Origin of the sequence: Promicromonospora iranensis, assembly GCF_028994805.1 — a bacterium.
In the GTDB taxonomy this organism is placed as follows: domain Bacteria; phylum Actinomycetota; class Actinomycetes; order Actinomycetales; family Cellulomonadaceae; genus Promicromonospora; species Promicromonospora iranensis.
The window spans coordinates 1-56,756 of the sequence record NZ_JAJQQP010000020.1; the positions used below are offsets into that span (position 1 = coordinate 1).

Genomic DNA, 56,756 nt, shown 5'->3' on the forward strand with positions numbered 1-56,756 from the left:
GCTGCCTCGATGTCGAGGCGGGCAGCACGGCCAACGGGGCACGCCTGCACCTGTGGGACTGCGGCACCTGGGACAGCCAGAAGTGGACCACCACCTGATCTGATTCAACGACGACGTCCGGGGGGCACCACCGTTGTCGGTGGTGCCTCTCGTCGCGTCGTAGTTCGACCTGGGTGCCTCCGTGTGATGCCTATCCAGGCTGCGAGGGGTGCTTTTTTCCATTGCGGTCGGTGCGGTGTTGGGCTGGTCGGGAGGACAACGCCACCGTCATTGAGACGGGTCGGCAATGATGCAATTCCGGTGCATTGGCTCATCGGCTGGTGGGTGCTGGTGTAGCTGCCTGTGTGAGCGTGTGTCGCCAAGCCCTCATGTGGTCGATGGCCTGATCCGGCCCGTGCACGACGAACGGCGCGCCGATCGCCACGAGGCAGAAAGCTGCCCAGTCCAGCGACTCGGCTGCGATGTGGACCTCGCACGAGCTCTCGTCGATCGGCTGGACCGTGCCGTAGTGCACGATCTCGGCCCTGATCCGCTCGACGGGCGCACGTACCGTCGCGTGCACGCGGTAGCGCGACGGCAGGTCGCCGATCCGAGCCTGGACGAAGGCCGCGGCGTCGTCGTCGGGCAGGGGGCGTGGTGCGAACCGGTTCCCGGTGCGGCGCGGCTCGGCGACGCGGTCGACCCGGAACGTGCGCCAGTCGGCACGGTTCAGGTCCCAGGCAACGAGGTAGAGCCGGTTCTCCGCATTCACTATCCAGTGCGGCTGTGCCGTCCGCCGAGACTCCTCGCCGCTGCGGGGTCGGTAGGAGAACACCACGGCGTCGGCGTCACGGCAGGCGAGGGCCAGCGTGGTGAGCGTGGTGATGTCATCGATCGCGGCGCGGTGGGAGACGTACGCCACGCGCGAGCTGACCTTCGTTCACTCGACGCTCATGGAACGACGGTTCCGCGGGGACATGCTTCGAGGTGCGCGCGAGGCTCCACGGGCGCGCCCCTGCGGATCGGGTGAAGCGGACATCTTGGCTCCAGGTCCTGGCCCTGTCGCGAGAGGCTGAGGGTCAATAAGGGCTACTCGGCGCCGCTTCCAGCCCTCCAGAATGCACGAAGCCCAGGTCAGAAACACTCTCTGACCTGGGCTTCCGAACTCTGAGCGGGCGACGGGAATCGAACCCGCGTAATTAGTTTGGAAGCCTTGCCGGATGGCGATTGGATGATGCTGGTCAATCGGCCGAAAAAAGCCGCTGACCTGGTCTTACTGTAATGCTGGAGTGCGTTCGTGTGGGGTCGGGACTGGCCCTAATTGGCCCTAACTAGGGCCAGTTTGGCGGAAGTTAGGGCCAATAAGGGCCCATCCGGCGGTTCGCATCACGACCGGCAGGCCTCCTTGTCGGCGAGGCGGCGTGGCCTCGCGTCGGATGGCGACATCGACTGCCGGGTCGAAGGCGAATGGCAGACATGTGGACGGCCGTCGTAAGGACGCTTGATCGACTACTTGCGTGCCCGGAGCGCGGGCGAGCGTTCTGTACCTCAAATTAGGTACGGATCGATATGGATTCTTGCCTTGCCAGATGTTTTCGCAATTCGGAGAGCGGTTTGCGCCTGCGAAAGAGTTCCGCCTAATCCTCCCGAGAAGTCGACATCATGTCGCGCGCGCACCTTGTCGAGCACCTCAAGAACACTGGGGATGTCTGAGGTGGAGCACTCGGCCAGTACGGAGTCTCCCCCGATCGCGAGGACTGATATCCCAGCGTTAGTTAGCTCAGTTCCCATGCGCTCGAAGAACGAAGTCAGTTCGTTTGACCTTCGGACATATTCCGCCGGGTCGTCGAGCCAGATGGCATGCTCCAGCCGCGCTCCGATGTTGTCTCCGTCGACAAGAATGAACACCTGCTGCTGATCATCGTGGGTCATAAGGTACCAGTTCTACGGAGTTGGGTAAGAGTGCGCCGAGGGCAAATACAATGGCCACTGGCCCATGGATAAAGAGCCGACCTTGTGCACGACTGGCGTCGTCTCGAGACTCAACAAACTTCTTCCATTCGTTCACCACAGCGGCGACTATCGCTTGATGAGAAACGGTAGAGTCGGTGTGCAATGATGCTTCGATCAGGATCTCGCCGCCACAGCGATCGCGGTCCTCGACTGCGTAGCCCGTCGAGGGGTCTCCGGCGTTGGCGGCACGTCTGGCCTTGGCGATAGAAGCTGGATCACCGAAGAGGTTCACCACGATCGCACATCGGTTCTGAAGTTCTGGCTCGGGCTGTCTTATGGACTGGTGTCCCGTCACTCTGACCCCTTGGGGTGCTGGGGAAGTCGCGGGCTGGAGTACCCAGCGGTGATGGGTCAACTCGATTACGTCGTCCTCGAGCGTCGTAGAGCCGTGGTCGAACTGGTGGATTCGAATGCGGCCCAAGCCGCCGAAGGGCATCGCGTTATCGTCTCCCCGGCCAAGCGTGACCCGCGCTAATTGATACGCGCTAGGGAAATCGCACCTCAGGTAGAAATCAATGGAACCGACTTGCCAAGCAGATTCCTCGGAGAGTCGCTCTTGCATGACTCGCTGCGCGACTGTTATGCGCGCGTTGCGATCGGCTTTAGGTGCGAGGTAGTTGCCGTTGACATAGAACAATTTGAGGTGCTTGTCCCTATGTCGGTCGACGAACCCCTGCATCCTCAGGTTCTGTGCGAGGTCGTCCGGTGTTGCGCTAAGGAAGATGACGACGCCGAAACGAGTGCGAACATTTAAAGCAGTCCAGGCTATCGCGAGAATAAGGAGTCCTAGAATCGCGATCACGGCGAGGGTGATATTTCCGCCTGGAACGAGCTTGAGTAGTTCCGGCAGTGTGCCTGCAACCAGTGCAGAGCCAAATGCGCCGGCGATAACGAGCCAGACTCCGGGTTCGCGACCCAGCCAAGTTGTGACTCCTCGCAGCCAACTGCTTATCAGATCGGCGGGTCTCCGTGGCATGCGCACACGCTAGCGCGGGACGCTCGCGCGGTCGCACGTCATGGTGATGCGGCGACTACCGTCCCTCCCAGTTAGCGCGGTGGTTTAGGAGCGTTTGCTCCGTGGCGCGGCCAGCCGACTACCAGTTCGCATCGCATGGCGCTCGTGCCTGCGGGCGAAGACCCGTCAACGTTGGGTCGCTGGGCGCTGATGACTGGGGCTACGACCAGGTGTGGTCCGGTGTACTCCTCCAGGATGGCTTCCATGATGACTTCGTCGGCAGGTTGGCCGAGCCAGGAGCTTGTGCGGCGTCGGGTGCCGACGGTGCGGAAGCCGGCCAGGCGCGGATGGCGGCGTTGTTGTTGGCCAGGACTTCGAGGCGGCACGTTACCCCCGAGGGCTGGATCGACTGGACCAGCGACGAGCAGACCATCCGCGACAGCCTTGCATGGCCGATCGAAGGCGTCCTGTACGACGTCGAGAGCGCCTTCTGGATGCCAGCCTGGGGCGAACGGCCGGCGACCAAGGCCGCTGAGATCGAGGCCGCCCGGCACCACCTGACCACGGCTCCGCAACTCGTGCCGGTCTACGGCCCCGCTACATCCCAGCAGCACCGGAGCCCAGTGGCGCGCTGGTGTTCTCCGCCTACCAGACCGACGTCATCTACTACGGAACTGATCTCGCCGACTACTGCGCCCACGAGCTTATCGGTGAGACGACGGGCCGCACCCACCACCGCCGAAGCGCGTTCTGGTCTGACCTCGTCGGCGGGGCAGGCGGCTTCGAGTTCTGGTGATCGTGGGGCAGACGCGGAGTGCCGTACGACTGAGGAGGAGCTCGCGTGCGCCACCGGCGAGTGGCTCCCCGCGGGTGAAGACCTGCCTGAGACGTTGCTCTTGAAGTGCGCGCTTGGCTACGGTCTCCGGGTTCTGACCTGTCGTGGAGGCGCTCCGCTGTCCGCCGGGAGCGAATCAACCTGCTTGAAGTGAGTGGATGATGATCAACCGGTACGGCGGGTTTGGACCCGGTAGCCTCGATGCGCAGATGTACCGGACTCGCCGGGCCAGCTGGATGGCGACCTTCGGCATGGTGTGCGTTTTCATTCCGGTCTTCGCTGCTCTTGATGGTCCGGGTGCCGGAGTGGTGGTGCTCCTTACCGCCGTGTCGATCACTTCTGGTTTCAAGACCTCCCGGTACCTGATGAGCGATGTCCCATGGATCCGACAGCGCGCGCGGCTTGGCGTTCGGCGCAACTTGTGGATGGCGGCGTTGGCGGGTGTCTTCGTTGCGGTCCTCGCTGTGCAGGTTTTCCTGATCAGGACCCTGGGTCCGTGGCCTGCCGCGGCCATGGCACCCGTTGCGTTCGTGGTGGAGTTCCTCCTGGCGCGCGAGTCACTCGGGGCAAAGCAGCCTGGAAAGCTACCTCAGAATCCCAGTCCGCTGTAAGCGGGAGTGGACCGCAGGGGAGAGCCCGGCCATGAACGGGGCCACCGCGTTGGACGTTCCAGAGCATGCCGCCCGAGATCAGCGCATAGCGCCAGAGCGATGATGCCGTCATCCCCCGGGGAGGGCGGCGTTTCGCATGCCCCGGGGGAGGTTGCCCGCAAACCCGGAGGGATCCCGATTCCTCGCCTCCGGGTACCTGGCAGCACACGGTCGACGGGCACGTAACGACGGGCACGCACGCGACGACGTAAGCGTGCGATGGACACAACGGCGCGACGGACGCGACTGCGTGGCTAGGTAGCTAGGGCAGGCGAGCGGACAGGCGGCGGTCCCGCGGAACCGCCCGACATCGGGTCACGCCTCTTGCAGATCGAGGCGCCTAGAGCAATTCAGCCCGCCTTGGGTGCGGGCTGCACACCTCCTGCTGGGAGGTGTGCGGCGTATGGCTGTGACGATTGCCGTGATGTCGGGCGGGGACGGGTACTCGTATTTCATGAGGTCGGTCGCGGCCGGAGATGGCGACCGGTCGATGAGTACTCCGTTGACGCGGTACTACGCCGAGACGGGCACGCCGCCCGGCCGGTGGATGGGTTCCGGTGTCGCGAGCCTTGGTTCGAACGAGCTGGGGCGCCTGCTGGTAGGGGACATGGTGACCGAGGAGCAGATGGCCCGGTTGGCGGGCAAGGCCCTGGACCCGATTACTGGGGAACGGCTCGGCCGCGCTTACCCGGTGTACGGGCCCAGCGCGGGCGGTAAGTCTCGGCGTGCGGTGGCGGGGTATGACTTCTCGTTCGCGCTGCCGAAGTCGGCTTCGATCTTGTGGGGTGTGGCCGATGCCGGGGTCCAGGAACAGATCGTGGCGATCCACCACGCGGCGGTGGCCGAGGTGTTCGCGTTCATGGAACGCGAGCTGGCCGCGACCCGGACCGGAGCGTCTGTCGCCGGGAACGCGACAAGCGCGGCAGGGGAGGGTGGCGCGGTGGCGCAGGTCGGTGTCACTGGCCTGATTGGCATGGCGTTCGATCACTGGGACTCACGGACCAATGACCCGCACCTGCACACCCACGTCGTGGTCTCCAACAAGGTCAAGACCGTCCTGGACGGGAAGTGGCGGTCCCTGGACGGGCGGGGGCTGCACGCTGCGACGGTCGCGATGTCGGAGCTGCACGAAGCGATCGTGATGGACGACCTGACCCGCACCTTGGGTGTTGGGTGGGAGCTGCGGCACAGGGCTGGGCAGGGCCGCAACCCGGGCTGGTCGATCAAGGGCGTCCCGGATGATCTGATGGCGGCGTTCTCGCGCCGGTCGGCACAGGTCAACACTCGCGCTGACGAGCTGATCGCGGAGCACGTCACGAAGTACGGGCGCCGCCCCAGCAGGCCCACGATCAACAAGTACCGGCAGCGGGCCAGCCGGGAGACCCGCCCGGACAAGACGCACCACTCCCTGGCCGATCTGGCCAGAGCGTGGCGGCTGCATACTGCCCAGGTTCTGGGCCGCGACCCCGGTACGTGGGCCGGCGACCTTGTGTCCAAGGCGCCGCCTCGAGTGCTGCGGGCCGATGACGTCCCGCTGGACGTGATCGATGACCTTGCCCGGATGGTGGTGATCGTGGTTTCGGAGAAGCGGCCGACGTGGCGGCGCTGGAACCTGTACGCCGAAGCGGCCCGGCAGACCAAGGCCCTGCGGTTCGCCTCCGCGGATGACCGGATGGCCGTGCTCGCGGCGATCACGGACCGGGCCGAGGGCGGTTCGGTGAGGTTGACGCCGCACGACCTGGCCGTCACCCCCGAGGAGTTCCGCCGCCCGGACGGAAGTAGCATCCTGCGACCGAAGGACTCAGCCCTCTACTCCTCGCAGGCCCTGTTGGACGCCGAAGCACGGCTCCTGGACCGGGCTGGCACCCGCACGGGTCCGACCATCAGCCTGGATGCGGTCGAGCACGCCACCACCGCGGGCGGTCCCGGTGAGCGGACGTGGGTGGTCTCGGGCGAGCAGGCTGAAGCCATTGCCCGTGTTGCCGTCTCGGCTCGGCAGGTGGAACTGCTGGTCGGCCCGGCAGGAACCGGGAAGACGACCACCATGCGCGCCCTGCGTGCCGCATGGGAGTACGAGCATGGGTCAGAGTCCGTCGTCGGGCTCGCGCCGTCGGCGGCTGCCGCAGCGGTCCTAGCCGAAGACCTGGGCGTCGCGTGCGAGAACACGGCCAAGTGGCTCTACGACCACGTCCACCAGGCCGGCGTGTTCCAGTCGGGGCAGCTGGTCATCGTCGATGAGGCCACGCTCGCCGGGACCCTGAGCATGGACCGCATCACCGCACACGCCACGAAGGTGGGGGCGAAGGTGCTGCTGGTCGGTGACCCGGCCCAGCTCCAGGCCGTCGAGGCCGGCGGAGCATTCGCACTCCTCGCCGCCACCCGGGAGGCCGAGGACAGGGTGCCGGAGCTGACCGAGGTTCACCGCTTCACTCACACGTGGGAGAAGCATGCCTCCCTCGCGCTACGCCACGGACACGATGAAGCGATCGACGCCTACATGGACCACGGACGGGTCCGCGACGGCGACGCCCAGGACATGGTCGAGACCGCGTACACCGCGTGGCAGGACGACCTCGCAGACGGCAAGACCTCCGTGCTCCTAGCCTCGGACAGCGAGACCGTCCGGGCGGTCAACGAACGCGCCCGCACCGAACGCCTCCAGACCGGCGCCACCGATCCCGGCCGGGCCGTGCGGCTCGCCGACGGGCTCGACGCCTCGGCAGGGGACGTGGTCATCACCCGGCGCAACGACCGCCGCCTGCGAACTAGGAACGGCTCGTGGGTGCGTAACGGCGACCAGTGGACCCTCGTGAAGGTCCGCAGTGACGGGTCGGTCGTCGTACGCCGACCCGAAGCCGAGTACGGCAACACGGTCGTGCTCCCAGCGACGTACGCGGCCGAGCACCTAGACCTCGGCTACGCGGTGACCACCCACCGCGCGCAAGGGCTCACGGTCGACACCAGCCACCTCATCACTGGGCCTGGGATGACCCGGGAGAGCCTGTACGTCGGCCTGACCCGAGGCCGGGAGAGCAACACGGTCTATGTCATCACCGACACTCCTGTGGAGATCACGCCGGACGACCACGAGGACCCCACACCCCGAAGCATCCTGGCCGGGATCGTCCGCACGGTCGGAGCCGAGAAGTCCGCGACCCAGGTCGGCAAGGACGAGGCGGAGCGGTGGGGTTCGGTCGCGCAGCTCGCCGCCGAGTACGAGACCCTGGCCGCAGCCGCACAACGCGACCGCTGGACCCGACTGCTCCACCAGTGCGGCCTCCCACCCCGGGACGCGGACCAGGTCATCACCGCACCCGCGTTCGGAGCCCTCACCGCCGAGCTGCGCCGCGCCGAAGCAGACGGCCACGACATCGAGAGCGTGCTGCCCCAGCTCGTGGCCCAGCGCGGTCTGGACGACGCCGACGACCCGGCAGCGGTCCTGCACCACCGCCTCACGACCGCCACCGCGCGACCCGTCCGCCAGGACGGACTGACCATCCAACGACGCCCACCCCGACGAATCGCGGGCCTCATCCCAGAGGCCGGTGGACCCGTGACGAGCGAGTACCGGCAGGCCCTCCAGGAGCGGGCAGCGCTGATCGAACAACGTGTCACCGACCTCGTCCAACGCGCCATCAACGACCATGAGCCCTGGCTCGCCACGCTCGGTCCTGAACCAGGCGAGACCGGAGCCCGACACACATGGAACAGCGCTGCACGCATGCTCGCCGCCTACCGGGACCGTTACGGCATCACGGGCGGCGCACCGCTCGGAAGCGAGCCAGTCAGCAGTGACGTTCAGGCCATCGACGCCGCACGTGCTGCTGCTGCGCTGCGTCGAGCGAGCCGCTCCCGGACCGCACAGGCCCGGTGGCGGGCAGCCACTTCTCGTTACCCCGCTACGCCACAAATCGGTTGAAAGGGCTGGCTGCTCGATCGGCACCGGTAGTGAGTAGGCACGGGTTTGGTTCGCGTGGTGGGGTCGACGTGCGGGTATCACGAGTTTGGCTGTCTAGCTCGCCCATGGCTGCCCGGCTCGCTGACCTCATGAGCGACTGGCGCAACGAGGGCTACACGACCACTGATGAACTCGACGCTGTGCTGTCCGTAGCGGCGATGGCTACCGGGTGCGACTGGACAACTGAAGAGTCTTCCAAGACGTCGAGTCTCCGTGTCAACCGTCATACCTCGATGAACCGAGCGCTAGCGTCGGATGCCGCGCAGCGCGGGTGACGCGTGGGGTAACTATTTCTCATGGCGCGAAGACCTGCCCACACTGTCTCTAGTCGCGCTCGCGGACTGTGTATCTGCACGCCTGTGGCCCACTCCTCTGTGGTAGACCGGTAGACACCACTGCGCCGTAGCACTGGACGGTCTTGGTGAGCGACGGGTCCCTCGTGGAAGACGCTGGTTTCAACCTGCCGTCGTCGGATGGCCCACGGCAGTGGACCTGGACACCCGCGTAACCGCTTGTTCACGCTTGACGTTTCGGTCATTCACGTCATACTCAGGCACAGGAAATGAGGCCGCTGCAATGACAGCATTGGATGACAGACTCGCGGGTTGGACTGGCCCATCGAGTACGACTGAACAGCAAAAGCAGACCCGAACCGAGCAGATGATCCGCGACGCGATCAAAGCGCACGGACCGTTCCAGGGTATGTCGTCGCTTGTCTACGCCAAGGGCTCGTATGCCAACAATACCAATGTCAGAGCTGACAGCGATGTTGACATAGCCGTTGAGTGCACGGAAGCGACATATTGGGGAGAGCAGACGCCCGGAGCACATCCCCCGCTTGGAAAGTACACCGGCGAATGGACACCCACGAAACTTCGCCGTGAACTCGTTGCTGCGCTCAAGGCCAAGCTCGGAGACGACGTTGACACGAGCAGCACGACGGCGATCCAGGTGCACTCAAGCGCTGCCCGGGTTGAGGCTGATGTGGTCCCATGTTTTAGATATAAGCACTACCTCTCTGCGACGAACTATCGCGAAGGAGCGAAGGTGTTCCGGACCGACGGAACAGAGGTGATCAACTATTCTGCGCTGCAACTAGCGAAGGGTCGAGCCAAGAACAACAACACCAATGGGGCATTCAAGAAGACGGTTCGGATCCTCAAGCGACTGGAAAACGTTATGGTCGAGGGCGGGTATCACCGTGAAGTGCCGTCGTTCCTGGTCGAGTGCCTCGTTTACAATTGTCCCGACGATCACTTTGGGCGCTCTTCATGGACCTCTGTCGTCAAGGGGGTCCTGGGGCATATCTACGTTTCGCTGGCAAGCGAAGCGGAGCCGATTAACCAGGGTAAGCGTTGGCTTGAAGTCAGCGAGGCGAAATACCTATTCGCTGACGGCAAGAAGTGGACGCGGAAGGACGCTCGCGACTTTGCGTACGCCGGCTGGAACTACCTCGGTCTGGGGAAAGTGTAGCGATGGGGCGGCCAACAGCACTGGCACGCGTGGTTGCGTTGGCAATCTCTACCGTTTATTCGGTCGTGCTGTTTGTTCTTGGCGTCGAACTTCCCGGTTGGTGGCGACCATTTGTCTCGTTCTTGCCAGCACTCGTGGTAGCGGGCTTGGTTGCATGGGACCTCTGGATCTGGCGATGGCCGGTAGTCCAACAGCTCGTTCGTCGTCCAGACCTTCGAGGGCTGTGGCGTGTATCTATGACACCTCATGCCGACTCTGATATTCCGAAGGGCGGCAATCGGGGACCGATCCCCGCATTCTTAGAGATTAAGCAGAGCTTTTGGTCCATCCATCTTCGGCTGTACTCGGAGCAGAGCGGGAGTAGAAGCACTGCTACGTCATGGCTACCATCTTACGAGAGCTCCGTCGACTATCTGACCTTTACCTACGACAACAAACCCAAGGTTTCTGAGTCGCACCGCAGTATGCGCAGTTCAGGCGCGTGCAATTTGACGCCGACCTCGCTCAGGCCTGAAGAGGTCGAAGGCACCTACTTCACCGACCGCTTCACCAAAGGTGACATGAACCTTGTCCTCGTCGACCGGACCTCAGGATATCCGTCATTCACCGCAGCATCAAAGTACGCCGATTCGAAAGGGGGAGGGGTGTGAGTAAGAAAGAATCTCAAGGGTCGATGATCAAGATAGTTTACTTCGACGAGGAGTCCGCTTCAGACTACCTGGATATTTCTGCTGGTGGAAAGGAGGAATCCACGAGCGAAAAGATCAGAGAGCGCTCGAAAGAGACGCACGCCAAGGTGGAAGCCAGCGTAATCGCAAAGCTGAGTTGGCTGCCTTTCCTCGGCGCATCAGGCGATGCCAACGCGGGTGCTGGAGTGTCCGCGACTGGGAGCAGCATCCTTAGTAAGACTCTGTCGAACACGATCCTCACTGACTACATCTCGATGGCTGCTGAGGACACTCGGATCGTGCAGTTACGCGAACTGCGAGTCACTGCTCCCAAGGACTCGATGGCCTACATGAAGATGTTCACTCCATACATGGTCGCCGCCAAGATGGAAGACGACGTGGTTGACCTTGCGCGACTCGACGACGCTCTTGCAGGTGCGAAGGGGTACTACGAACTGCTAGGCGAAAATTCCGACGGCTTGAAGCGTGTGCTCCGCTTCAATATCAAGGCGTTCCGGAACAACTACGGGCTAGCTGACCTCGGTCGAATGCAACTGGTATTCCACGGCATCCGTGTGGGGAACACTACGAGCCAAAGTTTCAGCATCGATGCTGAGCTATCGGGCGATTCGGATGACGAATCAATCACTGCCGTGGACATTGTCAACGACACGGCCTCGAATGAGGCGGAACCTTTGGACGTCTACGATGTGATTCTCGCGGGAGTCGAGCATGCCGAGTAACACGACCACGCGGGTCACCATCTACTATGGACCACTGTCATGGTTCAAAGAGCAGTTGGGGAAAAAGAGTTGGGACAGTCTTCTTGAGATTGTCTACGAGCGTGACGAAGCCAGCCGGCACATCACTCACGGGATCGCCGGCCAGGATGAGCCTGCCACCGAGGAACCTGTTCCGGGGCCGAACTGTGTAGCGGCCGAATCAAGTGACTATGCAAGCCTGCAAGAGCACGTTATTACGAACTTCGCCGGGCTGATCCGTTCGATTGACCCGAAGCAATTGCATCTGCACAACCCTCCCGCCCACGTCCACGCGCAGTTGGCACGAACGTTTGCGAACACCGCCGTCAAGAAGTATGAGTACCCCGTCGTCACGCGAGACACGCTCATCCGATTCCGCGACGGCTTCAAGGAGCACCTCGTCGGCCAGGAGGGGGTGAGGGAGTCGCTGCTTGCAGCGCTCTACCCGCTCACTACTGGGAGACGCACGAAGCCTGTCGTTCTAATGTTCTACGGCCCATCCGGGGTTGGGAAGACCGAGACAGCCCAGTTCGTGAATGGCCTGCTTGAGGGCACGCTACTACGCAAGCAGTTCTCGATGTTTCATAGCGATAAGTTCGCATCCTACCTGTTTGGTGGGACCCACTCGGAGGCCTCTTTTGCGCACGACCTGTTAGACCGCGACTCGGGCGTGATCCTGATTGACGAGTTCGATAAGGCTAACGCTGTCTTCCATAGTGCGTTTTATCAGGTCTTCGACAGCGGGGTATTCGAGGACAAGAACTATACTGTCGAGCTTGGGCCGTCGCTGGTTATCTGCACGTCAAACTATGGCTCGGAGGATGCGGTTCGCCAGGCCCTAGGTGACGCGCTCCACTCCAGGTTCGACGGCATGGTCCGCTTCCAGCCATTGTCAAAAGAAGAGATGGTAGAAGTGATCAACCGGATCGTTGATGATCGCTTCACCAAGCTTGCTCCTGACGAGCAGGAACGGCTGGACCCGGACGCCATCAAGTCGCTGCTCCATCAGCGGGCCGCGAAGACCGGCAACGTCCGGAGGCTTGGCAAGTTGATAGATGGCGTCATTGCACTATTGCTCGTCCAGGCGGTGTTGGACGAGCAAGCCGCACTTCTCGACGCCCCCATCAACCGTGTACACGTGAGCCAGGAGACCGAGCCGACCCAATGAGCACACTCTCCATAACCGACAAAACCGTACTTGAAGCTGTGCTCAACATGAGCGGCGGATACGTTCTCGACTTCACGAACGCGACTTTTGCCAACTTCTTTGGTGAACTGAAAGTCGACATCTACGACGATGAGAAGTACCCGGGGTTCGGCGACTCCAAGGCGAACCGGCTTCGCGCCCTGTGGAAGAGCGGAAGTAACGCCGAGGTTTCGGTGTCACTCCATGCCCTCGCGGACTACATCGCAGCCAAAAAGGAGACGGCCGACGACTGGGGATCCTGGCTGGATGACATCACCGACGAGAAGCTTGCCCGTATGCGCAAGATTGCCAGCGGCCTCACTGGCGTGGTGCCGGCTGGGTCTCAGACCGCCGCGGCAGCGGCTCTGGCTGTTCCACTCGCACCGCCACCGACGCCAGTCGCCATCACTACCGAAGCGACGGTAACGAAGAACAAGATCGAGATCGAGATTCACGAGGACATCTACGGCCACATCAAGCGTTACCTCGACACCGAGGACTACTTCCATGCGGTCGAAGAATCGTACAAAGTTGTGCGCGAGAAGCTTCGGGAGATTACCGGTTCCGAGAAGGCAACTGACGCGGTAAGGCAAGCGAATTTTGAGAAGCTCTTTGGGCACCAACCGGCAAACGATGCCGAGAGTGACTTCTTCGACGGCGTCAAATACCTCAACATGGCTATCCAGTTCCTGCGCAATGAGAAGGCGCATACGCTCGCCACCGCGGTTGAGCCGAACCTCGCCATCCACTATATCTCGCTTGCGAGCCTCGCTTACGACCTCATAACGCGGTACGTAAGCCAGGAGTCGATCAAGGAGATCGAGCAACTCGTCTACGACAAGCGTGACAGCTACGGAACGGTGTCAGCTTTCCTGCGGGTCTATGAGGACGCAAAGTGGCTCAACGAGGTGAGCTTTCCCACCGCGCTGAAATCGGTATCGGTTCGTCGCGCGCTCAAGGACAAGTGGCTTCAGGAAGCTGACTTCACGGTGAGTTGGGCTCACAGCACCGTGCAGTTTATGCGGTTTGAGCTTGTGGTCGACGAACTCACCGCCGACGACATCGATCGGTTGCTCGACCTGCCGACCGTCGACAGTTACGGCAACGACCAGATGGACGGTCTGGACCAGTTCCTGCGATACGTGGATCAGAAGGATCCGAGCAAGCTCTCCGTCAAGGCACAGACGCGGATGCTGATCTGACGTGGGCGACGCTCAGCGCAGGTCACCATGGACGGTGCGGCAGAGACAGCTTGGTCAAGTCGATTACGCCGCGAGGGCGCTGCGAAACCTCGTACCTCATCTGGCTAACCCAGACCTGGACGGCGTGCTGTACAACGCGTGCCTCGAGTCGTTCTTCATTAACGTGCGCTCCCTGACCGAGTTCCTACAGAAGCGGGGCAACAAGAGCAAGGACATCTGGATCGCAGACATCTTGCCAACCTGGGAATGTGAGCCCGGCGAACTCGGCGTGCGGCTAAGGCGCTGGTGGGATTTGGCTAGTCAGCAGGTGGCACACTTCGGCCTATCGCGCACTGAGCCCACCGACGAGCCCATAACGCTGCAAACCTGCGAGCAGATGCGTGACGACGTGCTGACGGTCTACCGCCGATTCCGCAAGGAACTCACGGAGTTCCTGGACGAGCTCCCGGTCGATGACGAGCGGAGCCGCATGCGGACGGGCAGTGCTTTCGACCCGAGTGAGGACGACGGATATCGGCTATAGGCACGGGGGAAGTTTCGCTACAGGCTTGGATCGAACCCATCCAACCGCCGACGCCGATGACTATCGCGCAGCGTCACGCCAGCTTCCTTTAGCCGGGCACGGATGTTGCTGGCCGAGACACCGTAGTAATCCGCGATCTGTGGGGCGGTCCAGCCTTGCTCGTAGCGGGCGACCGCTTCGGCGACTCGGCTTTCTGGTAATTCTTGCTTGCGCATCGTCACGCCCGCGTCCTTGAGCAGCCCCAAGACCGTGCTCTTGCCGACGGAATATCGCCGACACAGTTCAGGGGTTGGCGTCCCGCCACATCGACGCCAACGGCTTCCATCACGTCGTCTTGATCGTCGGGGAAGGTAAGCGCGACAGCAGCGGCACCGTTGCCACTGTCGACGGCCACGTCACAGATCTCACCATCGATCTCATGCCCTGAATTGCGGACGAGTTCGTGCCACGGATGTGCCACGCATGAGCCCCGTGCCACGTGCGTGCCACGCTTCGAATGTGCCTGGGCGGGCGCGGTTGCGCACCAGCGAGCATCGGTGCCAGCCTCGACGGCGAGCCCGCAGACCCGCGAGATTTCAACGATCCTGCTGGTCGCGGACTCGCCACAAGAACAAGAACCAGACGGTCCGGTTGTAGAGCGTGGACTCGGCACCCCCAGAAGAGGCCAGTGGTTCGAATCCAAGCTCCGGAGATGAAATCCCGGCTTGGTCAGGGCGCTCCGGTCGGGCGGACCTTCTTCCTCGCCTGTAAGATGTCTGCCCTAGATTGTGGCCTCCCAGCGGCCCGCGCGTCGTCAGAGGGCCCCCTTCGTTGAGTGATTCAGGTCCGACTTGTGAGTCCGGTGCCGAGGTCGCGCAGATACCGGCTCGTGGTCCGCGATGGCTGGCTTCTCCATTACGTGCACTACCGCGTGTCGACGCCTTGCCGAGGGTCACTCGTAGACCGTCGCGGCCCGGAGGGCGTCATTGACGACTTCCCAGCCGTTCTGTGGCGGATGACGGGGATAGTGCCCCTCGGAGTCCTCGATCCACCCGGCGAGTGCTTCGAGGTACTCGTGCAGTGTCGGGTTGGACCACGGTGTACCCGACGCCGATTCGATCGCCAGGGCTCGGGCGGTCTCGACCACGGCCCGCTTGCCGGAACCGAAAGGGGCCGAGGGGCATCCGCCAGCGTCACACTCCTCGTCGACGTCGAACTCGCCGTGCTCAAACTCGTAGTGGAAACACACGTAATGCATCTGCTCGAAAATGTCGTACTCGGCAGCGCTGACGGCCACGCGTCGGTGGCACCGACGGCACAGGAGCTCCATCCGGCGATCATGGCAGAGTGGGGTGCCCCCCGGCGGGCCCCGCCACCGCGACCGAGAGGGCGGGACCTGTTGTCCTGCAGCGGTGTGATCGCGACGACCTTCCATGAGTTCGTCGCGATTGACCGTGAGCATGAGTCCATGCGCCTGGTCGTCGCGTCGGACGACTAACCTGCGACTGCCTGTGAGTGCCGAGTGGGCAACGAGGCGAACGGGTAGCCTCAGCGTGGAGCAGACACGAGTCCTGCTTGTCGAGAATCACGACAGATCCGTCGCAGTTCCCAGCCACTGCCTTCGTGGTGGCGGCACACCCGGCCCGCTTCCCCCACAGTTCCCCCAAGGCGCCAAGCCGAACGGAGAACCAGGAGGTCAGGGCCACATGACACGCTTCAACGTCTGAGCCGGAACTGGACTTTCGGGAGCGTCAGAACTCAATTCGAGCGATCTCCGATGGTTCCTGGGTCAGATGCGTCCGAGCACGGCAAAGCAGCTAGCTCGAAGACAACCGGTGCTGAATCCAGAGCCGTGCGCCGCGAACAGCCGCCTCTCGATGCGGGCTTGGGTACTCGACGGCAAGACGGTGCCACTGGCCGTAGATGGTTGCGGCGAACGCCGTGATGGCGTCCCCTGTTGCGCTGGCGTGCTGCATGCCCCAGGTACGGGACACGAGGTGCTCGGCCTCGGCTGGTTGGTGCCCCTCGCCGATCAGCCGGGGAATGAGTAGTGCGGCGTCGACCCAGGGTGGTCCGGTCCGGGACCAGGCCCAGTCGATCAGACGGACCTGGTCGCCGTGCACGAGCAGGTTGAGCTGGTGGATGTCGCCGTGGACCAGGGAGTCCCCAGCCAAGATGCTTTGCACCTCGTCATCGAAATGGATCAGCAGGTCTAGGTGCTGCTTCTCCCACGCGTCGAGCCCGTCCGCGTGGTTGTCCGCGAGCCACCGCCAACCGGCCAAGCGCGCGTACCTCTTTCGGAGCGGCGACACACCAGGAGCAGGGCTCGGGCTGAGTTGTTGCGCGAGGCGCGATAAGGCCTCGGCCACGGCTGGGACGTCCGGTGATCCGGGTGTGAAGTCGGCGTGCTCGCCGGGCACGGTCTCGTACCCGGCGAGCAGCCATCCCTCGGTGCGCACGACCCACAGCAGCCGCGGCGCCTCGTGCACCGCGTCCCGCAGTCGGGAGTTGATCTGGATCTCGTGCTCGTGCACGGTGACCAGCCGCTCGTAGTCGGGAACGCCCTTGACGAACACCGTCCCGTCGGCCGTGTGCAGGAACGCGGCGAAGGTCGAGTTGCGTCCTGCCGACGGCCCCTCAGCACGCAGCACCGGTCCGCACTCCGCCTCGACGGCGTGGCGCAGGGCGGTGGGCAGTTCCTCCCATGAGCGGCGGTGCATCGTGCTCTCCTCAGTGGTTGGTCACGGTGCGGTGGAGCTGGTGCAGCCCTGGTGGCACTGCGAGCAGACGACCGAGTGCGCCGTCGGCCACAGGTCGGTGTCGACGTAGAACCCGGCCTCGGCGATGGCGTCCACGGTGTACTGGATCGCCTCGTGAGCGGACTCGCCCTGGGTGGACGGGTCCTGGGGGTCGGTGGGCACGTGGTGCAGGAACCGGCCAGCGATCCGTTCGCAGAACGCAGCGTAGTCAACCGTGTGCAGGATGAACTCGTGCCACCCCGGGTCAACCTCCTCCGACGGCGAGAGCGGTCGGCCCTGATGGGTGACGGCGGTGCCCAGGAACGCGAGGGCCTGGTCCATGACTCGGGCCGCCATGGTCAGGTCGTGGTCGTTCTCCTCAGCGACCCGCTGAACGAGCCGGTGGAACAGGTCCGGCTCGACGAGCGACCGTCCCTCTCGCAGCTCGCGTGCGGTGGTGGTCATGTTGCTTCCTCCTCGTTGTAAGGGGTGGTGCTGGACAGGCCCGCCAGAAGCGGGCTTGCGGCTGGGCAGTGATGAAGGGGTCTGGGGCGCCACCCAGCCGCAAGATCAATGGGGAGCGGCTATGGGCGGCTCAGGGGAAGTTCGAACCCGGCCGGGCCGTCACCGGTGACGCTGCGCCATTGCGCGCGACGGCGGCCCTCGTCGCCACGCGGGTAGGGCAGGCCGGCCTCGAGCGTTGCGGTCTCGATCGCACGCATCGTGATGCCCACGCCGGACGGAATCGGTGCGTGTCTCACCCAGCGGCCGTCCTGGAGGGTCCACGCCTCACACCGGCACAGGTCCGATCCGGCGCCGTGCCATACCCGCAGCACGACCGGCCCGGGCGCCGTCCGCTCGGCGGTGACGATCTGCGCCGCAAGAGGCGAGCGTGAACCGTCCACAGGAGGAACGAGGGAGGCCAGGATAGGCAGGGCGCCAGCTTGGTGGATGGAGCCCGTGGTTTCGTCGGCGGCGCTGCGCACGATCGCTGGGGCGTGTCCCATTGCGACCGAGCGTTCTGCCCAGGCCAGCATGTCGAGGTCGTTGACGCCGTCGCCGACCGCCACAGTGCGGTCGGTAGGGATGCCGAGGTGGTTGCGGATGACGTCGAGGGCGACAGCCTTGTTGACGCCGGGTGCCGTTATGTCGAGCCAGTCCGCCCGTTGCGCGGCCACGGTGACCCCGGTGGCGCATAGAGCGTCGGTATAGCGGCGGAGATCAGCGGCACTGAGCGCGATCCGAGTCGCGGGTTCGGCCATCAGGTCGGCCAGAGGGACAGTTTTCTGCTGCCCATTGAGTTCATCCGGCTCGAACGGGCTGCTGGTGCGCCACCCCCATCCGACCTCCTCAACCGCGACACGCACGCCCGGTGCGACGTTCAGGGCTCGGCTGATGACGGGTGCGGGGTCAAAGGTGCGCGCCTCGATGCCGTCGTAGCCCGACGGCGCGGCCCCGTCCAGATGAACCGTCAAGGCACCGTTGGAGCACACAGCCCACCCCTGCGTGAGTCCCAGCCTGGTAGCGATCGGCAGCAGCCCGGCCAGCGATCTGCCTGTGGCGAGCACGACCTCATGGCCTGCCGCACGGACCAGGTCCAGAGCCTCGACGGTGCCAGACGGAACGTGCCGATCGCTGTCGATCAGCGTGCCGTCGATATCGAGAGCAACAAGGACGCGAGCGGTGGTGGCAGTCACAGCGCTCATCGGGCCACTACCTTCCGCAGCGCCGATCGCACCTGGACCTCCAGGCCACCGCGCTCACCAGTCCACAGCGTGTGCCCGGGAACAAACATCCGGTGGTCCAAAGGGGACTCACATCCCAGGATCTGCACGAGCTGCTCACCCCGGTTGAGGTCGGTGGGCTGCAGACAGATCCGACCGCGCCTCAACGTCACGATCTCAACGAGAGCTGGCCCGACCAACCGAAGACTTTCGGCCGCTATGCCCATAGCCAACATGAGCGAATCCACGGCGGTCGACGTGTCGTCCTGACGGTGAAGTTGAAGGCCCATCGTTGCTCCCCCTACGCACCCGCAGTCAGCTGTGCTGGTCATGTGCCCGACGATCACGGGCCGCCCAGGGCCTACTCTCGGTGTCCCGGAAGACCCGGGAGTGACACACTCGCGTGTCACCTGGCGCTAGCGCTCGGCTGGGCCGTTCGCGCGGTCTAGGCTCACGAAGGTCACGCTCCCGGAGCAGGGATCAAACGATGAACGAAGACGAGGCGATCGGCCGGCGCATCGCGCACTTCCGCAAGGCGCGAGGGATGACGCAGGTTGCGCTGGCCCAGCAGGCATCGATCAGCCTGTCGCTGCTGCGCAAGGTGGAGCAGGAGTCGCGAGAGGCGACCTCCGTCCTAATCGCCGCTGTGGCGAAGCCTCTTGCGGTCGACGTGACGACACTGACCGGGCAGCCCTACGACCTCGACGGGCCGCACCGTGACGCGATCCACGGACTGATCCCGCCGGTCCGGCGCGTACTCAACTACTGGGATGTACCCCCTGACTTGGAGACACCACCTCGTCCCAGAGCCGAGATCCTTGCGGACGCACGCGCCGTGGCCCATCTGCGCCAGGCGGACCGCAACGTGCAGGCACTCGCGCGGGTACCCGCTTTGCTCATGGAGATGACTGCCGCCATCCACGCGACGACAGCGGCACCGGAGAAGGAGCAACTGTTCGATGCCGTTGCGACGGTGCTGCACCCGACCATGTCGATTCTGCACGCCACTGGGTACGACGACCTGGCCACGATCGTGGCCGACCGTATCGCCTGGACGGCAGCCCAGTGGGGCAGGCCTCTCGCGGTCGGCCTCGCCGCTCATACCCGCACTTCATCGATGCTTCGCCACGGGACATACGACGTCGGGCTGCGGCTGATCGACAGCGCCAGATCCGTGCTCGACGCCGAACCCACGCGAGAGGTGGCAACGCTGCGGATGATCGGGTCCCTGCACCTACGGTCTGCGGACCTGTCCGCGCGTGCCGGTAGCGCCGCAGGTGCGAGCGCACACATCGCCGAGGCACGGGACATCGCCGAACACCTGCGGGTCGAGACGGACCACCTCTGGCGCAATCTCGCGTTCGGTCCCACGAACACCGGGTTCCATGACGTGGCAACGGCCATCGAGCTCGGTGACGGGCCTCGGGCGCTTACCATCGCTCGCGATCTCCGTATCCCCGACGGGTTCCCGCCGACTCGGACCGGGCATCACTTCATGGACATCGCCCGGGCCTATCTCTGGCAGGGCCGCCATGACCAGTCGCTGGCGAGCCTTCAGCGGGCTCGGGAACTTGCTCCGCAGCAGACGCGCCACCACCCGACCACCCGTGAAGTGCTGCGCATGCTCATCCGTGCCCACCGGTATGTGAACAAGCCGTTGGCTCGGTTCAACGCCTGGATTGGCGCGAGCACCTGACGGCTCGCGGTCCGAAGGTGCGCTTTACGTGTCCGCGGGCGTGAGCGTGTCCAGGATCTCTTCCCAAGGAAAGTCATCCGCGGCGCCCACGCCCGACTCGTGTGGCTCGCTCGGGCCGATCACGACGTTCACGCCCCACTCCTTGAGGGTCGCCAGGCTGCCCTGGTAGGTCGGGTGGTCAGCGAACTTCACGTTGATATACGGCCCGGCGGTGATCGGGATGTCACGGCCGATCTGTTCCGCCAACCGGGTCAGCACATAGGTGTCAGCGATGCCGAGCGCCCACTTCGTGAGCGTGTTGTAGGTCGCCGGGGCCACGATCACGGCATCCGGGTCAGGTAGCGAGTACCCGACCGTGGTGTGGAAGTCCGTCCGCACCGGACGCCCCAAGTACTCCGCGATCTGCTCCATCGCTTCGGGGAAGCTGCTCACCGCCTGCTCAGTGGCCAGAACATGCACGTCCCAGCCTCGCTCGGTAGCCAACGGCAGAAGCCGCGACGGTACCTGCCGGGTCGCTCCAGCAGCGGCCACCACGACGTACAGCACACCCAGGCTCATGGTTCTGAGGCTACTGTGTTCCGCCTTGTAGCCGGGCGCTCGGCGTTCGTCATGGGAGCCGAGGATGAAGGCGACAGGCGACGAGATAATGTGCGCACTCTGACCTGCACCGATACGGCCGCACACCCTGGTGTGCGGCCAACTTGGTGTGCGCAGAGCGTGCGCTCGGTCGTTACCCTCTCGGGTCGAACGCGCGCATGATCACTCCTGCTGTGTCTCGTTCTGCACCCACTCGAGGTACTTCTGGTGTCCGCCGATCACGGGCGTCACCAGAACCTCCGGGGCATCGTAGGAGTGCTCACGCACGATGTACTCGGTGAGCCGGTCAGCGAGGGCGGCAGTGGTCTTGAACGTGACGCGCCATTCCTTGTCCTTCTGAACCGCGCCGTCCCACCGGTACACGCTCGTGACCGGGCCCTCGGCCTGCGCGCATGCCGCGAGCTGTGCATCGACAGCCGACGAGGCGAGAGCCTCGGCCTCCTCGACGGCATCAAACGTTGTGGCCACCTGCACGAACTCGACGTCGACCGGGTTGCTCGCCATACGACGAGCGTACTGGCGTCCTCCCGCCGTCTCCCACGGCGACTTTGGCCGAGCACTATCCTCCGGCGTGTGGAGACCGAACTCTGCGGATAATGTCGATGTGAGAGCTGCTACAGGCTGACGTAGTTGTCGGTGAAGTACCCGTCGCGTCGTGCGCGGCTGGGCGAGAAGTAGATGCGGACGTCGAAGTGTTCGTCGATCACCACGCTGGCTTGTCGGTCGCGGTCGAAGTCGTGTAGCACCAGTCCTCCCAGGCTCAGCGCGCTGGACGGGCCACTGTCTCCCGGCGGTCGTTCGGGCCACCAGAAGGTCTCGATCTGAGAGATTGTGCGCGGACCGCGCCGGCGCCAGTGGCGAGTGACGTTCCAGATCCGGGCCTGGTGCAGGTGGTTGGGTATGAGCGGCTCGGCCGAGATCCCGAGGCCAGTGCTGTGTCCCTGCTGTTCCCAGATCACCGACCAGGTCGAGCCGTCGTCGAGGTCGAGCTCCAGGCCGTGCCCGACGGTGTCTCGGTCACCCTCGTGCCAGTACGGGTGCTCGCTCTCATAGTCCAGGTCCGCGTAGCGCACCGCCGTGACGGCTCTACCTGTCAGCACCTGTCGCAGAGCGTCTGTGACCATGGCGGCGTCGGCGCCGTTCGTGACCCAGGCCGTCCAGCGGAGCAACGGGCGCGCCCAAGCCGCCGGCGTCGGCTCCTTACCTGGGAGGCCGGCGACTTCGTACAGCCGACGAGCACATGTTCGGCAGTCGGAGCGCCCACGACCGCTGAACGGATGCCGGTAGACCTCGACCAGATCCGGCGACAACCCGCAGAACGTGGCGCCGTCATCGGTGACGCCGTGCTCCTCACCACGCTGCTCGCGATCGACGACGAGCCGCGCGACTGCCGTCCAGGGGCCGTCGGCGTCGATGATCATCTGTACCCTCCCTCGGTCCGAGCACAGGCGGTGAGCCGGAGAGTACAGGGCTTGGCTGACGCTGATCCGCGCCGCACCTGCCAGTGCTCGGGCAAACCGACAACAGAGCCGTCACGGGTCCGATCACCGAGGGATGCCCCGGACTCGCCCTCGAAGACGAATGTCTGCGCCGAGGGGACCGTTGGGCGTCGAAGTGGTGTGTGCATTTGACCTGCACGGATACGGCCGCACACCCTGGTGTGCGGCCAATTTGGTGTGCGCAGAGCGTGCGCTCGTCCGTCACCCTCGACGCATGGATATGTACTCGCACGCAGTCCGCCAGGTGAAGGCCACCGGATGGAGCCCGCTAGCCCAGCTGTTGGGCCATGCCCAGGCACGAACACGCGTTGAGATCCACGTTTCGGCTGTCAGCAATGCCCACGAGTTGGGGGACATGCGGTCGCCCAGTTCACAGCCATGTCCCCCACCCGGGACGCGCCGAGAAAAGCTGCGTTGGGGGACGCCAAGTAGTACCTCGACAGGTACAGGTGGCGTGCACAATCGCGAGCATGGGACAGGCAGGTGCAGATGTATGCGGGATAACTCGGACGTGCGCGGTGGTGGCAAATTGCCACCACCGCGCGACCTGCGGGTTTGCTCCGGCATGCCGCGCGGCCAGAGCCGGGCTGTCGTCGGCCACCAGGGAAAATCTGGACACGTACGGTGGTGCCAATTTGGCACCACCGCGTGACCTGGGCTTCTACCTGAACGACACGCGCGGTACAGCCCGATCCGGCTCTGGAGAACAAAACGGATAATTATGGTTCCGCCAGTTTAACGGGACCGTACGACCTGGGCGAACGCCCCGGCGCGCAGTGCTGGGCCTACCCCGTGCAGGTCTCGATGTAGACCTCCACCGCAGACCGTCGCACCACGACCCGTCGGCCGATCCGAGTTCCGGTTAGCAGCCCGCGCCGCACCAGCTCCCCAGCCGTCCACGACGAGACACCGAGATACGCACCGATGTCCTCGTACGTCAGGTACGGATCCTCTGGGTCGCCCGCTTGCTCGGCCAGGTACCGGTCCAGCACCGACCGCCGTACCCGCAGCCGGCCACTGATCCGCGCGCATGGCCCCACGCGTCCGCGCCGCACCAGTTCGCCGAACCACCAGCGAGACACTCCCAGTACCTCGGCGGCCTCGGCCGACGTGAGCAGGGGATCGTCAACAGCAAACGGCAGTACACCCTGGGTATCCATCGCTGACTCCTGTCCGATCGCGGTCATCGATAGGTAGGTGTGCACGAACTCCCAAGCACCGGCCGCTGTCCGGCTCCACGGGGAGCGCCGGGCAGCGGCCGGCACCCTCACCCGCTCAGCCCAGGGAACTCCACGACATTCGACGCCCGCCTCGCTGCCTGGATCTCGGCCATCCGCGCCGCCAGCCGCTCGTCGCCGTCGTCCGTGGCGTGCTGGTAGACCATGGCGGCGGCGACCGTCGAGTGCCCGATGCGCCGCTGCAGTTCGGCCAGCGTCGCCCCCGCCTCGGCGGCGCGGGTCGCCGCCAGGTGCCGCAGGTCATGCCAGCGGAGCTCAAGAGGCGCCCCAGCGCGCCTCTTGGCCCGAGAGAACATCGACGAGCGGTTCCCACCACGTACCGGACGCCCGGCGGCGGTCGCGAACACCAGGGCCCGCGGACCTGGCCCGGTGTAGCGGTCGAGGTGGGCTAGGAGGACCCGGGCGGCTTCCGGAGGCAGGTGCACCTTGCGGCGTCCAGCGTCGGACTTGGGCGGGCCGAACGCGACCGGCTCGCCCGGCACGTCCACGAGCGTCTGGCGCACGTTGAGCCGCACACCGCCCTGCGGCGTCCGCTCGACGTGCTGACGTTCGAGCGCGAACAGCTCGCCCGCCCGCAGGCCAGAATGCGCAGCGACGATCACGGCCGCGCGGTACCGCTCGGACGGTCCGTCGAAGGCCGCCGCGATCGCATCCACGACGGTGTCACCGGGGACCACACGCTCCGCCGGTCGGGTCTGGCCCGCGCCCCGGATGCTGCACGGGTTCGCCTCGATGAGTCGGTCCCGCACCGCGTCGCCGCAGATCGTCCGAAGCAGCGCGTAGGCGTGCGCCGCCTGGGTGCGGCCGGTCACCGTCCCGGCATGCCGGGACTCGACCAACGCGGCGGCGGGCGAACCGGCAGATCGCCACGCCTGCCACACCGCCGCCGGCATCCGCCCGGAGTCGCCTACCGGCAGGCCAGTGGAACGCGCCCACGCCCGCACGTGCGCCGCCTCGCTCGGCCCACCACCACGTGCCAGCCACTCCGCAGCAGACGCCGCCGTCGCCACCAACAGTGCTGCGTACCACTCGCTCACCATGGTGTGCGACAGCGACCGCAGGGGGAGCGAGCCGAGGTCTAGCTGCCGCGCACCGCCCGGGCTCGGCAGCGGCGTCAGGATCCAGCGCCGCAAGAGCCGCTCGTAGCCGTCGAGGGTGGAGGGCTTGAGGTCGCGTGTGGCGAGCCACCGCTGCGCGTACTCCCGCAGCGGCACGTCGCCCGTCTCAGGCTCGCGGTACGTGCCTTGATAGACGTCGCTGAGCACGCGAGCCAGGGCAGCGTTGGCCGCCTTCTCGGACTCGAACGTGCCGATCGGACGACGCACGCCGTCGGGCCCGGTGTACCTGGCCTGCCAGCGGTTCGGGCCGCGCTGCCGGATGTTGCCGTAGGCGCGACGGATGCTGCGGCGGGGACGCTTGGTCATGCTTCGAGGTGTGCGCGCGCTCCCAGAGGGAGCGTCCTGCGGATCAGGTGAAGCGGACATTGTGGCTCCGGCTCCTGGCCCTGCCGCAAGCGACTTAGGGCCATTTAGGGCCAGCCGGCGCCGCCTCCAGCCCTCCAGAATGCACGAAGCCCAGGTCAGAAACTTATCCTGACCTGGGCTTCCGCACTCTGAGCGGGCGACGGGAATCGAACCCGCGTAATTAGTTTGGAAGACTAAGGCTCTACCATTGAGCTACGCCCGCACGACCATGCCTCGCAGCACGGTGCGGTCGATACCTTAGCAAACCTCGCGCCCCCCGAGCGGCACGAGAGAGCATGACACGCGCCGCCGTTGATCACCTGGGCAGTCGGATCACCCCTTCACCGACCCCGACGCCAGCCCTGCGACGTAGTACCGCTGCAGCGCCACGTACAGGATCACGCAGGGGATCATCGCGATGACGGACCCCGCCGCGAGCAGCCCGAAGTTCACCTGTCCGTACGCCCCGGTTGCAGGTTCACCAGCGGCACCGGCAGCGTGTACAGGCTGGAGTCGGTCAGGAACGTCAGCGCCCCGAGGAACTTCGTCCACGACGCGAGGAACGGGTACAAGGCAGCAGTAGCCGCCGTCCGCCGACCCCGACGACGCCTCGGTGGTGCCCGACGACGCCGCCGGCATGCGGCTGCTGGTCGAGCACCTGGTCGAGCGCGGCCGCCGTCGGGTCGCCTACGTGGGCGGACGCGCCGAGGAGGCGGCGTCCGTGGTGCGGCACGACACCCTGGTCGCGGAGCTGCGGTCGCGCGGCCTGGAGCTCGTCGGCCCGCCGCTGTACGGCGACTGGTCGGAGCAGTGGGGGCGGCGCGCCGTCGACCTGGTGCTGGGGCCCGCCGGGGCCTCCGCCGGCGGCCCCACCGGGGGAGCGGGCGAGGTGGACGCGATCGTGTTCGCCTCCGACCAGCTGGCGCGGGGCGGCTGCGACCGCCTCCGGGAGCACGGCCTGCGGGTGCCCGACGACGTCGCCGTGACCGGCTACGACGACTGGGAGGTCATGTGGCTCGCGAGCCGACCCCCGCTGACCACCGTGGACATGCAGATGGAACGGCCCGGGCAGCGGGCCGCTGAGCTGTTGATCGCGGCGATAGAGGGGGATCCGGCGCACGGCGTCGAGCGGCTGGCACCGCGGTTGGTAGTGCGGGCCTCGACGCTGGGGAACGGGTAGTCGCACCGGCCCGGCTCGATGGCACGTAGAGGAATTTCACCTCAGGACTTTCCGCAGAGACGCTTTCGAGGATACGGTCAGGGTGAGTCAGGCAGCGGCTCATCGGCGCAGGTAGCGACGAGGAAGGCTGCTGCATGACCGCAGAATCGACCAATACCGGGCGTGCCCTCACGCCCGGTGCGAACCACCTCACGGGGCGTTACAGGTACGACCTGGCCACGCAACAGTGGTGGTGGTCGGACGAGACGTTCCGCATCCACGGCTTCGAGCCCGGTGACGTGGTGCCGACCATGACGCTCGTCCTGGCGCACAAGCACCCGGAGGACCGCCCCCGGGTGTCGCGGATGTTCGAGGGCGCCGCGGTGACGGGCGCGCCGTTCAGCAGCGTCCACCGCATCATGGACGCTCGCGGCCGCGAGCGGACGCTGACGGTGGTCGGGCAGGGTCGGCTCGATCCCGACACGCGCCACGTGTCCGAGCTGGTGGGCTACTTCGTCGACGTCACCACTGCGGTCCAGGAACGGGCCGGCAAGGCGGCGTCGGTGTCCATCCGCGCCTCGGCCGCCACTCGCGCTCCCATCGAGCAGGCGAAGGGCATCGTCGCGTTCGCGCTGGACGTCGACGTCGACGAGGCGTTCGAGCGGCTGCGCAGAACCTCCAACCACACGAACGTCGCCGTCCGCGACGTCGCGCGGCGCATCGTCGAGCTCACGGCGAATGGCAGCTCCGCGGCGGACGTGGCCGAGATCCTGGGTGCGACGGCGCCCGGGGCGCCTCAGCGCTGATCACCGCCCGTCACGATGCCGGGCCGTGCCGAACTGGCACGGCCCGGCTTTTGCCACATGTGTCCGACGGCTTTGCCGCATGTGCCCGGCGGCGCGATATTCTGACCTCCACCAGGTCCTGTGTCCCCTGCGAGGGGCATCGGCCGCACGACCTAGCCCCAGAGGACCTCCGTGACCACTGCACCGTCAGCCGGCCGATCGCCGCTGGAGAACGAACTCGAGCAAGCTCTCGCGACAGGCGCCAAGCCGCCGGTCGGGCGGTACGAGCTCGACCTGGCGACCGGCACGTGGGAGTGGTCCGACGAGGTCTACGAGATGCACGGCTTCGAGCCGGGCGAGGTGGTGCCGACGACGCCGCTGATCCTGTCGCACAAGCACCCCGATGACCGTGAGCGGGTCGACGGCGTCCTACGGCGTGCGGCCGAGACCGGCGAGCCGTTCAGCTCGGTGCACCGCATCGTGGATGCCAAGGGCAGGACCCGCACGCTGGCCGTGACCGGTCAGGGGCGGCGTACCTTCGCGACCGGCCGCGTGAACGAGCTGTTCGGGTACTTCATCGACGTCACGGAGGCGCAGCGGAAGGCTGCGGCCCGCGAGGCGACGGCGTCGATCAAGGCGTCGGCGGAGCAGTGGTCGGGCATCGAGCAGGCCAAGGGCGTGCTCATGGTGATCTACGGCATCGAGGAGGAATCGGCGATGAACGTGCTGCGTGAGGCGTCCAACCGGTCAAACCTCGCCGTCCGCGACCTCGGCTACTCGCTGGTGCACCTGTTCTCCGGCTCGGACGTCACCGTGGTTCCGACCAAGGAAGCGATCGAGGAGTTCCTCGCGGACCCCATCCCGCCGGGCGACCTCTGACGCGTGGTGGTCACGGCGCTGCGTGCGGCGCCGGAGGGTGGCGCGAGCAGAGCTGTTGCGTGGGCGGAATGAGCCGGAACTGTCCGTGCGAATCCGTTACGATCTCTCCTACGTGCGTACGGAGTGTTCGTGCGGGTCGCGCGGGGCGTACGGTGTCCGTGGACGACGGGCTGTGGCGCAGCTTGGTAGCGCATCTGCTTTGGGAGCAGAGGGTCGCTGGTTCGAATCCAGTCAGCCCGACCAGGGAAAACACGGTGGGGGAGTAGTTCGCTCCCCACCGTGTTCCCCACCAGGACGCCGTTCATGCTCGCACCTGGTAGGCCGTCAGAGCCGCCAGGTCCGCCGTTGGGACTCCTGGCACCGGTGGACCACCCTGGCGATGGTCGCCCACGCCTTCCTCACCGTCCTCCCGGTGGTGGTGAACGATGCCGAACGCGTCGCCGACGGCGGTTCAGGCATGGTCGCGATCACCCTCGGCGAGGCCCGGCGGCTGTTCACCAGACTCCTGACCCGAGCTACGACCACGCTCCAGCACATCCTGTCCTGGTCCCGGTGGCGCCTACGGCACCAGCGCGGCGCCCGTAGGGCCCACTATCAACGACGCGAAGGCAGCATCACCGCAGCCCACCGGCCCAATCTACGGATTTAGTACTAGAGAGTGACGTCAGGAGCTGCCCGCGGTGCCGAGGTGCCGGGCGAAGAACCGGACGGAGCTGTCGATTTCGAAGGACGGGACTCGATAGTGGCTGCCTGGGTTGGCGTGCAGGGTCTTCTCGGTGGAGCCGAGTGCGTCGAACAGCTTCATGACGGAGTCCCGCGGACTGCCTTCGTCGTCCCACTGCAGCACGAACTCGACCGGGATCGTGATCCGCGCTGCGTCATCGGTGAGCCACTCGCTTCCGATGAGGCCGAGGACCGCGGCCGTGATACGCGGTTCGGCCGCGACGAGGCGGATGCCCATCTCACCGCCCTGGGACAGGCCGTAGTACCCAACGGGCTGATTGTCGCCGACGGAGTCCAGTTTCTGGAGTGCGTCCAGGGTGGTCTGCCAGTCGGGCACAAGCTGTGACGCCACGGTTTCGCAGAGAGCAGGCCACGCTGGGCCGGCGGGCTCGCCGGCGGCCTCTCGTTCCTGGAGGATCGCGACCAGCCGCTGGATCTCGGCGTGCTCCGGTCTGTCGCCGGTTCCCGGCGCGTCGATCGCGGCGACCGCGAAACCGCAGGAAGCGACGTAGGGGATTGCTCGGGAGAGAACGCCCCATTCCTTCTTGTGCTGGCCACCGCCGTGCCCGATCAAGACCAGCGGCCGGGGGCCGGTGCTAGCAATGGGCGTCCACAGCACTCCGGGTATGTCCCCGACAGAGAAGAGCTGCTCGCGGACGCCGTCAGCGAGAGTTTCTGAGGTTATACGCAAGCGTGCATGTCAGCAGAAAGGTCGCCGACGCCGCAACCGATTACACGTCGACCCGGCCAGCAGCCAGATCTACGGCTGTAGTACTAGCTGCTGCCCCGGCCGCCCGGGCCTGTGAGGACCTTCTTTACTGGCTTAAGGCGCCGCTTCGCGGCGCGTCCACTCCCGTCCGGGCGGAGCCCTGCGCTGCGGCGCTTCGCGCCGCCGCGCACCCCATTGCACCCCGCCCAGCGGACCGGACACCGAACGCGCGATGACCCGGAACCTAGTTCACCTCGTCTGGGCCGTCGTATGATCTGCTGTTGTGTCGGGCCGACGTGGAGACGCTGAGTGAGCGCAACAACCCTGTGCATCGACTTCATCACGTCCGGCCGACTGCTCGGTGCTGGCCTGGATTCCAATCCTGACGTCTGGGACCAGGCGTTGGGTGGCCCCGATTGGCCACTCATCGATGTGCGAGGGCGTCGAATGCGGCGCGACTACGGGCTTGTCGAAGTCTCGTTCGAGAAGTGGGACACGGACTGGAACTGCATCAACGCGAGCGTCCACGTGCATCGCCTGTGCGGCGAACGTTCACTGCTTGTGCCTCCGGAGGTCGACGCGACATACGGACCCATCGAACCTGTCGTGGCCTTCGCCGAGGTTCTGGAGGGGGCTCTGGCCAAGGGCGCCTTGGTCGAGCTGATCGCCGATCGAGACACAGAACTGCACTCTCGATACTGGTTCCCGAGGTCTGAGGTCATCGCCTCTGTTCAGGGGCTAGGCCATGACGTTCCAGGTTCCATCTGGTCGGCTGGTAGGGCGCGGGACGCTGTGAACTGGACGAGGCCCCACACCTGACTCGGGCGCCGCTGGTCACTTCGCACCTGATGCCTGCTGCGGGCGGCAGCCGAACACCAGAGCGGCAGTGAAACGCTCGTGTGGCCCCTGTCCCTCCGGCATCCAACGGCTCAACCGGGACCCTGACACTGAACCCGCCGACAGTGCACGTGTGCCAGGCGCGAAGTTTGTGAGCCGGCGCGGACGCGATAAAAGGCGATATGTCGGTATTCCTGTTGGTGAAAATGCTCACCCTCCGTTCACCCGTACTTATCGGGCTGAATTCGACGAAGTAGAAATAGCATCTAGACCACACGAAGATGTGTCATCCAATGATGGAGTTTTCCATGCCGAATTTCTGCGTGAACAAGAACGCGCAACCTGCGACGCGCGATCACGAAATCCACAACGTCGACTCCCAGTGCAGGTACCTGCCCGCACCGGCGAACAGAACCAACCTTGGTTCGTTCGCGTCGTGCAGTGGTGCGGTCGCTGCAGCCAAGCAGTACTACGGTGACGTAAACGGCTGCGCTCACTGCGCGACGGCCTGCCACACGTCCTGAACTCATCACGGCCGTAAGGTCAACCAGCAGTGGCCGTGAGAACGTTCTTCACTGGCTCAAGGCGGGTCTCCTTAGCTCCGCGCCTGCGCGCAGATCGCCGCAACCCACCCGCTGGGCCGGGTGCACCAGCAAAAGGCCCGGAGGCTGAGTAGATCAGGCTCCGGGCCGGTCCGGTTCCACGACGTCAACCGCTACCGTCGCCCCATGACATTCGGCCGGGTGTTCGCCCTCGTCTGGGGGGTGGGCGCGATCGCCATGGGCTTGCGCGTGGCCTTGAACAGCGAGGCAATGGCGCGAGCGGCGCTCGAGCAACAGGGCAGCGAACCCGAGGCACGGAAGTCTCAGTGGGTGTACCCGTTCACGCGTGCTCTGGGCTGGGTCTTCGTTGTTGCCGGCATCGCAGCCGGGGTACTGGGGCTCGTCGGGGCGCTCGGCTGACCGTTCCCTACGTCGTGGGCAGGCCCAGGATCGACCGCACCGTCGTGGTGACGATCCCCGCGACGTCCGTGGTGTCGATACGTCCGGCACCGTTCTCCTCGGCAGCGCCGTGCAGGACGTAGTGCACGACGTTGACCAGCCACTCGATCGGCAGGTCCGTGCGGAACACGCCCTCTTGCTGCCCGCGCCGGATGAGCCCTTCGAGCCTCTCGCCCGGGCCTTCGTGGAGCTCGAGGATGTGGTGCTCGTCGGGGCGTTCGGGTTGGCCCGGACCGAGACGTTCGTGGGTGACGACGCGTTCCTGTCCTCGATGATCCCGCACCACCCGCGGGCGATCCTGGTCTGCGAGGAGGCTTCGCTCACGGACCCGGAGATCATCGAGCTCTGCGACTCGATCATCCGGAGCCAGCAGCAGGAGATCGACCAGATGAAGGACATCATCGAGCGGCGCTCCGGATCGTGACGCCGCATCGCACCACGCGGCCATGAGACGCGCTCGCCGTCGTCGTACAGCGCCGGGCGTGGGATGCGCGTGGAAGGATCCGCAGCATGATCATCACCGAGTTCCTGCTCGCCCGTGTCGCCGAGGACGAGGCGGCGGCGCAGGCAGCGCTGGACGACGCCCCGGACTCCAGCCTCTGGCGAGCGCGGGTGCTTGCCGAGTGCACGGCCAAGCGGACGATCGTGGAGGCGTTCGAGGAGCTCGGGAAGTTCCTGACGCAGTCGGACAACGGGGACGGGGACGTGGCGACCGGTGCGCGGGACATGTTCGCCGGGCTGATGATCGCGGTCCAGGCGCACGCCGGGGTGTACGCCGACCACCCGGACTATCGGCCGGCGTGGCGCCCACAGGTATGACGCTCGCCTCGTGACACCCGGTTACTGCCAGACCGAACCCCGCCCTCCACGCTCCCGCCGGAAACACGCCTGACGCGCGACCCATCCGGATCGTCCGCCGCTCCGAACCTCCGATGTCCTACTCAGGCGGCAGCATGCCGCTAGTACCAAGGAGGATCGGTTATGCGTACGTCACGACTCGCTCTCTTCGCCGCGACTGCGGCCCTGGTCGGCCTGCCCCTGGCCGCCGCGCCGGCCGGTGCGGCCGATGGTGATGAGCTCACTGCCGAGCTCACCCAGCTGAACGACTCCGGTGCCTCGGGTACCGCGTGGGCCACGGTCGACGGCACGAACGTCGAGATCAGCCTGGAGACCCAGGGGCTGCTCGACGGTGCCCCGCACGCTCAGCACATCCACATCGGCGGGCAGAACACGTGCCCGGCGAACGACAAGGAGGGCAACGGTTTCGAGGGCGCTCTGCAGACCAGTGACGGGGCTGACGAGTACGGTCCCATCGCGGTGACGCTGACCAAGGAGCCCGGTATGACGGGCGCCGAGCACGGTCTCGACGTCGCGGACTTCCCGGCCGAGGCCAGCTACTCCTACTCGCGGACCATCGAGGTTTCCCAGGAGGTGGCGCAGCAGGTCGCCAACGGTGACGGCGTGATCGTCGTCCACGGTGTCGACCATGACGGTTCCGGCGAGTACGACGGCGACACGAAGTCGGACCTCGATCCGGAGCTGCCGTCCGAGGCGACCGACCCGGCCGCTTGTGGTGAGCTGAACCCGGCTCAGATGGCCATGCCGCACGGTGGCGTCGAGACCGGTGGTTCCTCCACGTCCGGCGTCGAGTACCCGGCCGCCATCGGCTTCGGCACCCTGGCCCTGGCGCTCGGCGCCTTCGGCCTGGTCGCCGCCCGCCGTCGCGCGACCATCTGACGCACATGACGTCCGAGCAGCGCAGCGCACGCCGTCGCCCCAGCACACCGGTGGTGGTGGCGTGCGCTGTGCTGCTCGTCGTCGGTGGTGGCGCAGTGGCCTGGGCGGCAGCCCAGCAGGTGGGCCCTCCGCCGACGCCGCCCGCGGCAACGAGCGCCGAGCAAGAGGTTCCTGCGTCGAGCAGCGACCCGGACGCGTCCACCCGGCCGTCGGCGTCGGCATCGCCGGCCGCCGAGCCCGCACCGACCAGGTCCAGCGTGAAGCCCCTGCGCGCCTCGGAGCCCACAGCAGTTCGTATCCCGAGCATCGGCGTCGAATCGCCCGTCCACGGGCTCGGCCTCGACGAGGAGGGCCGGCTCCAGGTCCCCTCGGGAGAGCTCTACGACCAGGTCGCGTGGTACGACGGGTCGCCCAGCCCGGGCGAGGCCGGTCCCGCCGTCCTGGAGGGGCACGTGACCGGAGCGGGATACGCCCCCTCGGTCTTCTTCGAGCTCGGGGCGACGCGTCGAGGTGACCTCATCGAGGTGGACCGGGCCGACGGCAGTACCGCGACGTTCAAGGTCACGGAGGTCAAGAGCAGCCCCAAGGACGAGTTCCCCCGCGTCGACGTCTACGGCGCGACCGACGGGCCCGAGCTGCGGGTCATCACCTGCGGCGGCACCTTCGACAAGGAAGCTGGCCGTCACCTGGACAACGTGATCGTCTTCGCGAAGCTCGTCACGGGCTGAGCGCGCCGCCTCCGAGACGCCGGCTCGACGTCACACCGGCTGCTCGACGCTCACGATCGCCGCGCCCGTGCCGTACGTTCGCCGAGCGTGGTGCGCAGGTAGCCGACCGGCACCCGGAAGGCGCCGTCGGTGTCCTCGCCCGCCTCGTGCACCGTGGTGACCAGCTGTTCACGCGCTTCCGGCCATGCGGCGCCGAGGCTCTCGGCGCCGAGGATGATGGGCGCGCTGTGCTGTTCGAGCAGGCTCACGAACCGTTCGGGTGACTCGACGACCATGACGAACGACTCCTCGCTCACCCGGGCGCCAGGCCCCGCCACGGCGTGGATGCCGTCGGCGGTCTCGTGCCACGGTTCGGGCGCCGCGGGGAAGAAGGGCGCCAGCGTCTGTCGGACCTGGCCGAACAGGCCTGTCGCGGACCAGCTCGTGAAGACGATCTGGCCGCCGGGCCGGGCCAGGCGGCGCGCCTCTGCCAGGGCTGCGGCAGGGTCGGCGGCGAAGACGATGCCGAAGGTCGAGGTCACCACGTCCGCACACCGGCTCGGCAGCGGCACCTCCAGGACGTCGGCGGTCACCCAGGTGACCTCCACGCCTGCCCGGTCGGCGCGACGCGCGGCCTCCCGCAGCAGGGCGGGGGTCACGTCCACGCCGACCACGGACCGCGCCCCGCGCGCGGTGGCGGCGATCGCGGTCACCCCGGTGCCCGTCGCCAGGTCGACCACGTCGCGTCCCTGGAGCTCCAGCGACGTCGCGAGGTCGCGGCCGGGCTGCGCCCACAGGTCGCCGACGACGGCGTAGTCGCCGGTCGCCCAGAACTCAGCGGGATCCATGGGTACCTCCTGGAGCGTGGAGCAGCAGTCGCATCGTGCCTACCTTTCGAGGGGTGGAACCGGGGCGGTCAGGTCACCTTTCGCACACGAGCCCGTCCTGGAGCGCTGCCAGGTTCTCGCGCATGATGTCCAGGTAGTCGGCATCCGGATCGGACTGACCCTCGATGGGGTCCAGCTTGGCGGAGCGGATGCCGATGTCCTCCGCGAGTGCCTGCGCGACCTCCGGGCTCGTGATCACCTCGAAGAAGATCGTCCGCACGTCGTCGGCCCGGACCACGGAGCGCACGGCGCGTAGCCGGGCGGGGGAGGGTTCCGCCTCGGGGTCGATGCCCGAGATGCCGACCTGGACGAGGTCGTACCGCTGGGCCAGGTAGCCGAAGGCCTCGTGCGACACGACGAGCGTCGCCCCCGCGCACTGCGCGAGCCCGTCACGGTAGTCCTGGTCCAGGGTGTCGAGCTCGGCGACCAGGGCGTCGGCGTTGGCGGCGTAGTCGGCCGCGTGAGCGGGGTCGGCGTCGGAGAGCTCGGCGGCGACGCCCCGCGCGACGTCCGCCAGCCGAGCAGGGTCCTGCCAGAAGTGGGGGTCGAGCGCGGAGCTGTCCGACGGCGCCGCGTCGGCGCCGTCGGGCCCTGCCTCCAGCCCGGCCGCCTCGGCGGTGTCGAGCAGGCGCTCGGGCGGGTTGGCCGCCAGGGCCTCGTCCGTCGACGGCTGCATGCCCGAGAGGTACACGACGAGGTCGGCCTCGCCGATCTCGCGCACCCGCGCCGGCGAGAGCTCGATGCCGTGCGGGTCGGCTGCGGCGGGCGTGAGGTTCGTGACGTTCGCGTGCTCGCCGCCGACCCGCTCGGTGACGTACTGCAGCGGGTAGAAGGACGTGAGGACGTCGACCGTGTCGTCCGGTGCGGCAGGCGAGCACGCGGTGGTCGCCGTGAGGAGCAGCAGCGCGGCTGTCGTGGTGGACAACGGTCGGGCGCGGCGGTGAGCGGGGGGCATGCGGCTCCTGGGAGATGTGGCGGGTCGTCACCCTCGCTGAACGTGCAAGAACGGGGCATGGAGCGGCCGTGGCCGCGGCGCAGACCATATCAGAAGTGAGAATCATTATCAGTAAGGCCGGGTCGCCGGCCCATGCCTGGGGAGTCGGACCGACTCGACCGGCACGTCGTCGAGCTGCCGGTCGCCGGGCATCTCGAGCGGGTGAACTTGCGCGGAGACCTCTTGATAATGATTCTCACTCCTGCTTCACTCCTCGCGTGCGTGAGAATCGTTCTCATTTGTCCGGGTCCGGGCGCGCACCGAGATGGAGGAGACCACATGAGCAACGAGCGAAAGACCACGCGTCGGATCGCGGCGGCGCTGGTCACGATGGGTGCGACGGTCGGAATGGCGGGCGCCTTCGCGGCCCCCGCAGCGGCGGCCGACCGCACCTCGGGTCACTTCGATATCGCCGCGGAGGTCGAGTGTGATGCATTCGGCGAGGTGACCGACGTCGCGGTGCACGTGCACGAGCACGTCGGTGGTAGCGAGGTCGAGCTGCCCGCGGGTGACTGGCTGACCTTCACGAGCACGAGCGGACCCGAGGTCGGCTTCGCGGTGGAGCCGTCCGAGTCCTGTGGCGTTCTTGACGTCGAGTTCGAGCCGGCGCTGCTCGATTCGACCAGCACCGGCGGCACGGTCTCGGGCATCGGCGCGGCGGGCAGCATCTCGGCCAGCAAGACCAGCGCCTCCGGCAGCGTCGTGCTGGACGGTAGCGGCCACGAGGACCTGACCTGGTCCTTCAGCCGTACCGGCACGTACCTGCTGACGTTCGACGTGACCGTCAACGGCAGCGTCACGGTGTCGTCCGAGGACGTCCCGCTCAAGCGCGTCTGACCATACGGGAGGGCGAGCGGTTCGACCCCTGCACACTGCACGCAATCCTCGGCGTGTCGCGTGCATCTTGTAGGCGTCGTGCTGCTCGCCCTCCCGCTGTCGTACAGGGCGCCTTCCTCGGGCCCGGGCTCGCGTCCAGGGTGTGGGTGAACTTGACCGATCCCCTCTTGATAATGGTTCTCACTACTGCTTCACTCCTCGCGTGCGTGAGAATCGTTCTCATTTGTCCAGGTTCGGGCACGCGCCGAGGTGGAGGAGAGCCAGATGACGATCGAGCGAAAGACCGGACATCGGATCGCGACGGCGCTGGTGGCGATGGGCGCCACCGTCGGTATGGCGGGGGCGCTCGCGGCGCCCGCTGCAGCGGCCGACCGCACCGCGGGTCGCTTCGACCTGGTCGCTGAGGTGGAGTGCGATGTCTTCGGCCAGGTGACTGACGTCGAGGTGCGCGTGCACTCGCATGGCGACGGTGAGGACGGGGAGCTGCCCGAGGGCGACTGGCTGACCTTCACCGCCACGAGCGGGCCCTCGATGGATGTCGCGGTGGAGCCCGGTACGTCCTGCGGGCCTCTTGACGTGGAGTTCATGCCGATGACGCTGGACCCGTCAAGCACGGGTGGGACGGTCACGGCGACAGGAGCGACGCGCTCCTTCTCGTCCAGCAAGGTCGGCGCCTCCGGCTCCTTGATCCTGGACGGCGACGGGCGCGAGGCCCTCGACTGGTCCTTCACCAGCGTGGGCACCTACCTGCTGGCGTTCGAGGTGAGCGTCAACGGTGACCTGCCGGTGGTCTCCGAGGCGCTGCCGCTCAAGAACCTCTCCTGACCCATGCCGAAAGCTCGCACTGAGAAGGAAGGCCCGTCCGTGGTCAGAAAGTCCGAACCGAGTCGTCGCACGGCGGCCGCCGCCCTCGCCCTCGGGCTCGTCGCGGCCGGCGTGCCCGCCGGCGCTTCGGCGACGGCTCAGCTCGCGGTGGCCGCCACCGAGGCGGGCCCGTCCCCGCGCGCCGTGCTTGACGAGGGCAACGCCTTTGTCAACGCGCTGCTCGTGGACGGTGAGCCGGTGGTCGACGTCGGCTGGTCCGCCGAGCCTGGTCCCGCCACGATCGCGGACCGGTATGCCCCGGACGACGTGGTCATCTCGGTGCCGCGTCCCCTTGAGGTCGCGACGTCGGACGACCCAGGCCTGGCACCGCTCGGCCCGCCCGGGACGGAGCTGTGGGGCACGAGCCAGGACTTCCCGACGCTCGACTTCACGGGGACCGACGTCGTCCCGCGCCTGAACAACTACGGCCTGCCGCGCGACCAGGTCGCGCGCAACGGAGTCGCGTGGGAGCTCACCGACGCGCGTGGTGGTGGCCTGGTGGCGATCGGTGGCCCGGTCCCGATGCCCGGCGTGACCATGAACCGGGTCTGGTACGCCGGCCACGGGCTGCACACCGACGTCACCTACGCACCGACCTGGACGAGCATCTCGCCGCCGCAGAACCAGGGCTGGCTCTTCTCGGACCTGGGTCTGCACTGCCTGGACCTGCGGGTCTCGGTCACCGGCACCGACGGCCAGGTGCGGACCTCACCCGTGGTGACGGTCCGCGTGGCCGTCGGAAACGTGCCCGACGTGGCGAACGCCGAGTGCGGAGCTCCGGTCGACCCCGATCTCCCGGTACTCCCGCCCGACGAGCCCGGTGACCCCGATCCTGATCCGGACGCACCCGACCCCGCCGACCTGACCGATCCGCGGAACAACGTGCTGCTGCCCGCCACCCACTCGGACCTGTCCCTGCGGCCCGGTGAGGACGAGCTGCGCCTCATGGTCCGCGAGTCTCACACGAACTTCCTGAAGTGGTACGAACCGGAGACGCTCGTGGTCCACGTGCCCGACGCCGCGCAGGTCACGGTGCCGGAGCCGACCCCGACGGCGGACTCGACGTTCCTCGCCCCAGCGGGCAGCGTGATCTATCGGCTGCCCAAGGTGCCGAAGGCCGGCCTGTCGTGGTTCGGTGTCTCCTCGGAGACGTTCACCGCGGAGGACTACGACCGCCTTCCGATGTTGCGGCTGGAGAGCGTGACCGGGGCGGACGGCGGTCCGCCGCCGGGCGAGTTCTTCCTCGGCGCCGACGAGGCTCACGTCCGCTCCGGGGCCGCCCCGTGGTTCTCCACCCGCCAGGGCTTGCCCCAGGCCCAGCCGGTGCTCCCGCCCAAGCTCGCCCACAAGCACCTGAGCTGGGACTTCACCGCGCCGGGCACGTACTGCGCGCGGTTCACCTCCGCGGCCACGACGACAGACGGCGCCGCGCGCGACGACGACATGGTGCTCACGTTCGTCGTCGGCGGTTCCGGCTACGATCCGACGCCGGCGTCCACCTGCATGCAGCGCGAGGCCGACCGGGCGCGCACCCACGACTACGCCCCGGAGGATGCCGTCCCCGGCGAGGTGACGCGCGTCCCGACCCCGGAGGAGCAGGGTCGGGCGTCCTTCGCCGCTCTGACCCCGCGCCTGGCCGACGGCGAGCTGAGCGTCGGCCTGGTGACGGGGGACCTGCGGGCGCACGGCGTCCGCCACGACCCGGCGGACGTGGTGCTGGCGACGGGAACGACCCCGCGCCGCCTGCACGTCGATCGCCTGCGCGAGGACTGGCGCGACGCCGAGCAGGAGTACATCGACGGATACGAGCTCAGGCCGCGCTCGGGCGAGCACAACGCCGTGGACCTCGATGTGGCCCGCCTGGACCCCGCCGACTGGACGGGCGATCTGACCTGGTCGCTCGACGACGTGACCGGGCCGGGCGAGTTCCTCGTGGTCGACGACCGGCAGGCGTTCGTGCGCGGGCACGAGGGCGCGCTGCTCAGCACCGTTCCGGGCTATGAGGCGTCCGGGGCGGAGGTCCGTCCGGGCGGGGCGAACGTGTTGCTGTGGCTCTTCACGACAGCCGGCCGGTACTGCGTGACGACCACGCTCGCGGGCACCGCGGCCGACGGGACCGCGACGTCGGCGACGACCACGCTGACCGTCGCGGCCGGCGTCGACCCGGCGGAGGTGGAGCCGTGCTCGCCCGATGGTGACCCGGACCCCGGACCCGACCCCGACCCGGATCCTGACCCCGGTCCCGGCCCCGGTCCTGGCGATCCTGCCGGGTGGCCCGTCACCGACCGCACGGTCCTGCGCAGCGGTCACGTCGATCTCCTGGCCCGCATCGGGTCCGACGCCCTGACCACCGTGGTGCGCGACGACGCCGAGGTCCCGTCCGTGGAGCACGAACCGGCCGACGTGGCGTTCGCGGTGCCGGACGACGCCCGTGACGTCGTGCCTGCCGATGACCAGTACGCCTTCCTCGGCGAGGCCGGCGACCCGGTGTGGATGCTTCCCGAGAGCCCGACCCCGGACCTCGTCTGGCCGGGCTGGAGCCTGGAGCTCCTGGACGATGCCGCCGGGGACGCGGTCCGCTGGGCACTGCTCGACGTGGATGGCCCGGGCGAGTTCGTGCTCTTCGACTCCGGCGGCGACGACTGGGGTGCGCCGCGGGTGCTGCTCGGCGACGGTGCGGACCAGCTCGACTACGCGCAGCACGCGCACGGGTCCTGGGCGTTCACCGCTGCAGGGGTGTACTGCGTGGACGTGTCGCAGACGGCGCTCGACGGCGGCGCCCCGACCGCCGCGACCGACGGCGCGACCCTGCTCTTCGCCGTCGGGGTAGACGCGCGTCGCGTGACCGAGGAGCACTGCGGGCTCACGGCCGAGGAGTTCGCGGCGGGGCCGCAGGACCCGGGTCCGGACCCGAGCCCGAGCCCGACGCCGACTCCTAGCCCGACGCCGACTCCGACTCCGATACCGACACCGACACCGACACCGACACCGACACCGACACCGGACCCGAGTGCGACGCCGGACCCGAGTCCGACGCCGGACCCGAGCCAGAGCCCGACACCGGACCCGAGCCCGACTCCGAGCACGGAGGACCCGGGTGCTTACCCCGACGACCCGGGTGCGGGCGACCCGACCCCGACGCCGCCGGGACCGCCGGCGACGCCGCCGGGGACCGGCGGGACTCCCCCCGGAGGGCCGCTCGCGGCGACCGGGTTCGAGACCGGCGCCGTAGTCCTGCTCGCCGTGGTCCTCCTCGGCGCGGGCATCGCCCTGATCGTGTTCGGACGTCGAGCAGGGATGCGACGGCGTCCGACGAGCGGGTGAAATGAGACATTCGTTCTTGATAACGATTCTCAGTCCTGGTTCACTTCGAACCGTGACTGAGAATCGTTCTCACAAAATGACCGCCCTGGCGGCCGTCGGTGCGCTGCTGGGTGCGCTCGTCGTCCCCGCGCTGAGCGCCCCGGCGCTCGCTGCGGGGCCGACGTCCGCCGCCGTGCCCGACCGCGAGTACGTGCTCACGCACGGGCACGTCGACGGCTTCGAGACCACCTACGACGCCGACACCGGCAAGCTCGTGCTGGCGGTCCGGGACGACACCCGGATCTACGACGGCGAACCCGTCTTCCGGACGCCCGAGTCGACGACCCTCGCCTACGAGGACCCGCAGAGCCAGGTCGAGCTGCCCCCGGCCGAGGGCGGCTGGGCCTTCCTCGGTGAGTACGGCGGGGACACGGTGTGGCTCGGCTCGCAGACGGGGAGCGACCAGGAACACGCCCCCTGGGTCGGCTGGAGCACCGAGCGGCTCCTGGACTCCCTGGCCGGGACCGGCATCACGCCCGCGTCCGGCCAGCCCGTGTCGCTCGACGTCGCCGTCGACGGGCCGGGTGACGTGTTCACCTTCCAGAACAACTCGTTCGGTCAGCCGATCAACCGGTACCTCGACACGACGATGTCCGACGGCGGGACCATTCCCGTGGCCGCGAACGCGCACGTGCACACCAACTGGATCTTCACCGCGGAGGGCGACTACACGCTCACGGTGACGCCGTCGCTCGCTACGGCGGGCGGGACCACGGTGACCGGCGATGCGGCGACCTACCACGTGCGGGTGGGCGAACGACCCGTCACCACGGCGGTCACCGTCTCGGCCGACCGCGCCGAGTACACGGCGGGCGACACGGCCGTCCTGACCGCGGCCCAGGAACCGGCCACCGACCTGACGGACTACCGCTGGGAGGTCGCCCCCACGGGATCGGGCGAGTCCACCACGGTCGAGGGCCAGGAGTCCGCCGTCTACCGGCGTGAGCTGGTCCGCGGGGATGACGGGGCGCGCGTCCGCGCGGTCCTGCTCGATGGCGACCGCGTCGCCGGGACCTCCGAGCACGTGGCCCTCTCGGTCGTGGACGTGCCGGACCCGACGCCGTCCCCGACGCCCACGCCCACTCCGGACCCGACGCCGACCCCGACGCCCACGCCCACTCCGGACCCGACCCCGACACCGTCCCCGACGCCGACCGACCCCGGGACGGGCCCCGAGCCGGGTCAGGACCGTGAGTACGTGCTCGACCACGGGCATGCCGATGCCTTCGAGACGACCTATGACGACGACTCCGGTCGCCTGACCCTGTCGGTCAAGGACGACACCCGCATCCACGCCGACCGCAGCGTCTACCGCTCGCCGGAGGACGTGACGCTGGCCTACGCGGACCCCCGGGGCCGGGTCGAGCTGCCCGAGGCGACCGGCGCCTGGTCGTTCCTGGGTGAGCACGGCGGCCGGACCGCCTGGCTCGGGTCGCAGACCGGCAGCGACCAGGACTACCTGCCGTGGGCCGGCTGGAGCACCGAACGGCTGCTGCCCTCGCTGGCCGGGACGGGGATCACGCCCGCCGCCGGCAACCCGGTGTCCCTCGTGGTGAAGGTCGACGGACCGGGTGACGTGTTCACGTTCCAGAACGACTCGTTCGGGCAGCCGGTCAACCGCTACATCGACACGACGTCGTCCGCCGGCGGGACCATCCCGGTCGCGGCGAACGCGCACGTGCACACCAACTGGGTCTTCACCGCCGCCGGTGACTACCACCTGGAGGTGACCCCGCGGCTGCGCACGGCTGACGGCCGCACCATCACGGGGCCGGCCGCCGACTACCACTTCCGTGCGGGAGCTGAGCGGACGGACGGTCCAGGCGGAGACGGCCCCGGCGACGGTCCGGGCAACGACCCGGGCCGGCCGCCGAGCGGCGCCCCCGGCAACGACCCCGGCGAGGGTCCCGGCGATGCTCCGGGCACCGATCCGGGCGACACCCCGGGTGCCGGCGGCAACGGCCCGGGCGCCCAGCCCGAGCAGTGCGAGGCGCAGCCGGTCACCCGCGAGGTGACCACGCCCGCCGTCGGCGGCATCAGCTCGGGCCACTTCGACTTCGGCTCGATGGTGCGGGACGGCAAGCTCGTCGCGCAGGTCAAGGACGACCGCAAGCAGCCGTCATCCTGGGTCGACCCGGCGACGCTCACCTTCAAGCTGGGCAAGGCAGCCGAGGACGAGGTGCCCTCGGGCAGCGAGTTCGCGTTCCTCGGCACTGCCGGTTCGACGATCTGGTCGGTCGGGCAGGTCCAGGAGGACGGCGTCCCGTGGATCGGCTGGAACACGCAGCACCCGAGTCTGATCGAGGCGGCGGACGGTCCCGTCACGTTCACCCTCGACGGCGTCGACGGGCCGGGGCAGCTCGGCGTGTACGCGACCGGCACGTTCGGGGGAGTGGGGGCCAAGAGCTTCGGCACCCTCTCCGGGTTCCCGAAGTCCATGTCTGTGCCGCTCAACCAGCACGTGCACGCCAACTGGGCGTTCACGGAGGCCGGCGTCTACTCGGTGACCCTGACGCAGTCGGTCCCCCTGAAGAGCGGTGGTACCGCATCGGACTCGGCGACGCTCAAGTTCTCCGTGGGCGACACGTCGGGGACCAGCACGAAGACCAGCTACGTGGGGCGTACGGCGTCCGGCGCGGAGTGTGACCTCAGCGCGGCTCAGCGCGCGGCGCTCGCCAGTACCGGCGCGAGCGTGCTCCAGCCGCTCCTGCTCGCCGGCCTGCTCGTGCTGCTGGGCGGGGCGCTCGTCGTCGTCGCGCGCCGGCGTCAGGTCTCGGCATGACGCAGGGCGCCCCATCCCGCCGACGGCGAGCCGCCGTCGGCGGGACCGTGGCGGGCGCGCTGCTGCTGGCCGGGTGCGCGGGCGGGACCGCCGCCTCGGACGACGGCAGGCTGCACGTGGTGACCACCACCGGGATCCTTGCCGACCTGGTACGGAACGTGGCCGGCGACGGCGTGGAGGTCACCTCGATCGTGCCGCCCACCGGTGACCCCCACTCCTACGACCCGACCCTGCGGGACGTGCGCGACGTCGTCTACGCCGACGTGGCCTTCAGCAACTACCTGCTGCTCGAGGACCACTCGGTGGTCACCACCCTGGACGCGAACCTGCCCGAAGGGGCCCCGAACATCTCCCTGGCGGAGTCCGCGACGAAGTACGCCGCCGAGGTGATCCCACTGGTCGAGAACGTCAACCTGGACACCGTCTGGCTCGGCCTGCGCGTCGCCGGAACCGGTGCGGAGCTCGGCGCGACCCGGGCGTCGGAGGTCCGGCTCCGGGTGACGGGCATGGACGGGCCGGGGCGGCTGGCGGGCTACCTGACCGAGACGTTCGGCCAGCCGCGGGTCTACTTCGACTCCGGCGACGGGTTCGACGCGACCGACGGGTACGCCGAGGACACCGCCACCCTCCCCACGGATGCGCACACGCACATGAGCTGGGCGTTCACCGAACCGGGTGTCTACCAGGTCGCGATGGAGTCCGACCTGGTGGTCGAGCCCGGCGCGGAGCCGCGGCCGCTGGGAACGACGTCGGTGACCTTCGCGGTCGGCGTCGACCCCTCCACCGTGCCCGGCATGACGGACGCCCAGGTGCTCGACGGCGGGCACGCGGACGTCACGGTGGACCTGGACGACGGCGCGATCGTGCTGCAGGCCGACGCACCGGCGAGCGACCACGACGATGCCGGGCACCAGCACGCGGAGACGCTGGGCCCGGCGCAGACGGTGGTGTCGGTGCCGAACAAGGCGCTCGCGCCCGTGCCCGCCCAGCCCGGCTTCGGGTTCCTGGGTCGCCCGGGTGATCAGGTCTACCTGCTGCCGCAGGCGGTGCTGGGCAAGCATGTGCACGGCGAGATCGACCCGCACCTGTGGCAGGACGTGCGCAACGCGCAGGCCTACGTGGAGGTCATCCGGGACACCCTGGCCGCGGCGGCTCCCGAGCAGGCCGCGGAGTTCAAGGCCAACGCCGAGGACTACCTGGCCCAGCTGCGCGAGACCGACGCGTACGTCGAGCGGACCATCGCGCAGATCCCGCCCTCCCGCAGGCACCTGGTGACCACGCACGACGCGTTCGCCTACCTCGGCAAGGCGTACGACGTCGACATCGCCGGCTTCGTGACGCCGAACCCCGCGGCGGAGCCCAGCGTCGCCGACCGGATCAAGCTCACCCGGACGGTCCAGGCGCTGGACGTGCCGTCGGTGTTCCTGGAGCCCAACCTCGCGGCGCGGTCCACGGTGCTCACCGAGGTGGCGCACGAGAACGACCTGCAGGTCTGCGAGATCTACTCCGACGCGTTCGACGACCGCGTCACCACCTACGTCGACCTGATGCGCGCCAACGCGGACAGTCTCCGGCGATGCCTGAAGTAGAGAAGGAGCACCCATGACATCCCGAACCACGCGGAGCCGCACAGCGACCACGTGCACGGCCCTGCTGCTCGGTGCGGCCCTGGCCACGAGCGCCGCACCGGCCGCCCTGGCCGACGCCCCGGACGACACCGGGCTGCGGCAGACGGTCGAGGCCGACGAGGAGGTCGTGGTCGAGGACGAGGTGGTGGTCGACGGGCACGTCGACGTCGGACCGCGGTTCCTCGACGGCGACTGGACGATGCTCGCGCGCGACGACCGTGAGGTGCCGTCCGTCTGGCGTGATCCCGAGCGTACGGTCCTGCACCTCGGCGACGCGGCGGTGCTGCCCGCGCCGGACGGTCCGGACTACGAGTTCCTCGGTGTCGAGGCCGGCGCCCCGCTGCACGTGGTGCCGCAGACGCAGGCGCCCGACGTCGTCTGGCTGGGCTGGAACACGCAGGACCCGCAGGTGGTCGACGCCATTGGGCAGGGCGCGACGCTCCGGCTCGACGCCCTGGACGGGCCCGGAGAGCTGTTCGTGTTCCTGCAGGAGGGCGTGTCCGGGCCGCCGAACGTGCTGTGGGACTCGGGCGAGACCTTGCCGCAGGAGCTGTGGATGGAGGTCAACACCCACGTCCACGCCAACTGGGTGTTCACCGAGCCGGGCATCTACCGGCTCGACGTGACGATGCTGGCGGACCTGGCCGACGGGACCCAGGCCGAGGACGGCAGCACGCTCGTGTTCGCCGTCGGCCAGGACACCGACCCGGCCGAGGCGTTCACCGCCGTGGCCGACGACTCCGCCGCGGCCGACCCCACGCCGTCCGCAGCGGCGACCGGCGACGCGGCGGAGCCGGACGTGACGGCCGCGCCCGCGGCGAGCGCGTCGTCGTCGGACGGCGGTGCTTCCGGCGTGCTGGTCTGGGGAGCGGCACTGGCGGGTCTGGTGCTGCTCCTGGTCCTGGTCGCGCGTCTCGTGAGTGCCCGCCGGGCGCGCGCCGCGGCCGAGCACGAAGCCGGGGACAAGTCATGACGGCCACCGTCGCGGGCGAGGCGAGCACCACCGCCCGACCGGGTGCCACCGCCGTGCTGGAGGTGCGCGACCTGGCGGTCGTGCTCGGCGGCCGGCCGGTGCTGGACGACGTCCGGCTCCAGGTCGCCGAGGGAGAGCTGGTGGGCCTGGTCGGCCCGAACGGCGCGGGCAAGACGACGCTGCTGCGGGCCGTGCTGGGGCTCGTGCCGTCGTCCGGCCGGATCGCCGTCGCAGGCCAGGACGTCCGTCCGGGCCGGGGCCGTTCCCGGTCCGCACCGGTGACCCGTTCGATCGGCTACGTGCCCCAGCGGCACGAGTTCGCCTGGGACTTCCCCGTCACCGTGGAGGAGGCGGTGCTGACCGGGCGGGTCACGCGGATCGGCTGGCTGCGCGGTGCCCGGACGGAGGACTACCGGGCGGTACGCCGCGCGCTCGACCGGGTCGAGATGACCCACCTGCGCCGGCGGCCCGTGGGGGAGCTCTCGGGCGGTCAGCGGCAACGGGTCCTGGTGGCCCGCGCCCTGGCCCTGAACCCCCGGATCCTGCTGCTCGACGAGCCGTTCACCGGCCTCGACGTGCCCACCCAGGAACACCTGACCGAGCTGTTCCGGGAGCTCGCGGACGAGGAACGAGCAGTGGTCATGACCAACCACGACCTGGTCGGCGCGGTGCACGCGTGCGACCGACTCTGCCTCCTGAACCGGACGGTCGTCGCGTCCGGCACACCGGCGGAGCTGGCCGGTCCGGAGCCGTGGATGAGGGCGTTCGGGGTCTCGGCGGGGTCACCGCTGCTCACGGCGATCAGCCAGGTCGCCCTGGGGCGGTCGGCCGACACCACGGACAGGGGCGTGCGCTCATGATCTCGCCCGTCGACTTCGTCCAGGACCTGCTCAACCCCGACCTCGCGTTCCTGCCCAAGGCGCTGCTCATGGCGGTGCTGTCCAGCGTGGTGTGCGGGGTGGTCGGCACGCACGTGGTGCTGCGCGGCATGGCCTTCATCGGCGACGCCGTGGCGCACGCCGTCTTTCCCGGGCTCGCGATCGCCTTCGTGCTGCAGGGCTCGCTCGTGCTCGGCGGCGCGATCGCGGGCATCACCACGGCGCTCCTGGTCGCGCTGTTCGCCCAGAACCGCCGGCTGCGCGAGGACTCCGTGATCGGCGTCTTCTTCGTCGCCGCGTTCGCGCTCGGCATCGTCATCATCTCGACCGCTCCGGGTTACGCGGGCTCGCTGCAGGACTTCCTGTTCGGGTCCATCGTCGGCATCCCCGACGAGAACGTGCTGACCGCCGTCGTCGTCGGGCTGGTCCTGATGGCCGTGCTGTTCGCGTTCCACAAGGAGCTGGTCGCGGTCAGCCTGGACCGGGAGACGGCGCGTGCTCTCGGCCTGCCGGTCCTGCGGCTCGACCTGCTGCTCTACGTGGTGGTCGCGTCCGCGATCGTGATCTCCGTGCAGACCATCGGCAACGTGCTGGTCCTGGCGCTGCTGGTGACGCCCGCGGCTGCCGCCCGGCTCCTGACCGATCGGCTCGGCCCGATGATGCTGCTCGGCCCGACCATCGGCGGGGGATCGGCCCTCGTGGGCCTGTACCTGTCGTGGAGCCTGGACCTGCCGGTCGGCGGCACCATCGTGCTCGTCGCCACCGCGGTGTTCCTGCTGGCCTGGTTGTTCGCGCCGCGGCACGGCGTGCTGACCCGTGCCCTCACCCCATGACCTACCCGAGCACCCTCGAGGGCATGTCGTACGTGCCGATGGATCCCCGGTCCGTCCTGTCCCTGCGTGACGCCGAGGTGCGCACCGCGGAGGGCGCGACGCTGCTCGTCGTCGACGCTCTCGACGTCCGCGCCGGGGAGCGCATCGTCGTCACGGGGCCGTCCGGGAGCGGCAAGTCGCTGCTGCTCAGCACCCTCGCCGGGCGGTGGCCCGCGGGCCTCCGGTTCGCCGGGCGGCGCACGACGGAGCTCGACCGCATCGGCTTCGTCCCCCAGCGCGGGCTCGACGCGCTGCACCCGCTCGTCCCGCTCGCCCGTCAGCTGCGCAGGGTGACCGGCGCCGACCGGAGCAGCGTCGTCAGGGTCCTCGAGGCGGTGGGGCTCGACGATCCCGCGCTCCACCGGCGGCGTCCGACCGAGCTCTCGGGCGGTCAGGCGCAGCGCGCGAGCGTGGCGCTCGCGGCGCTGACGAACGCCCCGCTCGTGCTTGCCGACGAACCGACCAGCGCGCTCGACCACGAGTCCCGCGACCAGACGCTGCGACTGCTGGACGAGATCGTCGGCGCCACCCAGGCGCTCGTCGTCGCCACGCACGACGCGGCGGTCGTCCGGGCACTCGGAGCTCGTCACCTCGCCGTGTCCGACGGTGTCGTGACCGAGCTCTCCCCGCGCGCCGAGCAGGGAAGCAGCCGGATATGACCGCACGGCTCTCTGCTCCGATCCTCACCATCACGGGCGTGACTGCCGTCCACGGCCGTGGTGCACGCGCTCGTGCGGTCCTTGCCCCGACGAGCCTCGACGTCCGGCCCGGCGAGTCCGTCGCCGTGGTCGGCCGGTCCGGCGCCGGCAAGTCGACGCTCGCGGACATCACCCTCGGCCTGCGGACCCCGTCCGAAGGGCGCGTGCTGGTCGGCGGCACGGAGTGGTGCACTCCCTCAGCGGGTCCGCCCCGGGGAGAGCGCCGCCTCGTCCAGGGCGTCCCCCAGGACCCGTCGGCCGCCTTTGTGCCCCGCTGGACCCTGGGGCGGTCGATCGACCAGGCGGTCCGCAGGCTCACCGGGGAGCGTGACGTCGGATCACGGGTCCGCCGGGCCGCCGAGCTCGCCCGGCTCGACCTCCAACTGCTCGATCGCCGGCCGTCGGAGGTCTCCGGCGGACAGGCGCAGCGCGCGGCCATCGTCCGCGCGGTCGCGCCGGGCCCGGTCGTCCTCGTCGCGGACGAGCCGACGAGCGCGCTCGACGCCGACACCGCCCGCGCCGTCTCGGCGGCGCTGCTGTCCATCACGCAGGAGCTGGGCATCGCCCTCCTGCTGGTGACGCACGACCCGACGGTCGCCGAGCACTGCACCCGCACCCTCACGATCACCGCGCCCTGAGAGCGCCGACTGATGAACGGAACCCCTCTGATGACCACTCGAAAGCGCCGCGCCCCTCGCCGGCTGCTCGCGCTCGTGACGATCTCCCTCTCCCTCTCCCTCCTCACCGCGTGCTTCTCCGAGTCCGGTCCCGCCGGCGGGACCGGGTCCGACGAACGCCTCTCCCTCGCGATGCTCCAGCCGCCACGCTCCGGCCTCAGCCCGCTGAGCGACGACGCCTTCAAGCTCTCGCGCTGGGCCACGGCCGAGACCCTCGTCGTCCTCGACGAGGCGGGGGAGGCGCTCCCCGGGCTCGCCACCGGGTGGGGGCAGGTCGACGACACCACCTGGCGCTTCGCCGTGCGGCAGGACGTGCGGTTCCACAACGGCAACGAGCTCACGACCGGCTCGGTGGTGAACTCGCTCCAGCACGCGATCGACGCGTCCCCGGTCCCGCGCATCCTCGACGGTGTCGAGCTGACCGTCGAGGCCGATCGCGACGAGGTGGTCCTCACCACCGCCGAACCCGACCCGCTCCTGCCGCACCGCCTCTCCAGCCCGCAGCTCGCGGTCCTCGCCGCCGAGGCGTACACGGACAGCGGGGTCGACCCCGCAGGGACGGGCACCGGACCGTTCGAGCTCACGGCGGTCGACGGCGTCGTGGGGGCGACGCTCGAGCGCTTCGACGACTACTGGGGCGAGCCGGCGAGTGCGGCAGGCATCGACGTGCGGTACGTCCCCGACGGCACCGCCCGTGCCGCCGCGCTGCGCACGGGCGAGGCGGACGTCGTCGAGGCGATCCCGGCCGGGCAGGCGGCGTCGATCGACGCCGACCTCATCACCGAGGTGCCGATGCCGCGCACGAACACCCTGTACCTGAACACGGAGACCGGCCCCTTCGCCGACCCCGCCGTACGTGCCGCCGCGCGGGAGGCCATCGACCGCGCCGCGATCGTCGAGTCGGTGTACGAGGGGCGCGCCGACGTCGCCGAGGGGCTGCTCGGGCCCGCACTGCCCTGGGCGGCGGACTTCCGTGAGGAGGCTGCCTACCGGGAGCTGCTCGACGGGCGGTCCGCACCGGCGGACGTCGACGGCGTGCCGATCACGCTCGGTACCTTCACCGACCGGGCCGAGCTGCCCGAGGTCGCCGTCATCCTCGAGCAGCAGCTGGAGGCGGCCGGCTTCGACGTGCAGCAGGACGTCCGCGAGTACCAGTTCATCGAGGCCGACGCGCTGGACGGCGCGTTCGACGCGTTCATCCTCTCCCGCGCCACGGTGCTCGACTCCGGGGACCCGGTCGCCTACCTCGCCTCCGACTTCACCTGCGAGGGCGGGTTCACCATCGCCCAGCTGTGCAGCCCCGACGTCGACGCCGAGATCAGCCGCGCCGCACAGACCGAGCCGGGCGAGGACCGCCAGCGGGCGAGCATGGCCGCCGAGGCGCGGGTGCTCGCCGCCGACGCCGCGATCCCGCTCCTGCACGAGCGCGTCATCCAGGGTGAGTCGGCACGCGTGGTGGACGCCGTACGGGACCCCCGCGAGCGCATCCTCATCACCGCCGACACCCACCTCGATGCGGCACAGTAACGTTCTCGGGATCGTCTCCCGCCTGGTCAGCGGGGTCGCGCTGCTGCTCGTCGCCGGGGCGCTGCCCTGGCTCTCGCAGCGTGACCCCGCCGCCTCGGTCCTGCGCGCCCGCTACGCGGAGCTCGAGCCCACCCCCGAGGCGCTCGCCGCGATCCGCACCGAGCTCGGGCTCGACGGCGGACCGGTCGTCACCAGTATCCGCTGGTGGTCCGGCGTGCTCCGCGGTGACCTCGGCACCTCCTGGGTGAGCGGCGGCGACATCGGGCCAGGGGTCTGGAACGCGCTCGGCGTCTCCATGACGCTCACCCTCTTCGCCGCGGCCGTCGCGCTCGCCATCGCCGCGGCCATCGTCACGCCGGCCGCGTTCCGGGTGCTCCGCGACCGTCCGCAGCGCGGCTCCGGACCCGTCGGGGTCGCACTCACCGCGCTGCCCGAGTTCCTCCTCGCGAGCGCCCTGCTCGTCGTGGTCGCCGTGCAGCTGCAGTGGCTGCCGCCCTACGGGTGGAGCGGCCTGCACACCGCGATCCTGCCGGCGCTCGCCCTCGGCATCCCGGCCGGCGGGCTCCTCGGCCGCCTCCTCGCGGACGCGGTCGCCGGTGTCACCGAGGAACGCTGGGTCACCGTGTGGCTGCTCGCGGGTGCGCCGCGCGCGGTGATCCTCACGGGTGTCCTCCGCCGCGCCGCGGCCGCCGTCGTCGACCAGCTCGGGCTCGTGCTCATCGGCGTGCTCGGCGGCGCCGTCGCCGTCGAGCAGGTCTTCGCGATCCCTGGCCTCGGCCGCTATCTCCTGGGCGCCGCCAACGCCCAGGACCTGCCGGCCCTCCAGGCCGGGGTGCTGCTCATGGCGCTCGCGGCCGTGCTCGTCGGAGCGCTCGCGGGGCTCGCTCGCCGCGCCCTGCGCGGCGGACCGCTCCCGCCCGGGACCCTCCCGCCGCCGGCGGAGCGGCGCGGCGACGACCGGGCCGCCCGCCGGACCGTCGCGGTCGCACTGGGCCTGCTGCTCCTCATCCTCGCCCTCGGACTGCCGCGGGACCCGTACGCGATCACCCACGAACGGCTCGCGCCGCCCAGCCTCGCGCTGCCGTTCGGCGCGGACGCCAGCGGCCGGGACCTCCTGGCCCGGGTCGCGCACGGGACCCTGGGTACCCTCCTGCCCTCGGTGGGGATCGTCCTGCTCGCCATCGTCGTCGCCCTGCTCCTGGCCGTGCTCGGCGAGATCGCCCGCGGGCCGGCCGAGATCGCCAACGCGACGCCCCCGATCCTCGCCGGCGTCATCATCGCCGCGCTCCTCGGCCCCTCGGTCGGCGGCGCGGCCCTCGCCGTGCTCTGGGTGACCTGGCCACCGCTCACCGCCCACGCCGCGGCCCTCATCGACGAGGCGAACGCGATGCCCCACGTCAGATGGCTCCCGGTCGCCGGGATCTCCCGCCTCGAGATCTGGGCACGACACGTGCTGCCCGCCACGGTCGGACCGCTGCTGCGCCACGGCATGCTCCGCCTGCCCGGGGTGGCGCTCGCGCTCGCGGCGCTCGGCTTCCTCGGTCTGGGCGCGCAGCCGCCGCTCCCCGAGTGGGGCCTGTTGCTGGGCGAGGGCATCGACTACGTGGAACGCGCCCCGTGGACCACGCTCGCGCCCGCCGTGGCGCTGGTCCTGACGTCGGTGTGCGCCGTGGCGGTCGCCGGTCTCAGGAACAACCGCACGACCGGGAGCGCGACCGGCCCTCGGACACGGACCGGCCGGGGCGGCGAGCCGGTCAGGAATCGAGAAGCCGCTCAGCGGACGGAAACCTAGTGTGGATCGCGAGGCGCGCACCCCCAGCGAACGAACCCACCGAGGAGAAGAGCCGATGACCGACACCTCTGCCACGCAGAAGAAGGACGGATTCTCCGCCGAGGAGCGCGCGGCGATGAAGTCGCGTGCGGCCGAGCTGAAGACCGAGGCCAAGCGCGCCCGAGGAGCCGAGAAGGCGGCGGCGGACGAGGCGGACGTGCTGGCGAAGATCGCCGAGATGCCCGACGGGGACCGGGAGATGGCCGAGCGGGTCCACACGATCGTGACGACGGTGGCACCGGAGCTCGCGCCGAAGCTGTACTACGGGCAGCCCGGCTACGCCCGCAGGGGCAAGGTGGTCTGCTTCTTCCGCAGCGGGCAGCTGGACAAGGAGCGCTACTCGACCTTCGGGTTCAGCGTCCAGGCCGAGCTCGACTCGGCGGACGGCCTCTGGCCGACGGCGTACGCGCTGGCGGACCTGTCCGAACCTGCCTGGGAGCGCCTGGGCGAGCTCGTCCGGCAGGCGGTCCACGGCTGAGGCGCTCGCCACCGCCGATTCACCCGGTCGTCGGGCGCCGGCCACCCGGACGTCTTCCGGCCTGGTTAGAACGGGTCTCATGAATCCTGGTCCCGAACTCAACCGGCGGACGCTGCTCGGCGCCACCGGTCTTGCCGCCGCCGGACTTCTCCTGCCGACCGCGCCGGCCGCGCCGGCCTTCGCCCGGTCCGGCCGCCCCGCGCTGACCCACGGCGTCCAGCTCGGGGATCCGCGGCCGGACGGAGCCGTGGTGTGGACCAGGGCCGACCGGCCGTCGCGCATGGTCGTCGAGATCTCCCGCGATCCCGACTTCCGGCGCTCGACACGGATCCGCGGCCCGCTGCTGACCCCGCGGTCCGACGGCACCGGGGAGGTGCGCCTCACCGGGCTCCCGGCCGGACAGGAGGTGCACTACCGGGTCACGGCGCAGGACCTGGACGGCCGTGCCGACAGCCAGGCACTGGTCGGGCAGTTCCGGACGGTGCCGCGGGACCGGCGGGACGTCCGGCTCGTGTGGTCGGGTGACGTCGTCGGCCAGGGCTGGGGCATCAACCCCGACATCGGCGGCATGACGATCTACGACGCCATGGCCGCCCGCAACCCGGACTTCTTCCTGCACAGCGGCGACACCGTGTACGCCGACGGACCCCTCCAGGAGTCGGTGACCCTGCCCGACGGGCGGGTGTGGCGCAACGTCGTCACCCCGGAGAAGTCGAAGGTGGCGGAGACGCTGGCCGAGTACCGCGGGCAGTTCGCCTACAACCTGCTCGACGAGAACGTCCGCCGCTTCGCCGCCCAGGTGCCGCAGATCGTGCAGTGGGACGACCACGAGGTGACGAACAACTGGTACCCGGGCGAGATCCTGAACGACGAGCGCTACACCGAGCAGCGTGTCGACGTGCTCGCGTCGCGCGCGTTCCAGGCCTTTCACGAGTGGCAGCCGGTGCGCAGGCAGGACGCCGTGGACGGCCGCGTGTACCGCAAGGTGTCCCACGGTCCGCTGCTCGACGTCTTCGTCATCGACATGCGCAGCTACCGCGACCCGAACTCGACCGGCACCACGCCGGAACGGATCCTCGGCGCTCGCCAGGCGCGCTGGCTGGTGAACGCCCTCGCGGCTTCCCGCGCGACCTGGAAGATCATCGCCTCGGACATGCCGATCGGCATCACGGTGCCCGACGGCGACAAGATCGAGGGCGTCGCCAACGGCCTGCCCGGCGTGCCCAACGGGCGCGAGGCGGAGCTGGCATGGGTGCTGCAGCAGATCAGCCGCCGGCGGGTGCGCAACACCGTCTGGCTCACCGCGGACGTGCACTACTCCGCCGCCATCCACTACGCGCCGGAGCGAGCCGCGTTCGAGGGCTTCGACCCGTTCTGGGAGTTCGTCGCCGGTCCGCTGAACGCCGGCGCCTTCGGCCCGAACGCGCTCGACCCGACGTTCGGGCCGCGCCAGGCGTTCGTCAGCTCGCCGCCGCGCGCCAACACCTCGCCGCTGGAGGGCTTCCAGCACTTCGGCGAGGTCAATGTCGACGGCACGACGGGACAGCTGCGTGTCGACCTGCGCGACCAGGCCGGTCGCTCGCTGTGGGCCACCACCCTCGACCCGAGGCGCTGAGGCGCAGCGGGACCCGGTCCGCGGCGGCTCGGCGTCGTGAGCGGGACTGCCTGGTCAGTGCCCGCCCGAGACCAGGAAGACCAGGCCCGTGACGATCGCCCCGACGACGACCGTCATGCAGAGGATCGCGCCGACGAGCCGCACGGGCGTGGGCCGCGCGATCGTCGCCGCGCCCGGGGCGCGTCCGGCGGCGTCGTGCGGGGCCGGTTCCGCCGAGGCGGCGGTGTCCTCGCCGTCCGGGGTGGTGCCTGCCCACAGGCGCAGCCCGAGCGCGAACAGTGCGGGGATGCCGGCGCCGACCAGCATGCCGGCCACGAGGACCTGGCCCAGTGCGCTCCACTCGATGAGGTCGCTCATCGCATGCCTCCGTTCGCCGAGGTGTCGGTATCCGGGGTGCCGACCGTCCGCACGGACTCGATGGCGGGGCCGACCGAGGACGCCGTCGCGACGGCGGGCACCGGGGCGACGCGCTCGCCGCCGGCCTCACCGGTCGTGGCGGCGACGGGCTCGACGTCGGCGCCCTTGTCCTCGTCCCACTTCTCGTTGACGTTGGTGTGGTCGACCGGCTTGCGCCGGGACGCGATCCAGATGGCCGCGGAGGAGGCCACGAGCACCGCGACGACGGCGAGCGTGCCGGCGGTGCCGCCGATGGCGGACTCGAGCCAGTGGCACAGCGCGCCGACGAGGCCGGCGGCCGGCAGGGTCAGGCCCCAGGCGACGAACATGCGTCCCGCGACGCTCCAGCGCACCTTCGCCCCCGGCATGCCGACGCCCGAGCCGAGCACGGAGCCGGTGGCGACGTGGGTCGTCGAGAGCGAGAAGCCGAAGTGGCTGGACAGCAGGATGACGGCGGCCGAGGAGGTCTCGGCGGCCATGCCCTGGCGGGTGTCGATCTCCACGAGCCCCTTGCCGAGCGTGCGGATGACCCGCCAGCCGCCCAGGTAGGTGCCGATCGCCATGGCGATCGCACAGCTGAGGATCACCCAGAGAGGAACACCCGCGTCGGCCGGGACGGCTCCGCCCGCGATGAGCGCGAGCAGGATGATGCCCATCGACTTCTGCGCGTCGTTCGTGCCGTGCGCGAGGGAGACGAGCGACGCGGACCCGATCTGGCCCCAGCGGAAGCCCCGGCTGGTCACCTCCTGGGACACCCCGCGGGTCAGCTTCGCGACGCACCACGTGCCCAGGCCGGCGACGGCGATCGCGATGAGCGGGGCGAGGAGAGCCGGGACCAGGACCTTCGACACGACGCCGGCCCACAGCACGCCCGACGTGCCGACGGCAGCCAGCACGGCGCCGACCATCCCGCCGACCAGGGCGTGCGACGAGCTGGAGGGGATGCCGAGGAGCCAGGTGAGCAGATTCCAGACGATGCCGCCGACGAGCCCGGCGAGCACCACGGGAAGCGTGACGACCCCGGCGTCGACGATGCCCTTGGCGATCGTCGCGGCGACGGCGAGCGAGAGGAAGGCACCCACCAGGTTGAGGACGGCGGACAGCGCGACGGCGGTCCGGGGCTTGAGGGCCCGCGTGGCGATGGAGGTGGCCATCGCGTTTCCCGTGTCGTGGAAGCCGTTCGTGAAGTCGAAGGCAAGCGCGGTCACGACGACGAGCGCGAGCAGGAGCGTTTCGGTCACGGCGTTGATGATCGGAGAGAAACCAGGTCCTGTGCTGTGATCCAGGCCTCGGTCAGGACACTGTTTGCCGAGTGTTCACCTGGCGTTCATCTTGCGTCCGCCTCGTCGGAGCAGGAGGGATCAATACTTCGCGCCGCGCGTGGTCGAGACGCCGGTCGAGACGGCCGGTGACGTACCCGCGCTATGTCGTCCGCGTGGCTACCTGTGGACAGCCCGCACCTCGCCCGGCTACCGTTCCGGCCATGACGTCGCACCTGATCTCCCAGGACTGGTGGCCCGCCGACTAGGCGGGCTCGCGACGCATCCACTGACACGTCCACGACCGCCTCGCCCCGAGGCGGTCGTTTCGTGTTCCCACGAGGCGGTCGGTCCGGGCGGGCACCCCGAACCGAGAGGCCACGCATGTCCCGCATCCCTGGCTCCACCCCCTCCTCCAGCACCTCCGGTGGTTCCTCCGCCGTCAGCCGTCCCCTGCTCGAGCGGGTGCTGGCCTCCGACGGCACCCTCCCGTTCGCCCTCCTGCGCCGCGAGGGCAGCACCG

General features: G+C 68.6%; 55 protein-coding genes and 2 tRNA genes (1 of these 57 running past the window's edge). 36 read left to right on the forward strand and 21 right to left on the reverse strand.

From position 1 onward, the window contains the following. Positions 1–310: 310 nt before the first annotated feature. The 3 genes from LUM46_RS25450 to LUM46_RS25460 form a co-directional block, all read right to left on the reverse strand. Entirely contained in the window at positions 311–901 is a 591-nt protein-coding gene (locus LUM46_RS25450) for a helix-turn-helix transcriptional regulator (RefSeq protein WP_274998021.1), read from the reverse strand. 626 nt (positions 902–1,527) lie between these two features. Then, complete coding sequence (locus LUM46_RS25455) at positions 1,528–1,911, reverse strand: GTP cyclohydrolase IIa (RefSeq protein WP_274998023.1); 384 nt, start codon at positions 1,909–1,911, stop codon at positions 1,528–1,530. Further along, positions 1,898–2,968, reverse strand: coding sequence for a hypothetical protein (locus LUM46_RS25460; protein WP_274998024.1), 1,071 nt, complete (start codon positions 2,966–2,968; stop codon positions 1,898–1,900). The genes LUM46_RS25455 and LUM46_RS25460 overlap by 14 nt, the downstream gene beginning before the upstream one ends. A gap of 613 nt (positions 2,969–3,581) precedes the next feature. Between LUM46_RS25460 and LUM46_RS25465 the strand changes: the two genes are divergently transcribed. The 9 genes from LUM46_RS25465 (at position 3,582) to LUM46_RS25505 (ending at position 14,203) form a co-directional block, all read left to right on the forward strand. Further along, positions 3,582–3,743 carry a hypothetical protein gene (locus LUM46_RS25465; RefSeq protein ID WP_274998025.1) on the forward strand — a complete coding sequence of 54 codons (162 nt, stop codon included), beginning with the start codon at positions 3,582–3,584 and terminating at the stop codon, positions 3,741–3,743. Between the two features lie 197 nt (positions 3,744–3,940). Further along, positions 3,941–4,393: a hypothetical protein gene (locus LUM46_RS25470; RefSeq protein ID WP_274998026.1), complete on the forward strand. Its 453-nt coding sequence runs from the start codon at positions 3,941–3,943 to the stop codon at positions 4,391–4,393. Positions 4,394–4,835: 442 nt separating this feature from the next. Continuing rightward, positions 4,836–8,351 (forward strand): MobF family relaxase, encoded by a 3,516-nt coding sequence (gene mobF, locus LUM46_RS25475; protein ID WP_274998028.1) that lies wholly within the window; start codon positions 4,836–4,838, stop codon positions 8,349–8,351. 699 nt (positions 8,352–9,050) lie between these two features. Next, entirely contained in the window at positions 9,051–9,863 is an 813-nt protein-coding gene (locus LUM46_RS25480) for a nucleotidyltransferase domain-containing protein (RefSeq protein WP_274998030.1), read from the forward strand. A 2-nt stretch (positions 9,864–9,865) separates the two neighbouring features. After that, positions 9,866–10,513, forward strand: a complete 648-nt coding sequence (locus LUM46_RS25485) for a Cap15 family cyclic dinucleotide receptor domain-containing protein (protein WP_274998032.1) — start codon at positions 9,866–9,868, stop codon at positions 10,511–10,513. A 23-nt stretch (positions 10,514–10,536) separates the two neighbouring features. Continuing rightward, positions 10,537–11,274: a DUF6414 family protein gene (locus LUM46_RS25490; RefSeq protein ID WP_274998034.1), complete on the forward strand. Its 738-nt coding sequence runs from the start codon at positions 10,537–10,539 to the stop codon at positions 11,272–11,274. Then, a complete protein-coding gene (locus tag LUM46_RS25495; protein WP_274998035.1) occupies positions 11,264–12,460 on the forward strand; it encodes an AAA family ATPase in 1,197 nt (398 codons plus the stop codon). The genes LUM46_RS25490 and LUM46_RS25495 overlap by 11 nt, the downstream gene beginning before the upstream one ends. Beyond that, positions 12,457–13,680 carry a TIGR02391 family protein gene (locus LUM46_RS25500; protein ID WP_274998036.1) on the forward strand — a complete coding sequence of 408 codons (1,224 nt, stop codon included), beginning with the start codon at positions 12,457–12,459 and terminating at the stop codon, positions 13,678–13,680. The genes LUM46_RS25495 and LUM46_RS25500 overlap by 4 nt, the downstream gene beginning before the upstream one ends. 1 nt (position 13,681) lies before the next feature. Further along, positions 13,682–14,203: a hypothetical protein gene (locus LUM46_RS25505; protein WP_274998038.1), complete on the forward strand. Its 522-nt coding sequence runs from the start codon at positions 13,682–13,684 to the stop codon at positions 14,201–14,203. A 17-nt stretch (positions 14,204–14,220) separates the two neighbouring features. On the opposite strand, the gene LUM46_RS25510 is transcribed toward LUM46_RS25505, so the two are convergent. Next, positions 14,221–14,424, reverse strand: coding sequence for a sigma factor-like helix-turn-helix DNA-binding protein (locus LUM46_RS25510; RefSeq protein WP_274998040.1), 204 nt, complete (start codon positions 14,422–14,424; stop codon positions 14,221–14,223). A 68-nt stretch (positions 14,425–14,492) separates the two neighbouring features. Here LUM46_RS25510 and LUM46_RS25515 point away from each other — a divergent pair, with 68 nt between their 5' ends. Beyond that, on the forward strand, positions 14,493–14,630 hold the full coding sequence (locus LUM46_RS25515) for a hypothetical protein (protein WP_274998041.1): 138 nt from the start codon (positions 14,493–14,495) through the stop codon (positions 14,628–14,630). A 504-nt stretch (positions 14,631–15,134) separates the two neighbouring features. Here LUM46_RS25515 and LUM46_RS25520 read toward each other — a convergent pair. The 4 genes from LUM46_RS25520 to LUM46_RS25535 all read right to left on the reverse strand — a co-directional run bounded on the left by LUM46_RS25520 (position 15,135) and on the right by LUM46_RS25535 (position 18,626). Next, positions 15,135–15,479, reverse strand: coding sequence for a DUF7660 family protein (locus LUM46_RS25520; protein WP_274998042.1), 345 nt, complete (start codon positions 15,477–15,479; stop codon positions 15,135–15,137). A gap of 520 nt (positions 15,480–15,999) precedes the next feature. After that, the gene (locus LUM46_RS25525; RefSeq protein WP_274998043.1) at positions 16,000–16,902 is read right to left on the reverse strand and encodes a phosphotransferase; all 903 of its coding nucleotides are present in this window, start codon (positions 16,900–16,902) and stop codon (positions 16,000–16,002) included. 21 nt (positions 16,903–16,923) lie between these two features. Beyond that, positions 16,924–17,385 (reverse strand): glycine-rich domain-containing protein, encoded by a 462-nt coding sequence (locus LUM46_RS25530; protein ID WP_274998044.1) that lies wholly within the window; start codon positions 17,383–17,385, stop codon positions 16,924–16,926. Positions 17,386–17,504: 119 nt separating this feature from the next. Next, complete coding sequence (locus tag LUM46_RS25535) at positions 17,505–18,626, reverse strand: HAD family hydrolase (RefSeq protein WP_274998045.1); 1,122 nt, start codon at positions 18,624–18,626, stop codon at positions 17,505–17,507. Between the two features lie 505 nt (positions 18,627–19,131). Between LUM46_RS25535 and LUM46_RS25540 the strand changes: the two genes are divergently transcribed. After that, complete coding sequence (locus LUM46_RS25540; protein WP_274998046.1) at positions 19,132–20,340, forward strand: helix-turn-helix domain-containing protein; 1,209 nt, start codon at positions 19,132–19,134, stop codon at positions 20,338–20,340. A 24-nt stretch (positions 20,341–20,364) separates the two neighbouring features. On the opposite strand, the gene LUM46_RS25545 is transcribed toward LUM46_RS25540, so the two are convergent. The 7 genes from LUM46_RS25545 to LUM46_RS25575 form a co-directional block, all read right to left on the reverse strand. Next, positions 20,365–20,886, reverse strand: a complete 522-nt coding sequence (locus tag LUM46_RS25545) for a flavoprotein (RefSeq protein ID WP_274998048.1) — start codon at positions 20,884–20,886, stop codon at positions 20,365–20,367. Between the two features lie 213 nt (positions 20,887–21,099). Then, the gene (gene cutA, locus LUM46_RS25550) at positions 21,100–21,441 is read right to left on the reverse strand and encodes a divalent-cation tolerance protein CutA (RefSeq protein ID WP_274998049.1); all 342 of its coding nucleotides are present in this window, start codon (positions 21,439–21,441) and stop codon (positions 21,100–21,102) included. A gap of 110 nt (positions 21,442–21,551) precedes the next feature. Continuing rightward, positions 21,552–22,358, reverse strand: coding sequence for a hypothetical protein (locus LUM46_RS25555; RefSeq protein ID WP_274998050.1), 807 nt, complete (start codon positions 22,356–22,358; stop codon positions 21,552–21,554). 863 nt (positions 22,359–23,221) lie between these two features. Beyond that, positions 23,222–23,596: a helix-turn-helix domain-containing protein gene (locus tag LUM46_RS25560; RefSeq protein WP_274998051.1), complete on the reverse strand. Its 375-nt coding sequence runs from the start codon at positions 23,594–23,596 to the stop codon at positions 23,222–23,224. 107 nt (positions 23,597–23,703) lie between these two features. Beyond that, positions 23,704–25,098 (reverse strand): site-specific integrase, encoded by a 1,395-nt coding sequence (locus tag LUM46_RS25565; RefSeq protein WP_274998052.1) that lies wholly within the window; start codon positions 25,096–25,098, stop codon positions 23,704–23,706. 191 nt (positions 25,099–25,289) lie between these two features. After that, positions 25,290–25,360: transfer RNA gene (locus tag LUM46_RS25570), tRNA-Gly, on the reverse strand. Between the two features lie 226 nt (positions 25,361–25,586). Beyond that, a complete protein-coding gene (locus tag LUM46_RS25575; RefSeq protein ID WP_274998054.1) occupies positions 25,587–25,709 on the reverse strand; it encodes a hypothetical protein in 123 nt (40 codons plus the stop codon). Positions 25,710–25,753: 44 nt separating this feature from the next. On the opposite strand from LUM46_RS25575, the gene LUM46_RS25580 reads away from it, so the two are divergent. The 4 genes from LUM46_RS25580 to LUM46_RS25595 all read left to right on the forward strand — a co-directional run bounded on the left by LUM46_RS25580 (position 25,754) and on the right by LUM46_RS25595 (position 28,203). Then, positions 25,754–26,317, forward strand: coding sequence for a LacI family DNA-binding transcriptional regulator (locus tag LUM46_RS25580; protein ID WP_274998055.1), 564 nt, complete (start codon positions 25,754–25,756; stop codon positions 26,315–26,317). Between the two features lie 134 nt (positions 26,318–26,451). Continuing rightward, a complete protein-coding gene (locus tag LUM46_RS25585; protein WP_274998056.1) occupies positions 26,452–27,102 on the forward strand; it encodes a PAS and ANTAR domain-containing protein in 651 nt (216 codons plus the stop codon). Between the two features lie 171 nt (positions 27,103–27,273). Then, on the forward strand, positions 27,274–27,960 hold the full coding sequence (locus tag LUM46_RS25590) for a PAS domain-containing protein (protein ID WP_274998057.1): 687 nt from the start codon (positions 27,274–27,276) through the stop codon (positions 27,958–27,960). 166 nt (positions 27,961–28,126) lie between these two features. Beyond that, positions 28,127–28,203, forward strand: a tRNA-Pro gene (locus tag LUM46_RS25595). A 421-nt stretch (positions 28,204–28,624) separates the two neighbouring features. On the opposite strand, the gene LUM46_RS25600 is transcribed toward LUM46_RS25595, so the two are convergent. Beyond that, positions 28,625–29,302, reverse strand: coding sequence for a dienelactone hydrolase family protein (locus LUM46_RS25600; RefSeq protein WP_274998058.1), 678 nt, complete (start codon positions 29,300–29,302; stop codon positions 28,625–28,627). Between the two features lie 399 nt (positions 29,303–29,701). Between LUM46_RS25600 and LUM46_RS25605 the strand changes: the two genes are divergently transcribed. Both LUM46_RS25605 and LUM46_RS25610 read left to right on the forward strand, forming a co-directional pair. After that, positions 29,702–30,211, forward strand: a complete 510-nt coding sequence (locus LUM46_RS25605; RefSeq protein ID WP_274998059.1) for a hypothetical protein — start codon at positions 29,702–29,704, stop codon at positions 30,209–30,211. Positions 30,212–30,957: 746 nt separating this feature from the next. Continuing rightward, positions 30,958–31,191, forward strand: coding sequence for a hypothetical protein (locus LUM46_RS25610; RefSeq protein WP_274998060.1), 234 nt, complete (start codon positions 30,958–30,960; stop codon positions 31,189–31,191). A gap of 7 nt (positions 31,192–31,198) precedes the next feature. Here the strand turns inward: LUM46_RS25610 and LUM46_RS25615 are convergent, their stop codons facing one another. Then, a complete protein-coding gene (locus LUM46_RS25615) occupies positions 31,199–31,360 on the reverse strand; it encodes a hypothetical protein (protein ID WP_274998062.1) in 162 nt (53 codons plus the stop codon). Between the two features lie 54 nt (positions 31,361–31,414). Here LUM46_RS25615 and LUM46_RS25620 point away from each other — a divergent pair, with 54 nt between their 5' ends. The 4 genes from LUM46_RS25620 to LUM46_RS25635 all read left to right on the forward strand — a co-directional run bounded on the left by LUM46_RS25620 (position 31,415) and on the right by LUM46_RS25635 (position 33,695). After that, positions 31,415–31,654, forward strand: a complete 240-nt coding sequence (locus tag LUM46_RS25620) for a DUF305 domain-containing protein (protein ID WP_274998063.1) — start codon at positions 31,415–31,417, stop codon at positions 31,652–31,654. A gap of 86 nt (positions 31,655–31,740) precedes the next feature. Next, positions 31,741–32,049 (forward strand): DUF6221 family protein, encoded by a 309-nt coding sequence (locus LUM46_RS25625; RefSeq protein ID WP_274998064.1) that lies wholly within the window; start codon positions 31,741–31,743, stop codon positions 32,047–32,049. 162 nt (positions 32,050–32,211) lie between these two features. After that, positions 32,212–32,967 carry a CHRD domain-containing protein gene (locus LUM46_RS25630; protein WP_274998065.1) on the forward strand — a complete coding sequence of 252 codons (756 nt, stop codon included), beginning with the start codon at positions 32,212–32,214 and terminating at the stop codon, positions 32,965–32,967. A gap of 5 nt (positions 32,968–32,972) precedes the next feature. Then, on the forward strand, positions 32,973–33,695 hold the full coding sequence (locus LUM46_RS25635) for a class F sortase (RefSeq protein ID WP_274998066.1): 723 nt from the start codon (positions 32,973–32,975) through the stop codon (positions 33,693–33,695). Positions 33,696–33,745: 50 nt separating this feature from the next. On the opposite strand, the gene LUM46_RS25640 is transcribed toward LUM46_RS25635, so the two are convergent. Together LUM46_RS25640 and LUM46_RS25645 are read right to left on the reverse strand one after the other, a co-directional pair. Next, entirely contained in the window at positions 33,746–34,522 is a 777-nt protein-coding gene (locus LUM46_RS25640) for a class I SAM-dependent methyltransferase (RefSeq protein WP_274998067.1), read from the reverse strand. 73 nt (positions 34,523–34,595) lie between these two features. Further along, the gene (locus LUM46_RS25645) at positions 34,596–35,516 is read right to left on the reverse strand and encodes a metal ABC transporter substrate-binding protein (RefSeq protein ID WP_274998068.1); all 921 of its coding nucleotides are present in this window, start codon (positions 35,514–35,516) and stop codon (positions 34,596–34,598) included. Positions 35,517–35,834: 318 nt separating this feature from the next. Between LUM46_RS25645 and LUM46_RS25650 the strand changes: the two genes are divergently transcribed. From LUM46_RS25650 to LUM46_RS25715, 14 genes are all read left to right on the forward strand, one after another. Then, positions 35,835–36,392: a hypothetical protein gene (locus LUM46_RS25650; protein WP_274998069.1), complete on the forward strand. Its 558-nt coding sequence runs from the start codon at positions 35,835–35,837 to the stop codon at positions 36,390–36,392. Between the two features lie 264 nt (positions 36,393–36,656). Continuing rightward, the gene (locus LUM46_RS25655; RefSeq protein ID WP_274998070.1) at positions 36,657–37,217 is read left to right on the forward strand and encodes a hypothetical protein; all 561 of its coding nucleotides are present in this window, start codon (positions 36,657–36,659) and stop codon (positions 37,215–37,217) included. Positions 37,218–37,256: 39 nt separating this feature from the next. Continuing rightward, the gene (locus LUM46_RS25660) at positions 37,257–40,580 is read left to right on the forward strand and encodes a choice-of-anchor M domain-containing protein (RefSeq protein WP_274998072.1); all 3,324 of its coding nucleotides are present in this window, start codon (positions 37,257–37,259) and stop codon (positions 40,578–40,580) included. Positions 40,581–40,656: 76 nt separating this feature from the next. After that, entirely contained in the window at positions 40,657–43,401 is a 2,745-nt protein-coding gene (locus LUM46_RS25665) for a TIGR03773 family transporter-associated surface protein (RefSeq protein WP_274998073.1), read from the forward strand. Continuing rightward, complete coding sequence (locus tag LUM46_RS25670) at positions 43,398–44,990, forward strand: anchored repeat ABC transporter, substrate-binding protein (RefSeq protein WP_274998074.1); 1,593 nt, start codon at positions 43,398–43,400, stop codon at positions 44,988–44,990. Before LUM46_RS25665 ends, LUM46_RS25670 begins: the two co-directional genes overlap by 4 nt. A 13-nt stretch (positions 44,991–45,003) precedes the next feature. Further along, positions 45,004–46,002 carry a choice-of-anchor M domain-containing protein gene (locus LUM46_RS25675; RefSeq protein WP_274998076.1) on the forward strand — a complete coding sequence of 333 codons (999 nt, stop codon included), beginning with the start codon at positions 45,004–45,006 and terminating at the stop codon, positions 46,000–46,002. Next, positions 45,999–46,862, forward strand: coding sequence for an anchored repeat-type ABC transporter ATP-binding subunit (locus LUM46_RS25680; protein WP_274998077.1), 864 nt, complete (start codon positions 45,999–46,001; stop codon positions 46,860–46,862). The genes LUM46_RS25675 and LUM46_RS25680 overlap by 4 nt, the downstream gene beginning before the upstream one ends. Continuing rightward, positions 46,859–47,713, forward strand: a complete 855-nt coding sequence (locus tag LUM46_RS25685; protein ID WP_274998078.1) for an anchored repeat-type ABC transporter permease subunit — start codon at positions 46,859–46,861, stop codon at positions 47,711–47,713. The genes LUM46_RS25680 and LUM46_RS25685 overlap by 4 nt, the downstream gene beginning before the upstream one ends. Continuing rightward, positions 47,710–48,411 carry an ATP-binding cassette domain-containing protein gene (locus LUM46_RS25690; RefSeq protein ID WP_274998079.1) on the forward strand — a complete coding sequence of 234 codons (702 nt, stop codon included), beginning with the start codon at positions 47,710–47,712 and terminating at the stop codon, positions 48,409–48,411. The genes LUM46_RS25685 and LUM46_RS25690 overlap by 4 nt, the downstream gene beginning before the upstream one ends. Next, positions 48,408–49,088 carry an ABC transporter ATP-binding protein gene (locus tag LUM46_RS25695; RefSeq protein WP_274998080.1) on the forward strand — a complete coding sequence of 227 codons (681 nt, stop codon included), beginning with the start codon at positions 48,408–48,410 and terminating at the stop codon, positions 49,086–49,088. Before LUM46_RS25690 ends, LUM46_RS25695 begins: the two co-directional genes overlap by 4 nt. A 30-nt stretch (positions 49,089–49,118) precedes the next feature. Next, positions 49,119–50,654, forward strand: a complete 1,536-nt coding sequence (locus LUM46_RS25700; protein ID WP_274998081.1) for an ABC transporter substrate-binding protein — start codon at positions 49,119–49,121, stop codon at positions 50,652–50,654. Continuing rightward, entirely contained in the window at positions 50,641–52,446 is a 1,806-nt protein-coding gene (locus LUM46_RS25705) for an ABC transporter permease subunit (RefSeq protein ID WP_274998082.1), read from the forward strand. Before LUM46_RS25700 ends, LUM46_RS25705 begins: the two co-directional genes overlap by 14 nt. 55 nt (positions 52,447–52,501) lie before the next feature. Next, entirely contained in the window at positions 52,502–52,963 is a 462-nt protein-coding gene (locus tag LUM46_RS25710; protein ID WP_274998083.1) for a DUF1801 domain-containing protein, read from the forward strand. Positions 52,964–53,042: 79 nt separating this feature from the next. Continuing rightward, the gene (locus tag LUM46_RS25715) at positions 53,043–54,578 is read left to right on the forward strand and encodes an alkaline phosphatase D family protein (protein WP_274998084.1); all 1,536 of its coding nucleotides are present in this window, start codon (positions 53,043–53,045) and stop codon (positions 54,576–54,578) included. Positions 54,579–54,632: 54 nt separating this feature from the next. Here the strand turns inward: LUM46_RS25715 and LUM46_RS25720 are convergent, their stop codons facing one another. After that, positions 54,633–54,935 (reverse strand): hypothetical protein, encoded by a 303-nt coding sequence (locus LUM46_RS25720; protein WP_274998085.1) that lies wholly within the window; start codon positions 54,933–54,935, stop codon positions 54,633–54,635. Further along, positions 54,932–56,215 carry an inorganic phosphate transporter gene (locus LUM46_RS25725; protein ID WP_274998086.1) on the reverse strand — a complete coding sequence of 428 codons (1,284 nt, stop codon included), beginning with the start codon at positions 56,213–56,215 and terminating at the stop codon, positions 54,932–54,934. Before LUM46_RS25725 ends, LUM46_RS25720 begins: the two co-directional genes overlap by 4 nt. Before the next feature lie 402 nt (positions 56,216–56,617). Between LUM46_RS25725 and LUM46_RS25730 the strand changes: the two genes are divergently transcribed. Then, a protein-coding gene (locus LUM46_RS25730; protein ID WP_274998087.1) for a chorismate-binding protein crosses the window boundary here: on the forward strand, positions 56,618–56,756 show its 5' portion. 1,862 nt of this gene lie beyond the right edge of the window; the window shows 139 of its 2,001 coding nt (coding positions 1–139); its start codon is at positions 56,618–56,620; the stop codon falls past the right edge of the window.

What these genes read in the sequence shown, in the direction of transcription:
- LUM46_RS25470 (WP_274998026.1), top strand. Translation starts at nt 3,941, where the DNA reads ATGATGATCAACCGGTACGGCGGGTTTGGACCCGGTAGCCTCGATGCG.
- LUM46_RS25655 (WP_274998070.1), top strand. Translation starts at nt 36,657, where the DNA reads ATGACGATCGAGCGAAAGACCGGACATCGGATCGCGACGGCGCTGGTG.
- LUM46_RS25560 (WP_274998051.1), bottom strand. Translation starts at nt 23,596, where the DNA reads ATGGATACCCAGGGTGTACTGCCGTTTGCTGTTGACGATCCCCTGCTC.
- LUM46_RS25720 (WP_274998085.1), bottom strand. Translation starts at nt 54,935, where the DNA reads ATGAGCGACCTCATCGAGTGGAGCGCACTGGGCCAGGTCCTCGTGGCC.
- LUM46_RS25535 (WP_274998045.1), bottom strand. Translation starts at nt 18,626, where the DNA reads ATGAGCGCTGTGACTGCCACCACCGCTCGCGTCCTTGTTGCTCTCGAT.
- LUM46_RS25715 (WP_274998084.1), top strand. Translation starts at nt 53,043, where the DNA reads ATGAATCCTGGTCCCGAACTCAACCGGCGGACGCTGCTCGGCGCCACC.
- LUM46_RS25460 (WP_274998024.1), bottom strand. Translation starts at nt 2,968, where the DNA reads ATGCCACGGAGACCCGCCGATCTGATAAGCAGTTGGCTGCGAGGAGTC.
- LUM46_RS25455 (WP_274998023.1), bottom strand. Translation starts at nt 1,911, where the DNA reads ATGACCCACGATGATCAGCAGCAGGTGTTCATTCTTGTCGACGGAGAC.
- LUM46_RS25490 (WP_274998034.1), top strand. Translation starts at nt 10,537, where the DNA reads ATGATCAAGATAGTTTACTTCGACGAGGAGTCCGCTTCAGACTACCTG.
- LUM46_RS25625 (WP_274998064.1), top strand. Translation starts at nt 31,741, where the DNA reads ATGATCATCACCGAGTTCCTGCTCGCCCGTGTCGCCGAGGACGAGGCG.
- LUM46_RS25525 (WP_274998043.1), bottom strand. Translation starts at nt 16,902, where the DNA reads ATGCACCGCCGCTCATGGGAGGAACTGCCCACCGCCCTGCGCCACGCC.
- LUM46_RS25680 (WP_274998077.1), top strand. Translation starts at nt 45,999, where the DNA reads ATGACGGCCACCGTCGCGGGCGAGGCGAGCACCACCGCCCGACCGGGT.
- LUM46_RS25670 (WP_274998074.1), top strand. Translation starts at nt 43,398, where the DNA reads ATGACGCAGGGCGCCCCATCCCGCCGACGGCGAGCCGCCGTCGGCGGG.
- LUM46_RS25630 (WP_274998065.1), top strand. Translation starts at nt 32,212, where the DNA reads ATGCGTACGTCACGACTCGCTCTCTTCGCCGCGACTGCGGCCCTGGTC.
- LUM46_RS25610 (WP_274998060.1), top strand. Translation starts at nt 30,958, where the DNA reads ATGACATTCGGCCGGGTGTTCGCCCTCGTCTGGGGGGTGGGCGCGATC.
- mobF (WP_274998028.1), top strand. Translation starts at nt 4,836, where the DNA reads ATGGCTGTGACGATTGCCGTGATGTCGGGCGGGGACGGGTACTCGTAT.
- LUM46_RS25635 (WP_274998066.1), top strand. Translation starts at nt 32,973, where the DNA reads ATGACGTCCGAGCAGCGCAGCGCACGCCGTCGCCCCAGCACACCGGTG.
- LUM46_RS25480 (WP_274998030.1), top strand. Translation starts at nt 9,051, where the DNA reads ATGATCCGCGACGCGATCAAAGCGCACGGACCGTTCCAGGGTATGTCG.
- LUM46_RS25705 (WP_274998082.1), top strand. Translation starts at nt 50,641, where the DNA reads ATGCGGCACAGTAACGTTCTCGGGATCGTCTCCCGCCTGGTCAGCGGG.
- LUM46_RS25675 (WP_274998076.1), top strand. Translation starts at nt 45,004, where the DNA reads ATGACATCCCGAACCACGCGGAGCCGCACAGCGACCACGTGCACGGCC.
- LUM46_RS25645 (WP_274998068.1), bottom strand. Translation starts at nt 35,516, where the DNA reads ATGCCCCCCGCTCACCGCCGCGCCCGACCGTTGTCCACCACGACAGCC.
- LUM46_RS25640 (WP_274998067.1), bottom strand. Translation starts at nt 34,522, where the DNA reads ATGGATCCCGCTGAGTTCTGGGCGACCGGCGACTACGCCGTCGTCGGC.
- LUM46_RS25690 (WP_274998079.1), top strand. Translation starts at nt 47,710, where the DNA reads ATGACCTACCCGAGCACCCTCGAGGGCATGTCGTACGTGCCGATGGAT.
- LUM46_RS25710 (WP_274998083.1), top strand. Translation starts at nt 52,502, where the DNA reads ATGACCGACACCTCTGCCACGCAGAAGAAGGACGGATTCTCCGCCGAG.
- cutA (WP_274998049.1), bottom strand. Translation starts at nt 21,441, where the DNA reads ATGGCGAGCAACCCGGTCGACGTCGAGTTCGTGCAGGTGGCCACAACG.
- LUM46_RS25700 (WP_274998081.1), top strand. Translation starts at nt 49,119, where the DNA reads ATGACCACTCGAAAGCGCCGCGCCCCTCGCCGGCTGCTCGCGCTCGTG.
- LUM46_RS25695 (WP_274998080.1), top strand. Translation starts at nt 48,408, where the DNA reads ATGACCGCACGGCTCTCTGCTCCGATCCTCACCATCACGGGCGTGACT.
- LUM46_RS25485 (WP_274998032.1), top strand. Translation starts at nt 9,866, where the DNA reads ATGGGGCGGCCAACAGCACTGGCACGCGTGGTTGCGTTGGCAATCTCT.
- LUM46_RS25530 (WP_274998044.1), bottom strand. Translation starts at nt 17,385, where the DNA reads ATGACCACCACCGCACGCGAGCTGCGAGAGGGACGGTCGCTCGTCGAG.
- LUM46_RS25555 (WP_274998050.1), bottom strand. Translation starts at nt 22,358, where the DNA reads ATGATCATCGACGCCGACGGCCCCTGGACGGCAGTCGCGCGGCTCGTC.
- LUM46_RS25685 (WP_274998078.1), top strand. Translation starts at nt 46,859, where the DNA reads ATGATCTCGCCCGTCGACTTCGTCCAGGACCTGCTCAACCCCGACCTC.
- LUM46_RS25650 (WP_274998069.1), top strand. Translation starts at nt 35,835, where the DNA reads ATGAGCAACGAGCGAAAGACCACGCGTCGGATCGCGGCGGCGCTGGTC.
- LUM46_RS25500 (WP_274998036.1), top strand. Translation starts at nt 12,457, where the DNA reads ATGAGCACACTCTCCATAACCGACAAAACCGTACTTGAAGCTGTGCTC.
- LUM46_RS25665 (WP_274998073.1), top strand. Translation starts at nt 40,657, where the DNA reads ATGACCGCCCTGGCGGCCGTCGGTGCGCTGCTGGGTGCGCTCGTCGTC.
- LUM46_RS25540 (WP_274998046.1), top strand. Translation starts at nt 19,132, where the DNA reads ATGAACGAAGACGAGGCGATCGGCCGGCGCATCGCGCACTTCCGCAAG.
- LUM46_RS25565 (WP_274998052.1), bottom strand. Translation starts at nt 25,098, where the DNA reads ATGACCAAGCGTCCCCGCCGCAGCATCCGTCGCGCCTACGGCAACATC.
- LUM46_RS25585 (WP_274998056.1), top strand. Translation starts at nt 26,452, where the DNA reads ATGACCGCAGAATCGACCAATACCGGGCGTGCCCTCACGCCCGGTGCG.
- LUM46_RS25495 (WP_274998035.1), top strand. Translation starts at nt 11,264, where the DNA reads ATGCCGAGTAACACGACCACGCGGGTCACCATCTACTATGGACCACTG.